Below are 55,466 nucleotides of genomic sequence, written 5' to 3' on the forward strand. Positions count from 1 at the left end.
GGCGCGAACGCCTTCAGCGCCAGGTGCAGCATGACGATCGAGTCCTTGCCGCCGGAGAACAGGATCACCGGCTTCTCGAACTCGCCCGCCACCTCACGGAAGATGTGCACCGCCTCCGACTCCATGGAGTCCAGGTGGTTCAGCGCCCTCGCGGCCCTGTTGATGGGGATGACAGTGGTCACGCGAGACCCCTCTGTTCGAGCAGCGCGAAGAGCGCGGCTGCGGATTCCCGGACCGTCTGCGTGTGCGACTCGATCCGCAGGTCCGGCTTCTGCGGTGCCTCGTAGGGGTCGTCGACGCCGGTCAGACCGGAGATCTCGCCCGCCGCCTGCTTGGCGTACAGGCCCTTCACATCGCGCTCGGAGCACACCTCGACCGGGGTGGCGACATGGACCTCCAGGTACGGGGTGCCCCCGGCGGCGTGCCGCTCGCGGACGGCCTCGCGGCTGTCGGCGAACGGCGCGATGACGGGCACCAGCGCCTTGACGCCGTTGCCGGCGAGGAGTTCGGCGACGAAGCCGATCCGCTGCACGTTGGTGTGCCGGTCCTCGCGGCCGAAGCCCAGACCGGCGGAGAGGAACTCGCGGATCTCGTCCCCGTCGAGCACCTCCACCTTGTGGCCCTCGGCGCGCAGCCGCTCGGCCAGCGCGTACGCGATGGTGGTCTTGCCCGCGCTGGGCAGACCCGTCAGCCACACGGTGGCTCCCTGCTCCCTCACGTCCATCCGCTCCGTCTCCGTGGGTTCCGTCATCAGCCGTGGAGTCCGCACTCGGTCTTGCCGCGTCCGGCCCAGCGGCCGGCCCGTACGTCCTCGCCCTCCGCGACCCGGCGGGTGCAGGGAGCGCAACCGACGGAGGTGTAGCCGTCCATCAGCAGCGGGTTCGTCAGCACCCCGTGCTCGGCGACGTACGCATCGACGTCGTCCTGCGTCCAGCGGGCGATCGGGGAGACCTTGACCTTGCCCCGCTTCTCGTCCCAGCCGACGACCGGGGTGTTCGCCCGGGTCGGGGACTCGTCGCGGCGCAGGCCCGTCGCCCACGCCTGGTACGCGGTCAGGCCCTCTTCGAGGGGCTTGACCTTGCGCAGCTTGCAGCACAGGTCCGGGTCGCGGTCGTGGAGCTTCGGCCCGTACTCGGCGTCCTGCTCGGCGACCGACCGGCGCGGGGTCAGCGTGATGACGTTGACGTCCATCACCGCCCCGACGGCGTCACGGGTGCCGATCGTCTCCTCGAAGTGGTACCCGGTGTCGAGGAACACCACGTCCACACCCGGCGCCACCCGCGAGGCCAGGTGGGCGACGACCGCGTCCTCCATCGAGGAGGTCACGCAGAACTTCTTCCCGAAGGTCTCCACCGCCCAGCGCAGGACGTCCGGCGCGGAAGCGTCCTCCAGGTCCCGGCCCGCCCGTTCGGCGAGTTCTTTCACATTTCCGTGCACTTGAGTCGTCGTCATCCGGCGGCTCCTTCGAATGGGGAACGCGGCGACCGGGCAGGAATTCTCAGAGCCGAGATTAGCAATGCCGACACATAAAGCACTGACCGTCCACTGATCGCGGCTGACCAGCCAGTATGCAGAATTTATAACCTATGCCGAGTTCCTCCGGACGAATGTCAGGGCACGGTAAGCCTCCTATCAGCGGACCGCCAGCGCCCTTGTGCCACAGTGATCCGAAAATCCCTTGGCAATTCTGCCGACACCCCGGAGAGGGCACGCGGAGAAATGAGCCTGCAAGGTCTGAACGGACTGCACGGTCCGCGCCGAGGAAGGCTGCTACGCCGCCTCGCGCTCTGTCTGTCGGCGGTGGGACTCACCGCCTCCCTGCTCACCGCGGCGGGCCCCGCCGCCGCCGGTACGCCCGAGACCTGGACCTCCAGCTTCCAGGGCAGCGACGGCGTCACGTACACGGCGACCAACCACCTGGTGGACGCCTCGCGCGGGCCCGGCCGGCAGTGGATGCTCGTCTGGTCCGGGCCGGCGAAGCAGCCGGCGCCCGACTTCCTGACCGTCATCGACGCCACCCCGGGCTCCCCCACGTACGGGAAGGTCGCCAACACGGTCACCGTCGGCCCGAACAACGGCAACGAGCCGCACCACATGCAGTACGTGTGGCACAAGGGCGACCGGATCTACGCCGGCGGCATCATGAGCGACACGACGTTCGTCTTCGACGCGAAGGCCCTGCCCGCGCTGACGATCGCCGGGGTCAACACCACGGCCGACACCCCCTGCGGGACCCTGCCCGACGCCTACCAGGTGCTGAGCGACGGGACCGCGTACGGGACGTACATGGGCGGCCCCAACGTCACCGGCCCCTGCACCTACACCAACGGCGAGGTGCGGGTCGGCAACGGTGCGGCGGGCTCGCCCGGCGAGATCGTACGGATCGGCAAGGACGGCAAGACCATCGCGGAGATCCCGGCGGCCACCGCGGCGGGCGAGGACCCGGCGCAGTGCGGGAACGTGCCCGCGCTGCCGGCCGCGACCTGCGCCAACCCGCACGGCATCGCGGTCCGCGAGGACCTCAACATCATGGTCGCGAGCGACTTCGCCGAGGCCCGCAACTTCATGACGCCCGACTCGGCGCTGAAGGAGAACCTGGCCCGCCAGACGGTCCGCGTCTTCGACATCACCGACCGGGACAACCCGACCCTGAAGTCGGTGTCGAAGGTCGCCGACGGCCCCCGCGGGGCGCAGGAACAGCGGGCGTTCTTCCGCGAGTCCCGCGTGGTCATGGAGACGGCGCTGACCAACCGGCCCGGCAACAAGGGCGCGTTCGTCTCCTCGATGGCCGGCGGGGCGATCTTCTACACGCCGGACATCACCGTGCCCGACCCGCAGTGGAAGGAGGTCTTCGACGACACCACCGCCTACCGGTCCTTCCAGCGCGACAAGGAGGTCACCGGCAGCGGCGACAACGGCAGCTGGCTGGCCGTCAGCCCCGACGACCGCTTCCTCTTCCACACGGTGATGGGCCAGTCCGTGCCGTACGGCAAGCCGCTCGACGAGACCACCGGCATGATCTACGTACTGGACATCCAGAAGCTGCTCGCGGCCGGCACCGGCGCCAAGTGCTCGGTCGACGAGCTCGCCGAGGCGAGCCGCGGCGGCCGCGAGCGCGACTGCCCGGAGCTGGTGAGCACCGTCCCGATCCGCGACGTCAGCTCGGGCGGCCCGCACTGGGGCGCCATGGACAACTTCAAGCGCGGCGCGGACGGCGTCTACCGGGAGACGACCCAGGTGAGCCGGATCGCGGTCGCCAACTACTTCGTCGCCGGGTCCTTCGGCGGCGGCGGTGACCACCGGGTGTGCATGTTCGACCTCGACCGGCGTGGCCGGGTGACCCTCGACCGCTCCTTCCGGGACGAGAACACCGGCAAGCCGTGCGTCGGCTTCAACCGGGCGTCGTGGCCGCACGGCGACTTCGGCGACGCGCAGCCGCACGGTGTCCTGTTCGTGGTCAGCGACAGCGCCGTCCGACGGTGAACGCGGTCCTCCTGGCGGCGGTCGTCCTGACCGCCGCCCTGGCGGCGGGCGTCCTGCTGATGCTCCGCACGCGGCTCCTCGCCCGCCGCACCACCGCCACGGCGTACTTCGCCGCGGCGGTGGCGTGCGCGGCCCTCGCCGGAGCCCTCGCCCCCTCCGGCGGCGCCGCGGGCGCGCGGGTGTCGGCCGGGCCCCTCCTCGGCTCCCTCGGGCTGGGCGGGCAGCAGGTGCCGGTGCTGGTGGTGCCGAACCGGCCCGGGCGCAACCTGGTGGGCGTCGCCGCCGCCGGAGCCTCGGCCGGGACGGACCGGGAGCGGCTCGTGCGGGGCGGGCCGCGGCCCGGGTCGACGCTGACGTGGATCCCGGTGGAACTGCCCGCCGGGCCCGGGAGGGTGTGGGTGTCGGCCGGCGGGTCCTCGGCGCCGCTGGCGGTGGACACGGGCCGGGCGGGCGGGAAGCCGGCGCCGGCCGGGCTGCTGGGCGCCGACGGGGCGGAGTGCGCGAGCGCCGCCGCCGGGGCGGTGCTGGGCGGCAGCGCGAAGGCGCCGGCCGGGTGCCCGTCCGACGCCCTGACGGAGCCGGACGCGGCCGCGCTGCGCGACACCGTCGCCTTCCTCGCCGGGCGCGGGGTCCGTTCCCTGGCCCTCGCCGGCGACGACTCGCCGCGCGGGCGGGCGGCCGCCGCCGAGGTGCGTGCCGCCGCGGCCCGGGCCGGGATCGCCGTGGAGGCGCCGGACGCCTCCGCCCGCCGGCCGCTGGTGGTCACCGCCGGCTGGTCGGGCGCGGAGGCCGCCGTACGCGACGTCGAGGCCGGCCGCACCGTCGCCGAGGGCACGTACCTGGCGCCCTGGCTGCTGACCGCCCCGCTGCTCTCGCCGAGCGCGGGCCAGCTGATCCCGCTGCGGTACGCCCCGAACAGCCCGGCCGCCGTGGAGTACGCGGCGGCGCTCGGCGCCCGCCTGCCCGGCGAGGTGCCGACCGCCGCCGGGTACGAGGCCTGGCGCGCGGCCCGCGGTGCGGCGGGCCCGGCGCCCGCGAAGCTGTACGCCGCCGCCGTGCTCTACGTACCCGGCAGCGGAGGCCCCTCGGCGGCCGGCGGCCATCACCACACCGCGTCCGCGAGCTGGCTGCCCAGCGGCATGATCGTCCCGGTCTCGAACCTCGGCACCACCTGACAAGGAGCAGGACCACCATGACGGAAACAGTCGCCGCGCCACCGGTCCGGACCGCCAGAACCGCGCGCCCCGCCGCCGCCAAGCGCCCCGACGGCCAATGGGCCGTTGACGGGCGCGAGCCCCTCAACCCCAACGAGGAGTTCAAGGCGGTCGAGGACCCCCTCCTGGTCCGCGACCGCATCGAACGGATCTACTCCCGCGAGGGTTTCGCCTCCATCACCCCCGACGACCTGCGCGGCCGGATGCGCTGGTGGGGCCTGTACACCCAGCGCAAGCCGGGCATCGACGGCGGCAGGACCGCCTCCCTCCCCCCGGAGGAGCTGGAGGACGAGCACTTCATGATGCGCGTGCGCAGCGACGGCGGCACCCTCGACGCCGCCCAGCTGCGGGCCATCGCCGACATCTCGATGCGCTTCGCCCGCAACACCGCCGACGTCACAGACCGGCAGAACATCCAGCTGCACTGGGTGCGGATCGAGGACGTCCCGGCGATCTGGCGGCGCCTGGAAGAGGTGGGGCTCTCCACCACGGAAGCCTGCGGGGACTGCCCGCGCGTCATAGTCGGAAGCCCGGTGGCGGGGGTGGGAGCGGACGAGGTCCTGGACGCGACCCCGGCCGTACGGGAGATCGCCGCCCGCTACATCGGCGACCCCTCCCTCTCCAACCTGCCGCGCAAGTACAAGACGGCGGTGTCCTGGCTGCCGGACGTCCCGTACGAGATCAACGACCTGGCCTTCCTGGGCGCCGTCCACCCGGAGCACGGCCCCGGTTTCGGCATGTGGGTGGGCGGCGGCCTCTCCACGGTCCCGATCCTGGCGCAGCACGTGGGCGTCTGGGTCCCCCTCTCCGACGTCCCGGACGTGTGGGTGGCGGTGGCCCGCCTCTTCCGCGACTACGGCTACCGCCGCCTGCGGAGCCGGGCCCGCCTGAAGTTCCTGGTCGCCGACTGGGGCGTGGAGAAGTTCCGCCGGGTCCTGGAGGAGGAGTACCTGGGCCGCCCCCTCCTCGACGGCCCGGCCCCCTCCCTCCCCCCGGCCCCGATCGACCACATCGGCGTACACCGCCAGCGGGACGGCCTCTCGTACGTCGGCGCGGCCCCGGTGGCCGGCCGCCTCTCGGGCACGAAGCTGGCGGCCCTGGCCGACCTGGCCGAATCCCACGGCAGCGGCCGCGTCCGCCTCACCCCGTACCAGAAGCTCCTGGTCCTGGACGTGGCCGACCCGGAACCCCTGATCACGGACCTCGCCGAAATCGGCCTCCAGGCCCGCCCGTCCCCGTGGCGGCGCAACACGATGGCGTGCACGGGCATCGAGTACTGCAAGCTGGCGATAGTAGAAACAAAAGAACGCGCGGCCACCCTCGTCTCCGAACTCGAAAAACGCCTGGCCGGCGAAGACGCCGCCCTCACCGTCAACGTGAACGGCTGCCCCAACTCCTGCGCCCGCACCCAGGTCGCGGACATCGGCCTCAAGGGCCAGCTGGTCGCCGACGAGAACGGCCGCCAGGTAGAAGGCTTCCAGATCCACCTGGGCGGCACCCTCTCCCTCTCGGCGGACCAGGAAGGCGGCTTCGGCAAAAAACTCCGCGGCCTGAAGACGACCGCGGCGGACCTCCCGGACTACGTGGAACGCCTCACCCGCACCTACCTCGCGGACCGCACCGACCCCTCCGAGTCCTTCACCCAGTGGGTCTCCCGCTGCGACGAGTCGTCCCTCCAGTAGCCGGGCTCACAGGAGGGGGAGACACGACTCGGCACGCCCTATGGCATTCAAAATGCCATAATCGTGTCATGGCTGAAGACGACATCGACTTCCCACCCGGCGACGGTCCCAGCAGCGGCATCTCCGTTTCCCTCACCGCGGGCACCCTTCAGGCGATCCGGGACCGGGTCGGCAAGCGGGGCGTGTCCGCCTACCTGGAGAAGGCGGCCCAGCGGCAGATCGAACGTGACAACCTGGAGGAGCTGATCGCCGACTTCGACGCGGTCAACGGTCCCGCCGACCCCGAGGCCGTGGCCGCCAAGCGGGCCAGGCTCACCGGCAGCCCCTCCACCGGAGCCGGGTCGGCGGCGTGAGCGGTGCCCTGATCCTGGACAGCGAGGGCCTGGCCAAGGCCGTGCAGCGCGACCGGGAGATCCACGAGTGGCTCGCCGCCGCCCACGACGCCGACCTTCCGGTGATCACCTCGGCCGCGGTGCTGGTAGAGGTGATCCACCCCCGGATCAATGACGCGGCACTGAAATGGACGCTGTCCCGGCTGCGGGTCGAGCCCCTCACCCAAGCCCTCGCCCAGTCCGCTGCGGACCTCCTCCGCGCCGCCGGCCTGCACGGCCACAAGTACGCGATCGACGCCATGCTCTGCGCCACAGCCCTTGCCCAGCCGGGCCGGGTCACGATCCTGACGTCCGACGTCGAGGACATCTCCAAGCTCACGGCCGAGCACCCCCGCGTGACCGCCGAGAAGGTCTGACGTCCTGCGGATCCTGCGGACCGCCACGCCCACGAGGTGGGCCGTCGCGGTGAGACCGTTACTGCATCGGGTGCCCCTTCCGGTGTCGTCGGCCGGCCGCCGTCCGAAGTGCCGCCGATGATGTCGTCGGATCCATGCCGACACCCGGACGGCACGAAGGAGCATCATGCGTGCTGCACGCCTCGCGGCGTTCCTGCTCGGGGTTCTGCCCCTGGCGGCGAACCTGGCCTTCGTACCGTCCGACGCGTACGCCCGCACACCGGCGACCGGAGAAACTGCTCCGGTGGCGGAAGAGGACGGGGGCGCAGCAGCATCCCGGCGTGCCTGCGATCCCGCCCCTGGTCCGGGCAGGGCCACCTGCCTGGCCCTCCTCCGGACCGACCTCCCCGCGCTGCGGAGCCTCACCCCGCGGGCCCTGCCGCCCGGCTACGGTCCCGGCGACCTGCGCAGCGCCTACCAACTGCCGCGTTTCGCCGGTCAGGGGCAGACGGTGGCCGTCATCAACGCGTTCGACAACCCCACCGCCGAGAGCGACCTGGCGGTCTACCGCAGCACGTTCGGCCTGCCCCCCTGCACCACAGCCAACGGCTGCTTCCGGAAGATCAACCAGAACGGCGGCACCACGCCGCCCGCGCTCACCGATCCCGGCTGGGCCCTGGAGACGGCCCTGGACATCGACATGGTGAGCGCCGCCTGCCCGGCCTGCAAGATCCTGCTCGTCGAGGCGACCAACGACCTGTTCGGCAACATGCTGACGGCCGTGGCCCAGGCCCGCACCCAGGGCGCGAAGTTCATCTCCATGAGCTGGGTCGACGCGAACGGTGAGAACAACGTCCAGCCCGTCCTCGACCAGATCTACTTCAACTTCCCCGGCGTCGCCTTCGTCGCGGCCTCCGGCGACGTCGGTGGCGTGGTCCACTGGCCCGCCGCCTCCCAGTACGTCACGTCCGCCGGGGGCACCTCGCTCCGGCGCAACCTCCTGCCCGTGCCGGGCCCGCAGCTACTGCGCCTCGGATGGTACGAAACCGCTTGGTCCGGCGCCGGTTCCGGCTGCTCGACGGTCCAGCCGAAGCCGTCCTTCCAGACCGACCCCCTCTGCCCGCGCCGCACCTCGGCCGACGTCTCAGCGGTCGCCGACCCGCTCACCGGCGTGTCCGTCTACGACACCACCGGGGGCGGTGGTTCCGGATGGAAGGTGATCGGTGGCACCAGCGCGTCCTCGCCGCTGATCGCCTCCATGTACGCCTTGGCCGGCACCCCCGGCCCGGCCGACCGGCCCAACTCCTACCCCTACGCCCACCGCCTGCGCTTCTGGGACGTGGACCGCGGCATCGCCGGGGTCACCTGCCCCGGCAACACCTACCTGTGCCGGGCGGTGCGCGGCTACGACGGCCCCACCGGCGTCGGCACCCCCCGCGGGGTCCTCGGCCTGCGGCCCTGACCGCCGCAGGCGTCGCCGTCGGGGCTCCGTCACGGGGAGTGCAGGGCGGTGTGGGCGACGATGGCGAGCTGGATGCGGTTGCTCGTGCCGGTCTTGTGGCGCAGGCGGCGCAGGTAGGTGTCGACGGTGTGGGGGCTGAGCGCCATGTGGCGGGCGATGGCCCGGTCGGTGGCCCCCTGTGTGAGGTGCCCGAGGAGTTCCTGCTCGCGGGCCGTGAACGTGGGAAGGGCTGCGGGGTGCGCGGTCATGGCCGTTCTCCGTGTCCTGGTAAGTAGCCGTCAGACGATCTTGTCGCGCGGGGGCACCGGCCCCCAGCCGTTGCCGGATCCGCCTCCGGAGCACAGCCACACCGGCCCGGTCGCCGGGAGCACCCCGTTCGCCCTCATGAGGGCGAGCCCTTCCGGCCCGAACCGCTCCAGCAGCTCCTCCTCCGTCACCACGCGGCACCTTCCCGCTCCCCGGTCCGGGTCGATCACCGGCGGGGTGGTGCCGGCGTGCGCCGCGGCCGGGACGCCCACGGTGAGCAGGGCCGCGGTGAGGGCGGTGAGGGCAAGGCGCTTGAGCTTCACGAAGGACTCCGTTGGTCGGTTCTGGCTGGTCAAACCGGAAGGGGACCCCGGACGCCGACGAAAGTGCCGGAGCCGGGGACACGTTCAGCATGGCCGCCGCCGGGCTCCGGAGCTACGAGTCCCGCCCGTCACTAAAGTTACGTGGCAGCAAGAGGAGCGGGGGACGAAGTGGACGAAGAGCACCTTCCTGGGTGGATATCGGACCTGACGGTCTTCGAAGATACAGATCGGGCGGTCTACCAGTGGCTCGCCGAGCACCGCCGCCTCGACGCCGCGGCCGCGGCCGAGGAGCTCGGCCTGGGTGTGGAGGAGACGGCTGCCGCGCTGGAGCGGCTGCTGGCGGCCCGGCTCGTGCACGCCGACCCGGAAGAGCCCGGTGCCGGCTACGCGGTGGCCCCCGAGGTGGCGGCCGCGCAACTGGCCGCCCCGGTCGAGGACGAGATCCGCACCCGCCAGTACGAGCTCTTCCGGATGCGCCGGCAGCTCCAGCAGTTCACCTCCGCCTACCAGCGCGGGACGCTGGCGGCGGGCGGCGCGCTGGAGGTCGTCTCCGGGATGCAGACGGTGCGCACCTTGATGACCCGGGCCGCCGCGGCCTGCCGGAGCGAGGTCTTCACCTGCCAGCCCGCCGGCGGTTTCCGCACTCCCGAGACCCTGCACGACACGCTGGAGCGCGACCGGCCCCTGCTGGAGCGGGGGATCCGGCTGCGGGTCCTGCACCCTCACACCTCCCGCTTCCACGCCCCCACCCAGGCCTACGTCGCCGCCGCGTCGGCCCTGGGGGCCGAGCACCGTACGGCCCACGACCTGTTCGGCCGACTGGTCGTGTACGACCGGGAGACGGCCTTCCTGCCTCTGAGCGACGGCAGTTGGGGTGCGGTGGTGGTGCGCGAGCCGCACACCGTCACCTACCTGTGCGAGCTGTTCGAGCACTCCTGGGAGCAGGCCACCGTGTTCGCCGACGCCGCCGGCCAGGGCCTGGAGCAGGTCGCCCGCGAGATCGACCGGACCATCCTGCGGCTGCTCGGCGCGGGCCTGAAGGACGAGGCCATCGCGCGCCGCCTGGGCATGTCCCTGCGTACGGCCCGGCGCCACATCGCCGACATCATGGACCGGCTCGGCGCCGACAGCCGCTTCCAGGCCGGCGCGGCCGCCGCACAGGCAGGCCTCCTCACCGAAGACTGCTGACCGCCGCCCCCGGGGGGCGTGAATCCGGGACCTGGGGAACGGGGCCGACCGTACGGGGCCGACCGTACGGGGCCGGTTTGTCGCGGATTTTCCCGCGGCCGCACGCGGCGCAGGATTCTGTCCGTCACCCCGACCACCAAACGGGCCTCCGAGACGGGCAGTTGCCGCCGGTCCGGAGTTCAGGAAGGCCGCCCCGGATGCCGAGCACCGCCCAGGTCCCCGAAGGGACGGAATCCCTCCTCGTCGAGGAGGTCGTGCTGTTCGTCTCCGTCCACCTCGGCCGAAGCCCGGGCCTGATGTGGCTGGAACACGAGCCGCCGGACCCGGGCGCCCTGGCGGAGTTCCTGCCGCCGGCCCTGGCCAGACGGCTGGACCGCCCGGTCGGAGTCCTGCCCCACGTCTTCGGTGACACCCGCATCCCACACGACCTGCTGGTCTGCCAGCTCGGCGGATCCGGCACCTGGCACATCGCCCCTCCCACCGGATCAGCGCTGACCCTGCGCCTCCGGACGGGGGCCGCCCTGTACGCACCGGCCGGTTCGGTCTGCACGCCACGCCACAGCGCCGGATCCCGGGTCCTGCTGCTGGCCCTCGGGGCCCCGAAGAGCCAAAACGAAAAGGAATGACCGTGAACAAGATCCGCAACGGATTCAAGACCGCCGTCGTCACCATGGCCATCGCAGGCGCGATGGCGGTCTCCGCCCCCGCCGCCCTGGCGGACACGACCCCCGGAACGCCCGGAGCCGGAAACGGCACGATCAGCCAGATCGGCACCGGCGTGCGCAACCCGCACTCGGGCGGCGGCGACGTGCTCAGCGCGGTGACCTGGGGCATAGACAAGATCTTCGAGGCGTTCCAGAACAACGACCGGTACAAGTCGTTCGTCAACGAGATGCTGAACCAGGTCGACCAGGACACCAACTACAAGTACAACATCGTCGTGGTCTACCTGGAGCACGACTTCGGCGCGAAGAACGTCCTGACCGGCAACCTGCAGGGCGGCCCGGGCATAAACAACACCCCCTTGTTCCGCTCGGGCACCGTCAACGGCTACTCGTACGGCGTCTACATCTTCGACCGCGGCACCGCCGACTTCCAGGGGACCCTGGCCTGGATGTCGGGCTCCTCGTTCACGGCCTCCACCTCGTCGAACGGCGGCATCCACGGCAACGCCACCCCCGTCGGGCCCAGCATCTTCGGGCCCATGAGGGGCCAGCTCCAGTTCACCAGCCGGAGCTCGCCGCACATGGGCGGAAACTCCATGCTCTCCTCCGGCCAGACCCTCTCGAAGGGCCAGCAGCTCGTCTCCTCGAACGGCCACACCCTCGCCATGCAGGACGACGGCAACCTCGTGGAGTACGCCGACGCCGCCCGCACGCGCGTCCTCCACGCCAGCAACACGGTCGGCCGGGGCGACCACCTCACCATGCAGTGGGACGGCAACCTGGTGCTCTCCACCGCCAACAACACCCCGCTGTGGTCCACCGGAACGCACAACAACCAGAACTCCTGGGTCCAGATCCAGGACGACGGCAACCTCGTGATCCACAGGTCCGACAACTCGGTCCTGTGGGCCATCACCCCGAACGGCTGGCCCCAGACCAACGGCGCAGGCGGCGGTGGCGGTGACCTCGGAACACGCGGGGCGGGCAACAACGGCAGCCGCGGCAATCACCCCGACGGTGCGTGGATCACGATGATCAACCAGGGAACCGGACGGGCGATCGACGACGCCGGCGGCGGCACGGGCGACGGCAACAAGGTCCAGGCATGGGGACAGCACAACCGCAACGAGGCATCGCAGGGCTGGCGTCTGGACCCGAAGGAGAACACCTCCGACGGAATTTCGACCTACGCCCTCACCAGCCGTGTCAAGGACGGCCAGGTACTGAACCTGTCCGGCGCCGACAACCGGTCCGCCCAGCTCTACCACTACGACGCCACCAACAACAGCAAGTGGATCTTCATAGGCAAGGGCGACGGCTGGTACGAGATCTTCTCGGCGAACAAGCGCAACGACTGCCTGACCGACAACGGTCACGGCAACACGATCACCGTGGAACCGTGCAACGGCCGCGCCGAGCAGCGCTGGGGCACGTACCTCTACTGACCCGCTCCCCGGATCACGCGGTCCCCCCTCCCGAACGAGGGGGGACCGCGTCCTTCCGTGCTCAGGCGGCGGGCTCGACGTTGCCGACGGCGGTCGTGAACTCGCGCCCGCACGCGCCCCGGATGTACGCGAGCTCGACCCAGCGCTCGACTCCGCTGTCGGAGACGTCCTCGTTGATGACGGCCATCAGCTCCCCCTCGACCCCGGACGCGATGTCACGCACCCGCTTGCGCAGCAGCCGGTGCGGCACGTACTCGTAACACTCACTCATCGGCCGCCTCCCACCCCATGCCAAGCAGAAAGTGCTCCCACCCGACCTGGGCCCGCGCGAGCAGGTCCGCACTGGGCAGGGACAGCGGGGCGGTCCCGGTGCCGTCAGGGGTGTCCAGGCTCAGCACGCTGCGAGAGCGGTACCGCTCCAACGATCCGGGGGGCTCCGGGCCCAAGGCGCGAGGGGTACGGTTCACAAGTCGACCTGCTTCCTTCAGGTTGGCCGTGCCCCGGGACCGTTCGCGCGGTCGCCGGGGTCTTCTGGGCAGCTGCCCTCCGTCAAGGAAAGCGTTCTGACCGGTCCCTCTGGAGGGGCCTCCCTACGGACCATTCGGGGGGCCAGAATGGGGGCCAGACGGGAGGCACCATGCCTGCGGAGACCATTGGCCAGCTACTCAAGCGGCTTCGCGACGAGCACGGTTGGACACAGCAACAGGTAGCCGACGAGTACTGCCGGGTGACTGGCACCGTCACGAAGGACGCACGCGAAGTCGGACGCTGGGAGCGTGACAAGCGCCTCCCGACTCCGGATACGCGCCGTCATCTCGCGACAGTGTTCGGCGTGCCGGCGGGGGACCTGGACCGGGCTGCGGCGGCGGCCCGCCGAGCCCGGTGTCAGGCGCCTTCCGCAGGAAGCCAGCCGGTCATGGCGGAGGCTGCCGAAATGGACCGCCGGACTTTCGTCGGCACTGTGACGGCTGCTGCGCTCACCACCGCAATCCCCGTCCCGCGACATGTCGACCCGGCACTCATCCCTTACTTCGAGCAGCAACTCGACGGGCATTACCGCGCGGACATGCTGCTCGGCCCCCGCGCCCTCATCGGGACCATCAGCGCCCAGTGCGACCTCATCAGCCAACTGGTCAACGCGGCTGACGGGACCACGCGGCAGCGAATGGCTCGGGTCGGAGTCCACTACGCCGCCTTCGCCGCGTGGCTCTACCTGGATGCCGGCGACCCGGTCACAGCCCTGCGTTGCCACGACGTCGCGCAAGAGCTCGCTCACCGGTCACGAGACCGGGAAGCCGTCGCGTGCGCGCTGGTGGACCGCGCCATGGCACGCACCGACCAGGGCATGGGAACGGCTGTGCTTGACCTCTGCGAGGGGGCGCTCATGGACGCTTCGCTCCTCTCACCGGAGGTCCAGGTCTTCGCGCTGCAGCAACAAGCTCACGGGGCCTCGCTCCTCGGCGACCGGCGGCACGTGGACGAGCGGCTCGACCGAGCCGGGCGCCTGCTCGACGCGGTCGACGTCGAGGCGTGGGGCACGGCTTGTCTGCGGACGCCTCACTACATCGAAGTGCAGCGTGCCACCTGCTACGGACGGCTCGGCCTGGCCCATGCGGCCGACCGGTTGTGGCAACAGATCATTCCCTCGGCTCCACCCACGTCCCGCCGGGATGTCGGCGTGTGGACGGGACGACAAGCAGTTGCCGCCGCTGCCCTGCGGCAGCCGGAGCGGGCGGTGGAGCTCGCGCGGCACGCGGCCGGGATCGTGATGGAGACCGGTTCGGAACGGGCTCGGCGCGAGCTGGCCGCCGTGAAAGCGGGAATGGCTCCATGGCAAGCTGAGCCGATCGGCCAGGCCTTGGCAGAGGTACTGGCACCCATCGGCAAGGGGGTTTGACCGTGGCTGAGGCTCTGTCGGCGGAGCAGATCGAGGAGCGCATCAAGGACCTGACCGGCTGGTCCACGGACGGCCGGAGGATCGCGCGCTCGTACTCGGTCCCGCACATCCAGGGCGCGGCGTTCATCGTCCACATCGCGGCCATCCAGAACGACCTCGGGCACCACTCGGAAGCGACGCTCGGCTACAAGACCGTGCAGGTCTCGATCAGCTCGAGCGACCTCGGTGGATACGTCGCCGAGCACGACATCGAGCTTGCACGCCGCATCGAGGCAGCGGCACCGGCGCATGGGGCGGTCTGAACCAACAGGGGGCATCGCATGAAGACCCGACTGTGTCGGTTCACCGACGTGGAGCAGGCCCGCACCCCGCTCATCGCGGCCTACGCCGACGTCCGCGCACCGCTGCTGCACCTGCCGAACTACGCGGTCCCGACCGTCACCGAACGCCTGGAACGCTACGGCCGCACCCCCGGCTTCGCAGCTGTGCTCGCCTTCGACGCCGAGGACCGTCCGGTCGGCTACGCGTACGGCAACACCGTGCAGGCCGGCGACCTCTGGTGGAGCCGGATCGGCGACGGCCTGGACGCGGAGTACACCCGTGCGCCAACCCTGGCACTCCGGGAGATCGGCGTAACGCTTGCCTTCCGGGGGTCGGGCCTGGCCCGGCGGATCCACGACGAGCTGCTGGCCGGCCGCGCGGACCGGTACGCATCCCTCATGGTCAACCCGGCCGCAGGCGAGGGAAAGGTCAGGCGGGTCTACGAGTCGTGGGGCTACAAGGCGATCGGCCCGGTCCAGCCGGCCCCGGACTCCCCCGTCCTCACGGCGATGGTCCGACCGTTGACCCCACGCACCGGACCCGAGATCGACCAGCCCAACACAGCCGCCGGACGCCGAAATACGAGGAGCGCGTAGCGATCTGTCGCGCCCGGGTGCGCCGCAGGGGGACCAGGTCAACCTCAGGTGCAGGTAGCCCGCCCCGACCCCTCGCCTCGTCCACAGAAACCCGTCCCTCCCCCTCTGGACCGTGCCGTTCCTTTGGGGGTTTCCCGGCAGTCTTTCGGCTTTCCGGGGCGGGTCGGCCTGTCAAGGGTCGCCGAAGGCGATCACGAAGTGACGCGACGAAGGAGCGCCCTTGACAGGCCGGCACGACACGGAAGGACGATGGGACTGACGGGAAACCCCCAACCACCCCCGAGACCGCCCAGGGGAATACCGCCCCCACCCCACCCGGCCCGCACCCAGGGAGGCGGGTGGGCAACCACCGCCCCGCCCCCACCCCTCGAGGGGGAGATAGCGAGCCCGCCGCCTCACGCACCCCCCAGTTCCTCCGCCAGCGCCCCCAGCACGACCTTCGCGCTCCGGTCGACGTCCTCCGTCGTCGTCCGCCAGTTCACCACCGAGACGCGCATCGCCGCCCGCCCCTCCCACAGCGTGCCGCCGAACCAGCATTCGCCGCTGCGCTGGATGCGGGCGATGACCCGGCGGGTCGTCTCGTCGTCGTCGCCGAAGCGGACCAGGAGCTGGTTGAGGACGACGTCGTTGAGGAGTTCGACCCCCTCCACACCGGCCAGGTGCTCCGCGAATCGCCGCACGTGCGCGCAGCACCGTTCCACCAGGTCGGCGACCCCGCTCCGGCCCAGGGTGCGCAGTGCCGCCCAGACCGGGAGGCTGCGGGCGCGGCGGGAGAAGTCCGGGACCCATTCGATGGCGTCGCGTTCACCGTCCGTACCCGGCGGGAGGTAGCCGGCGCGTTCGTTGAGCATGGCCGCGCGGTGAGGCTCGGGGTGGGCGATGACGACGATGCCGCAGTCGTAGGGCACGTTGAGCCACTTGTGGGCGTCCAGGGCCCAGGAGTCGGCGCGTTCGACACCCTCCACCAGCGGGCGGAGCTTCGGGCTGGCCGCGGCCCAGAGGCCGAAGGCGCCGTCGACGTGGACCCACGCCCCGTACCGGTGGGCGATGTCGCAGATCTCCCCGACGGGGTCGATGGCACCGGAGTTGACGTCGCCGATCTGCGCGCAGACGATCACCGGGCCGTCCAGGGCGGCGAGGGTGGCCTCCAGTTCGGCCGGGACCATGCGGCCCTTGTCGTCGACGGGCACGTTGCGGATGCGCGCGGTGCCGAAGCCGAGGTAGCGGGCTGCGAGGTCGATGGTCATGTGGTGCTGGGCACCGGCGACGATGGCCACCTCGGGCGCGCCGCCCAGGCCGTCGCGCTCCACGTCCCAGCCGGCCTCGGCGAGGAGCTTGTGGCGGGCGGCCGCGAGCGAGGTCAGGTGGGCCATGGTGCAGCCGGTGGGGAAGCCGACGGAGGCGTGGGCGGGGAGGCCCAGCAGCTCCAGCACCCACTGCGCGGCGACGTCCTCGGCGACGGCGATGGCCGGGGAGAGGTTGTAGAGGCTGGCGGTCTGGTCGTAGGCCGCCACCAGCCAGTCCGTGGCGATCGCGACCGGGAGGGTGCCGCCGGTGACGTAGCCGAAGTAGCGGGGGCCGTTGGCGGTCGGGATGCCGCCTTCGGCGACCGCGCGGCCCAGGACCTCGATGGTCCCGGTCGGGTCGGCCGGGCCTTCGGGCAGCGGGCCACCGAACATTTTCAGCAATTGTTCCGAGCCGGCAGTGGCACCCACCGGCCGATCGGCGAGACCCGCCAGATATTCGATGGCCTGCTGATAGGCCAATGCGAGAGGCGCACTGTCTGCTGTGGTCATAGTACGAAGCTAGGCGGCTGGCACTGACGTGCGACTGACTCAAATGGCCGGATGTTCCAAAGACTTGGACAGGGGGCCGTTGGACTGTATTACTTTCTCCTGTGGCCTCGCCTGACCCAGGCGGCGGGCCGCCAACCGTACCGAGACATGAGGAGTTCCGAAATGTCCGATGAGCAGACGCGCAAGGTTATCGAACAGTTCAACCAGGCATTCCAGCTGCACGACCCCGGCCTGCTGAAGGACATCCTCGCCCCGAACTGCCGGCTGGAGAACTCCGGTCCCGCCCCGGACGGCTCGAAGCACGCCGGTTATGACGAATGTCTGCAGTTCTGGACCTCGATCGCGGGCAACGAGCACATGACCTTCGAGGTCGAGGACGTCTGGGTGGCCGGCGAGCGCTCCGTCTGCCGCTGGACGCTGCGCTGGGGCAATGGTGCGCGGGACTTCGTACGCGGGGTGAACGTGCACCGCCTGGAGAACGGTCTCCTCGCCGAGAGCTTCGGATACGTCAAGGGATAAGGGACAGGGACAAGGCACAAGGGACAGATCCTCAACGGGAAGGGGCACGGTCCGGAATTCCGGACCGTGCCCCTTCCCGCATGTGCGGCCGGCGTCAGTCGGCGTCAGTCGGCGAGCTGGGAGACGATCATCACGCAGTCCTCCAGGGCCTTGGTGGCGTGTCCCTTGCCCTGCGTGTCCTCGACCAGCTGGGTGTTGCCGGGGATGAACGTGCGCCAGGTGCCGTCGCTGACCCCGCACTCCATCTTTCCGCTGACCAGCGTCATGATCTGGCGGCGCGGGGCCGGGTGGAAGTCGCCGAACCAGCCGGCCGGGATGTAGAGGTAGACGGCCTGCTTGGCCGGCACGCCCTCGGAGACGAAGAGCGACGGCGCGGGCGGGGCGAAATTGAGGGCCGTCACCTCCAGCGTCTCGTCGATGAAATGCGATTCGCCGTTCTCGTCGTTGTAGAGACGGGAAACGGCGATTTTGGCGGTCTCGGCGCTCACGGGAACTCCCTGCGAAGTAGTTCGTAGCAGTTCGAAGCAGTTCGGTCGATCGATCGCCCTTCACTATCCCAGCCGACGCTGATGCGCCCCTGACCGATACCGGCAATTACCATCTCAGAATTTCATCAGCACCGTGTCAGCCGGACCGTGCCAAGCTGATGGCAGAGAAAGGCCGTTGGAGAGGTACCCAAAGCGGCCGAATGGGGTCCGGCACTTCGCCGGACGGGCTCTGCCCACGCAGGTTCGAATCCTGCCCTCTCCGCAGGTGCTCATCCCAGGCACGCGCATCCCGATACGACGACGAGGGATGCGCGTGCTTTGGCATGAGGGGCCCCGTGCGTACGTACACGGCACGGCCCCTTCAGCGCCCCTCTTCCTCGCCCCTCTTCCTCAACCCGCGCGACCCCGAACACGGCGTCGTCTGCCCGAGGGACCCCGAGAGACATGGAGACGCAGTTGCCCACCAGCGACCACCCCAACATGCCCGCGATCCGCACCCGCACTGCCATCCCCAGGACCGACGCCGCCGCGCTCGTCGAGGAGGTTTCGTCCTGGCTGACCGTGGACGCCGACGAGATCGACGCCAAGTTCACGGGCGAACGCTCCCGCATCGTCGAGGCCGTCACCGACATGAACGCCGCCGCGGCCGGCCCCGGCCCCCACCGCGAGGACGCCCACTACCACCAGCAGCTGCTCCTCTCCCGCATCTACCAGACGGTGATGCAGATACCCGACCGCCCCAGCGCCGAGGGATCGGTGCTGCTGCACGAGGTCACCCGGCTGCTGGAGAACGCCACGCTCCAGGCCGAGGACGCCCACCTGGAGCCCGGCCTGCTGGAGTCGGCGCCCGCCGACCCCAAGCAGTTCCTGTCCTGGCTCAAGGGCATCGTCCGCAGGCACCGCGCCTTCAAGCACCCGTACTACACGGACTTCATCAACCGGGAGGCGCGCAGCGAGGACCTGCGTACGTACGTCATCCAGGAGTCGCTGATCGACGGCCGCTTCGACGACTTCCTCGCGATGATGCAGATCGGCACGGTCGGCGCCAGCAAGATGGAGATCGCCGGCAACTACTGGGACGAGATGGGCAACGGCGATCCGGAGGCGGTGCACACCCACCTCTTCAACAAGATCTACGAGGTCTTCGACGTCCGCCCCGAGGACCTGGAAGCCGCCATGACCACCACCGACCTGCACTCCGGGAACCTCGCGGTGCTGCTGTGCCGCTACCGGCACCTGTACCCGGAGGCGGTCGGCTTCCTCGGCATGACGGAGTGGCTGGCGCCCGACCGGTTCCGCAACGTCGTACGGGCCTGGGAGCGCCTGGGCCTGCCGGAGGTCGGGATCACCTACCACCGCCTGCACATCACCATCGACTCGCAGCACGCCGCGGGCTGGTTCCACAACGTGGTCATCCCGAGCGCCGACTCCGCCTACATGCGCCGGGGCATCGCCCGCGGGGCACTGTGGCGCGCCAACTCCTCGGCCCGCCACCTCGACGAGCGCCTGGAGCTGGCACGGCCCGCCGCCGAGGGCGCGCTCGCCGAGCGCACGCCGGTCGCCGCGGGCTGAGCCGCCGTGTCTCTGCGGGAGCACGGCTTCGCGCTGGTCGGGCTGGACCCGGTCCCCGGGGCGGTGACGTCCGCCTTCGCCGAACCCGCGTACGCGAACGCATACGGCTACGGGGTCGTACGGCTGCGGATGTCCTGGACGGCGGACGACGACTGGCTCTTCCTGCCCGTCCCCTCCTACGCCGTCCCGTACGACGTCCCGTACGACGGGGCGGACCGGCGGCTGGAGGCGGGGATGGCGGCGCTGCTGCGGCGGGCGCTGGGCGGGCCGTGGCTGGACGTCCACGCGGACTGGCTGATCGAGCTGCACCGGGTCCGGACCGTGGCGCCGGCCGGGACCACGGTCCCGGTGCGGCTGCCCGGGCCGCCGGGGGCGGGCGACGGCGGGTTCGGGCTGGTGGCGGTGGTGGGGCGGGACGGGGCCGGGTCGGGCCGGGTGCGGCTGTTCGGCGCCGGCCGGGCCGCGCCGCTGCTGGAGGCGGCCCCGGTCCCGGGGCAGGGGCTGCTGTTCGACCGGCGTACGGTCGCGCGGGAGCGCCACGAGCTGACGGCGGGCCCGGCCGGGCCGGTGGTGCAGGACCTGCTGGTGGCGCACGTGTCCCGGCCCGCCGGGCCCGAACCGGCCCTGCGCAGGCGCCCGATGCTGGTCCGCGGCCCGGCCGGCACCCTCCTGCGCACCCGCCCGGCCCTGCGCTGACAGCGCCGGAACACCGCCGGGACACCGCCGGAACAGCGCCGGGACATCGCCGGACAACACCGCCGGAACACCCCCCGAGGGGGCGGCGGGGAGCACCTCTCCCCCGCCGCCCCCTCCTCTGTTTCCCCGTGCGCGCGAAAAGCCCCGCCGGCCGTGCCGGCGGGGCCCTCGCGAACCGGCCTACTGCGCGGCCCCGCGCAGCAGTTCGTCCAGGCGGGCCAGGTCCGCGTCGCAGAGGCGGGCGGCCTCCAGGTCGTCGGGGGCGGCCGCGCAGGCCTGGAAGCGTTCCACGACCAGCAGGCCCTGGGTCTCGATCTCGTCGGACGGCATGGGTGTGCGACCTCCCTCTCAGACCGCGTTGCAGGCGCGGAAGACGTGGACCAGCGCGGGCAGGCTCGCGCCGTGCTGGAAGGCGATGTACTCCGGCAGGACCGCGGAGGGCGCCCACTTCTGCTTGTACTCCAGCTGCGTGCGCGCCGGGTAGATGTGCGCGCCGTGCTCCCACAGGTGCTGCATGAACCAGTGGAAGCCCCGGCTGTGGCCCGGGAACTGCGGGGCCGTCAGGGAGGTGAAGGGGGTGAAGCCGAAGTGCAGCCAGCGGGTGCCCTCGGCGGTGAACACGTCGATCGCGGCCTTGTTGAGGGCCTCCATCACCCCGGGCGGGGAGTCCGGCTGCCGCCGGCTCAGGTCGTGCATCCAGCCGGCCTGCGGGCCGTAGACGGGGGCGTACGAGACGTAGCCGATCAGCTCGCCGTCGCGGACGGCGGCGAAGAGGCGGCGCAGGTGCTGGTAGCGGCCGCCGGTCTGGCCGACGAGGAACTCCAGGGGCTTGACGCCCTCGCCCTTGGTGGAGAGCCAGGCGGTGTCGAGTGCCGCGATCCGGTCGGCGTAGTCCGCGTAGTCCGCGTACGCGACCTCCCTGATCTCCAGGCCGCTGCGCAGGGCGCGGGAGATCTTGTTGCGGAGCTGCATGAACTTGGTGCCGGCCAGGGTGAAGGCCTCCAGGTCGACGGCGTACGAGGCGCCCATCTGGTTCACCGTGAAGCCCTGGTCCACGTAGACGTCGGCGTCCGCGCCCTGGAGCTGTACGGACACGATCTCGCGGCCCTGCTCGGCGGCGAAGCGGACGAAGGCCGCAAGCAGCCGGGCCCGGGGGCCGTCCGGGCCGGCGGGGGCGAAGGGGGCGAACGGGCCGCCGAACTGGACCAGGTAGCGGCCGACGGCGCGGTAGACGATCACCCCGGGGACGTCCGGGAGCCGGAAATGGCTGTTCCCGTCGCTGAAGGCGAAATACGCGCTGGGATTTCCCGCGTCCGCGTACTCCCGGATGGCGTCGAGCGCCGCATCCGTATCCAGAACCGTTCCGGTCATTTCAGATCCATTCTCGCGCCGGCAACTTCCTCACTTATGGCACGCGGGGCCGCCCACCACAACCCCCGAAGGCCCTTCCGGTCAGCCGCAGGTCAGCAGCGGGTCAGTTGAAAGCGCTGGTCAGATGGGCGTCAGGCCTCAGTCAGATGGTGAGTGAAAGACTCCCCATTGCATTTTGATTTCCGGATCACCGGAATTGAACGGCGATCCGGACGGCACATACGGTGAATACGAGTGAGCCCGAGGAGAACACGGCGATGCGTTCCCTGACGACAGCGCGCGGGGTCTGCGAGCAATTCCACGCAGGCCTTCTCGACGCACTCGAAGAGCTGCCGCTCACGGCCCGCGAGGGCGCGGACAGCCCGGTGCTGGAGCTGTACCGCGAGCACGGCGGTCCCGGGCTGCTCGTGCCGGCCGCGTACGGCGGCGCGGCCGCCGGTCCGCTGGAGGCGGTCCGGGTGCAGCGGGCGATCGCCTCGCTCTCGCCCTCCCTGGGCGTGGCCACGACCATGCACCACTTCACGGTGGCGATGCTGTTCCGGCTGGCGGAGGCCACCGGCCGGCTCACCCCGGCCCAGCTGAAGCTGATGTCCGCGGTGGCCTCGGACGGGCTGCTGCTGGCGTCCGGCTGGGCGGAGGGCCGTACCGACCAGAACATCCTGGCGCCGTCGGTCGTCGCGGAGCGCACCCCGGGCGGCTACCGGGTCAACGGCTCGAAGAAGCCGTGCAGCCTGTCCGGTTCGATGGACGTGCTGACGGCGAGCGTGCAGGTGACGGAGGTGGACGGGCGCTCCGCGCTGGCGCTGATGCTGATCCCGGCCTCCTCCCCCGGCGTCACGACCCGGCCGTTCTGGGCGACGCCGGTGCTGGCCGCCTCGCAGAGCCACGAGGTGCGGCTGACCGACGTGGAGGTGCCCGAGGACCTCGTCATCCACAGCACCCCCGAGGACGCCGACCGCCTCGACGACCTCCAGACGGCCGGGTTCACCTGGTTCGAGCTCCTCGCCACCTCCTCGTACGTCGGGGCCGCGTCCGCCCTGGTCGCACAGGTGCTGGCCGGCGGGCGGGGCAGCGCCCCGGAGCGGGCGCAGCTGGCGCTGCGGCTGGACGCGGCGGTCTCCCTCGTCGAGGGCGCGGCCCGCTCGCTGGAGGACGGCACCGGGGGCGACGAGGCGGTGGCGGCGGTGCTCACCGCCCGCTACACCACCCAGGACCTGCTCGCCCAGACCGTCGACCAGGCCGTGGAGATGCTCGGCGGGATGGCCTACATCCGTTCGGGGGACGTGGCCTACCTGGCCTCCGCGGTCCGCGCCCTGGCCTTCCACCCGCCGTCGCGCGCCAGCGTGGCCGCGGAGCTGGCCGAGTACTTCGCCGGCGGCCCGCTGCGCCTGTCCTGACCCTCCCCCGGCAGCAACAGCTGCTTCCCGTAGCGCGGTCCGCCCGCAGTTAGGACACGACACCCCTCATGGACATCAAGAACCCGGTCGAGTCACCGGTCACCTTCAACCTGCACCGCCTGGAGTACCTGGTCGCGTTCGCCGTGACGATCGGGTTCATCCTGTGGCACTTCACGGACATCAACTGGTTCGCGGCGATCGGCCTGTTCCTGTACATCGACCTGCTCGGCTACATCCCGGGCGCGATCGCCTACCGGCGCAGCCCCGACGGGCGGATCCACAAGGCGTACTACGTGCTCTACAACTCGATGCACAGCCTGCTCAGCGTGGCCGCCGTGGGCCTGCTGTGGATGTGGCTGATCGGGCCGGAGTGGGCGCTGCTGGCGCTGCCGTTCCACGTGTTCGGCGACCGGGGCGTCTTCGGGAACTTCCTGAAGCCGTTCGGGCTGCCCTTCGAGCCGGAGGACACGCCGCTGGTGCACCAGCTGACGGCCATGCTGAAGCGCCGCTCGGCGACCGACGGCCCGGTGCCGCTGCCGTACGAGGAGCACCCCGCGACGATCGCCGCCACCGGATCGGCCGCCACCGGGTCGGCCGCCCCCGCCGTCGGGGCGCACCGGTGACCCGCTACCCGGCCTGGCTGACGGACCGCAGCGCCTCCGCGGCCGCCGAGGGGTACGAGGACCCGGACGCGGCCCGGCTGGCGCTGCGCCGGCTGGCTTCGAGCGTAACGGTGCTGACCGTCAGCCGTGACGGCGTCCGGCACGGCACCACCGCCAGCGCCGTGGTCACCCTGTCGCGGGACCCGCTGGTCCTCGGCGCGTGCCTGCGGCCGACGTCCACGTTCGCGGGGATGGTCCGCCGGGCGGGCCGCTTCTCGGTGAACGTGCTCGGCTCGGCGCAGCAGGACGTGGCCCGCCGCTTCGCGAACCCCTCCCGCCCGCTCGGCGACGCCCAGTTCGACGGCTTCGACTGGACCACCGACCCGCTCACCGGCGCCCCGCTGATCGGCGGGAGCCTGGCGCACATGGCGTGCCGGGTGCTGGGCTGGCACCAGGTCGGGGACCACGACATGCTCCTCGCCGAGGTCACGGGCGGCTCGCACACCGTCGACTCCCCGATGCTCAGCTTCGCCGGCCGCATGCACAGCGCCTGCGTCACCCCTGCCGCTTCCGCTTCCGTCTCCGTTCCCGCTTCCCCCAGTGAGGTTGCGTCATGACCACCCTTCCGCAGATCCCCGTAGAGGCCGACTGGGACCGCGCGCCCAACCTGCTCGACGGGGCGCAGGAGATGACCCTGACCGCCGAGGAGTGCGATCTGGGCTACTGGCTGTCGGCCGTGGCGCAGGGGACCCTGCGCGGGCGGGCGGAGGCGGGGCACGACGCCGTGACTCCGGAGCACATGAAGGAGGACGGGCCGCTGCGGCAGGCGCTCGTGCTGGAGCTGGGCAACCGGTCGCTGGCCGAGTCCCGGGCGGTGGACGTGCTGTCCCACTACGTGATCGGCGCGCCGGGGGTCGTGGAGCAGGAGTTCTTCACCACCCAGGTGGTCGACGAGGCCCGGCACGCGATGATCTTCCGCAAGCACCTGGTGGACCTCGGGGTGCCGGAGGCGGGGCTGCTGGGGTTCATCAAGGAGCAGGGCGCCGACTACACCCGCCGGGTGCTGAACCCGATCGCCGAGTTCGCCACCGGCGTGGTGCGCGACGAGGGCGACTTCATCGGCGCGGTCGCGGTGTTCACCATCGTCATCGAGGGGGTGCTGGCGCCCGCGGCCGAGCTCAGCGAACGCAAGTGGACCCTGCTGGACCCGGCCGCGGCGGAGATCGCGCGCGGCGCGTCCATCGACGAGATCCGCCACCTGACCGTGGGCAGCTCGATCGTCCGCGAGCACCTGGCGCGCAACCCCTCGTACCGGCCGCGGCTGATCGAGCTGATCCGGCGCGGGCGGCGGCTGTGGGACGAGCTGCCGTCGGAGGAGTTCGTGCTGGAGCGCGAGGAGCTGTTCCAGCAGGGCATGTTCGCGCACGCCGAACTGCTCAAGGACTACGAGGTGTTCCCGGGCTGCCGGCTGCTGGAGACCACGCCCAAGCAGCGCTACGACCTCGCCGAGCAGTGGACCGACGACATGGCCGAGGTGCGGCTGCCGTACATGGGCGTCCCGGAGGCCGTCGACATCATCCGCAACCACCCGAGGTGATCCGGTGACTTCCACGATCCCCGTCAGGGCGACGGAGCCGGAGTCACCCGCCGCGCCGGGGCTGCGCAGGACGCTGACCACCCCCCGGATCGTCTTCCTGGTCGTCGCGGCGGCCGCCCCGATGTCCGGGGTGGTCGGCTCGGTGCCCCTCGCCTACGCCATCGGCAACGGCGCCGGAGTGCCCGCGACCTTCGCCCTGGCCGGGCTGATCCTGCTGTGCTTCTCCGTCGGGTACGCGGCGATGAGCCGGCATGTGGTCGGCGCGGGCGGCTTCTACACGTACGTCGGGCAGGGGCTGGGGCGGCCGCCGGCCGTCGCGGCCGGGCTGACGGCCGTCCTCGCGTACACGGCGGCCGTCGCCGGGGTGGCGGGGGCCTTCGGGTACTTCGCCGAACTGGTCTCCGCCGCGCACGGCCTGCCGGTGCCGTGGCCGGTGTGGACGGGCGGTGCGCTGGCCCTGACGGCGGTGATGGGCTACCGGCGGATCGACCTGAGCGCCCGGCTGCTGGCGGTGCTGATGGTCGCCGAGGTGGCGGTACTGGGGCTGCTGGCGCTGGCCATCGGGGTGCGGCACGGGACGGACACCCTGCCGGCGGCCGCGTTCCGGCCGGAGACGGTCCTCGCGCCGGGGCTCGGGGTGGCGCTGATGTTCGCGCTGATCTCGTACGTGGGCTTCGAGGCGGCCGCGCTGTACGGCGAGGAGAGCCGCGACCCGAAGCGCAGCGTGCCCGTCGCCACGTACGCCTCCGTCGTGCTGATCACCGTCTTCTTCGCGCTGATGAGCTGGGCGGCGGTCGGGGCGGTCGGCGCGGACCGGGTCGCGGAGACCGCCGGGAGGGAGCTGGGCGACCTGTTCTTCCACCTGTCGGACGACTACCTGGGCACCTTCGCGACGAGCGTGATGCAGGTGCTGCTGTGCACCAGCCTGTTCGGGGCGCTGCTCGGGCTGCACACCGCCGCGAACCGGTACCTGTTCGTCCTGGGCCGGGAGCGGGTGCTGCCCGGCTCGCTGGCCCGGGTGCACCCCCGGCACGGCTCGCCGCACCGGGCGAGCGCGGTGCTGTCGGTGGCCACGGCCGTCGTGTGCGCGGTGTTCGCGCTGGCGGGGGCGCATCCGTACACCAACCTGGCCACCACGATGCTGGCGCTGGGCACGGTCGGGATCGTCGCCCTGCAGGCGGCGGTGGCCGTGGCGGTGCTGGTCTTCTTCCGCGGGCACCCCGAGGGGCACTGGTGGCGGACCCGGCTGGCGCCCGTACTGGCCCTGGCCGGGCTGGTGGGGGCGCTCTGGCTGCTGCTGGACAACTTCGCGCTGGTCACCGGGAGCACGTCGCCCTGGGTGAACCGGATCCCGTGGCTGATGGCCGGCGCCGCCCTCGGCGGTCTCGGCCACGCCCTGTGGCTGCGGTCCCGCTCGCCGCAGCGGTACCGGGCCATCGCCACGGTCGCCGCCACCGCCACGGTCGCCGCCACCACCGCGCACGTCACCACCACCGCGCACGTCACCGCCACCGCGCACGTCACCGACGAGGACTGAGGAGCCGTCATGCACGACCCGCACAGCCTGCTCCAGGAGGCGGCCGGGGCCGGTCTGGCCCGCCGCGGACACGTCCTGGACCGGGCCGCCCTGCGTGACCTGACCGAACAGCGCGCCCGGCTCATCGCCGAGCGGGACAAGCTGCGGGCCGAGCAGAACCGCTCGGCCAAGGCAGGGGTCCGGCCCGACGACGCGGCGCGGGCCCGGGCGGCGGCGGCCAAGGAGCGCCTGCGGTCGGTGTCGGAGGAGCTCCGGGAGGCGGAGGAGGGGCTGGCCGCGCTGCTGCTGGCCGTGCCCAACCTGCCGTACCCGGACGTGCCCGACGGGACCGAGCAGGACCCGCCGGTGGTGCGGCGGACCTGGGGCGAGGTCCCCGGGTTCGAGTTCACGCCGCGCGACCACGTGGACATCGGGACCCGGCTGGGGATCCTGGACCAGGTGCGCGCCGCCAGGCTGTCGGGGTCCCGGTTCGCCGTGACCCGGGGGGCGGGGGCCCGGCTGGAGCGGGCCCTGGCCGCGTTCCTGCTGGACCTGCACACCACCGAGCACGGGTACACCGAGCACGGGGTGCCGCACCTGGTGACCCGGGAGACGATGACGGGTACCGGGCAGCTGCCGAAGTTCGAGGACGACCTGTTCCTGACGGGCGCCGCCGACCGGGACCTGCTGCTGATCCCGACGGCGGAGGTGCCGCTGGTCAACCTGTACCGGGGGGAGACCCTGCGGGAGGACGGGCTGCCGCTGGCGCTGACCGCGTGCACGCCCTGCTACCGGGCGGAGGCCGGCTCGTACGGCCGGGACACGCGGGGGCTGGTGCGGCTGCACCAGTTCGAGAAGGTGGAGCTGGTGCGGATCTGCCGGCCGGAGGACTCGGCGGCGGAGCTGGAGCTCCTGACCGGGCACGCCGAGACGGCGCTGCGGCGGCTGGGGCTGGCGCACCGGGTGGTGGAACTGCGGGCCGGGGACCTCGGGTTCGCCGCGCGGCGCACCTATGACATCGAGGTGTGGCTGCCGGGGCAGGGCACGTACCGGGAGATCTCCTCGTGCTCGGACTGCGGGGACTTCCAGGGGCGCCGGGCCGGCATCAAGGTCCGCGACCGGGACGGGCGCAAGCGGTTCGCGGCGACGCTGAACGGTTCGGCGCTGCCGGTGGGCCGGACACTGGTGGCGGTGCTGGAGCAGTACCAGCGCGCGGACGGCTCGGTGGCCGTGCCGCCCGCGCTGGTTCCGTACACCGGCTTCTCGGCGATCGCCCCCGACGGTTCGCCGGTGGTCAGCGCCCAGTGAGCCCGGAGGGGGCCCGGGCCGGTGGCCGTACGGGGTCGCCGGTCCGGTCCGGCCAGGTCAGGACGGTGACCGGGGGGAGTTCCCGGGAGACGAACGCGGTCATCGCCCACGGGCAGTCCTGCCGGGTCGGCTGGAGCGCGGTGTGGCCGTGCCAGGGCAGGGCGCCGTGGCCGGTGATGCCGCGCAGGCCGACGGAGCCGTCCGGGCCGAAGGCCAGGTCAACTTCGCGGGCGCCGTCGGTCAGGCCGCGCCCGGTGGCCTTGACCGCGGCCTCCAGCAGGGTCCAGGCGTGGAAGAAGGTCTCGGGTCCGACCCCGTCCGGGAGCCCCGGGTAGATGAAGGTGAGCACGTCGAGGCTGCTGGAGGCCGGGCGGACCAGTTCGACGTCGACGCCGATGGGCCCGGTCTCGGTGGCGCCGAGCAGCAGCAGTCCGTCGGAGCGGGACCAGCTGACGTGGGTGCCGGGCTGGTCGGGCAGGTAGGGCTTGCCGGCGGGGTCGTAGTGGATGCGCAGGTCGTGCGCGTCGAGGCCGAGGCGTTCGGCCAGCAGGCGGCGGACGGTGAGCCGGGCGCGGTAGAAGCGGTGGGCGGCACGCGCGTGGACGAACTCGGCGCCGCGCCGCAGTTCGTCCTCGGTGAGGCCCTCGGGGTAGCGCGGGGTGATCTCGGTGGGGGCGACCTGGTCGAGGTCGACCAGCCATGCGTCCATCATTCTCCTTTCTCGGACACATCCCTGGCCCTGGGCCCTGGGCCCCGGGGCTACAGGGTGAACACCCTCGTGCGGGAGCGCGCGGGGTCGCCCGGCCTCAGGTGGAGCCGCCCGGCCGCCGGGAACATCACGGCCGCGGCGACCGTGCGTTCGGCCCGGATGTCGCCCCGGTCGGGGACGCGTACGGGGGGCCGTGCGAGCAGCGCGAAGTGGTCCTCGGCGTGCGCGTCGCCGGGGAGGGCGGCGATCCCTTCGCGGGCGGCGGCGAGGCGGCGGCGCGAGGAGTTGCGGGCGAAGACGTTCAGCTCGTCGGCGGGGGCGAAGTCCGGGTGGAGGTAGTGGTTGGTGTGGGCGAGTGCGCCGGGGGCGGCCTCGGTGACGCGCAGGTCGCCGTCGAGGTGTTCGGCGTACAGGACCCGTTCGTGGTCGCAGAGCATGAGGGAGCGGGAGCTGGACAGCGGCAGGTCGACGAGGACCTTCAGGGCCTGTTCGGCGGTGGCCGCCGTGTCGAGGAGGTGGCGGACGGCCAGGTACGGGGGCACGCCGGGGCGCCAGCTGCCGCCGAGGACCAGGTTGATGCCGACGGCGAGGCCGTCGCTGTTGACGCCGAGGTAGCCGAGGAGTCCGGCGAAGCTGAGCACGAGGGAGCGCCGGGCGGAGCCGGCGCGGGCGGTCTCCAGGACGGCGATGTGGGTGTCGAGGTTGCCGCTGAGGTCGACGGTCTGGGCGAGGACGGGCTCGGTGCCCGGGCCGGTGCGGGCGTACGTGGTGCAGTCGCCGCCGGCCCGGATCTTCGAGTAGCCGGTGAGTTCGCGGCGCAGCTGGAGCAGCCAGGCCTCGTCCTCGCTGATCCGGGCCCCGTCGGCGAGGCCGGCGACTTCCTCGGCGAGGTCGGGGACGGCCGCCTCGACCGCGTCGCGGTGGGCGGCGATCGAGGGCAGCAGGGCGGGCAGGGTCGGGGGCCGGTCGACGAGGTGGCCCAGGCGGGCGAGGCCGTCGTCGAGGAAGGCCCGCAGCGGGGCGGCCAGGGCCGTGCCGTGGGCGCGGCCGATGTCCCAGGGGGTGCCGGAGGCCCGTATGTGGGCGATGCCGGGGTCGGCGGTGTCCTCGCTCATGCCGGTACGGCCTTCTTGGGGCCGTGCGCGAGGAGGGCGCGGACGGCGGGCCATTCGGAGCGCAGGACGCTGTAGTAGACGGCGTCGCGGCGGCGGCCGCCGGGCATGTAGTTGAAGCTGCGCAGGACGCCTTCCTCGGTGGCGCCGATGTTGGCGAGGCCGCGGCGGGCCTGGGTGTTGAGGACGTCGGTCTTGAACTCGGCGCGTTCGGCGCCGAGCACCTCGAAGGCGTGTTCCAGCAGCAGGGCCTTGGCCCAGTGGTTGACACCGCGGCCGCGGAAGTCGCGGCCGAGCCAGGACCAGCCGATCTCCAGGCGCCGGTCCGCCTCGGCCATGTTGCCGAAGCTCATGCTGCCGGCGATGCGGCCGCTCGCCTTGTCGGTGATGGTCCAGACGGCGCGGCGGCCGGCCGTGTGGTCGGCGAGGTTGGCGTCGAAGAAGGCCTCGAAGTCGGCGTCGGTGTCGACGGCGGCGACGAAGTAGCGCCAGATGTCGGGGTCCATGGCCACCGCCCGGACGCCCTCGCGGTCGGCCTCGGTGATCGGGGTGAGGCGGACCCGGTGGTTCTCCAGGACGGCGGCGGTGTGCTCGGTCCAGCTGAGGGCGCTCATGGTTCAGGCTCCGGTGGTGGCGTGGTGGTGGCGGGCGAGGGCTTCGGTGACGTCGCGCAGGGTCTTCATGTCGGCGAGGTCGTGTTCGGTGAAGTGGGCGAGGTCGACGCCGGTCTCCTCGCAGACCTCGGTGAGGAAGAGGACCTTGTTGAGGGAGGTCAGGCCGTAGGCGGAGACCATGTCGGCGCCGGGGTCTATGGCCTCCGGCTCGACCTCGGGGACCAGGACGAGGGAGAGCTGGTCGCGGGCCGCGGCCTCGATCGCCGCGCGGGTGTCGGTGGTGTCAGGCATGGATCCCGGCCTCCTGGGTGTGCAGCGGTGAGTGGTAGGCGGCCCGGATGTCGGGGCGCTTCGGCTTGTACTGGGAGGTCAGCAGGCCGCCCTCGATGCTGAACGGCGGGTCGGCGACGACGACTCGGCTGATCCGCTCGTCGGGGGTGGTGGCGGCGTTGACGGCGGCGAGGCGGGCGGCGATGGCCCGGTGGTCGGCGGGCAGGCCGGCCGGGGAGACCACGGCGACGAGGTCGGTCTGGGTGGGGCTGAACAGGACGCATTCGGCGATGGCCGGGTCGGCCCGCATGAGTTCCTCGATGGGGCGGACGATGACCTTCTTGCCGTTGTCGAGGACGATGACGTCGTCGGCGCGGCCGTGCACGTAGAGGAAGCCGTCCTCGTCGAGGTGGCCGAGGTCGCCGGTGCGGACGGTCCCGTCGGGCGAGAAGACCTTCTCGGAGTCGCCGGGCCGGGCGTACGCGTAGTGGTTGTTGACGGGGTGGGTGCTGCGGACGCTGATGACGCCGTCCTCGCCGATCAGGACCTCCTTGCCGCGTACGGCCCGTCCGACGCTGCCCTCGCGGTGGGCGCCGGGGTGGTTCTTGGTGACGATGCAGGTCTCGTTGAGTCCGTAGCCCTCGTACAGGGGCAGGCCGGCGGTGTCGTTGAAGAAGCGCAGTACGGCGGGCGAGGCGGGGGCGGATCCGGTCCACAGGTAGCGGATCCGGTCCCCGAAGAGGGTCCGGGCGGCCTCGGCGGGGCTGCGGCCGGGGGTGCGGCGCAGGCGGGCCGCGATCTGGCGGCGGGCGCTCTCGTAGAAGGCGGGGACGCCCATGACGACGGTGGGGCGGACGCGGCGCAGGGTGGCGAAGGCTGCTTCGTAGGTGGTGAGGGTGACGTCGTGGCCGTGGAGGAGGGCGGAGTACACCCAGTAGCGCTGCTGGAGGAGGGAGAGTGGCAGGAAGACGAAGAGGTTGTCGCCGGGGGCGTGTCCGAAGATCTCCTGGACGGCGCGGAGGGAGCTGTCGATGCTGCCGGCGGTGGCGCCGAGGCCCTTGGGGATCCCGGTGCTGCCGGAGGTGAACTTGATGGTGGTGACGTCCTCGGCGGCCCAGGTGACGGGCGGCAGCGGGGTGTCGGGGCCGTCGCCGGGGCCGGCCAGCTCCCACAGGCCGGCCATGGGGATGGTGTCGGGGACGCCGCCGGTGTCCTGGTCGGTGAACAGGAGGTGGAGGCCGTAGCCGTCGACGAGTTCGGTGGACGGGGTGAACTTGCCGGGCTCCAGGCCGGCGGTCTGCGCGCCGAGGCGCAGGGCGGCGAGGTCGAGCAGGACCCATTCGAGGCTGTTGGCGGCGAGGACGCCGATGCGGTCGCCGGGGCCGATGCCGTAGTGCTCGCGCAGGTGGTGGGCGAGGCGGGCTGCGCGGTCGTACAGCTCGCTGAGGGGGATGGTGCGGGTGCCTTCCAGGCGGGCCACGTGGAGGTTGCCCCCGGGGGGCTCCTCGGTGGTGATGCGGCGGATCGTGTCGGGGACGGCCGTGTGTCGGCTGCCGGCCGGTGGGGGCTGGTCGCGCAGTTCCCCGCGCCCCTGATGGGGTACTGCCGTGTGTCGGCTGCCGGTCCGCTGTGGCTGAGCGCGCAGTTCCCCGCGCCCCTGGCGGGGCCCTGCCGGGGTCATCGGTCGGCCGCCGGCATGAGGGTGGCGGCCATCGCCCGGACGGTGTCCATCTCGGAGAACTGGTCGAGGGTGATGGTGACGCCGAAGCGCTTGCGGGCGGCGGTGAGGATGCGGGCGGCCGCGATGGAGTCGCCGCCGAGGGAGGCGAGGGTGTCGAGGGCACCGATGTCGGGGCGGCGCAGGACGGTGGACCAGATGTCGCAGAGGATCTTCTCGGCCTGGGTGGCGGGGGCGTTGCCGCCGGTCTCCCGCGCCGCGCCCTCCTCGGCGCCGAGCGCGGCCAGCCGCGTACGGTCCACCTTGCCGTTGCCGGTGAGCGGGAGCTCCTCGTGCCAGAGGACGGCCGCCGGGAGCATGTAGTCGGGCAGGTCGGCGCGCAGGGCCTGGCGGAGTTCGGTCAGGGGCGGGCGGTGGCCGCCGGAGGGGACGAGGTGGGCGATGAGCCGGTTGCCCTGGGCGGCGACGACGGCGCGGGAGACCTCGGCGAGGGCGGCGAGGCGGGTCTCGACCTCGCCGGCTTCGATCCGGTAGCCGTTGATCTTGATCTGGAAGTCGGTGCGGCCGAGGATCTGGATGTTCCCGTCGGGCAGGTAGCGGCCGAGGTCGCCGGTGCGGTACATGCGTTCGCCGCGTTCGGGGTCCTCGTAGAACCGCTCGGCGGTGCGCTGTTCGTCGCCCCAGTAGCCGCGGGCCAGTCCGGTGCCGGCGGCGGTGATCTCGCCGGTGACCCAGTCGGGGGCGTCGAGGCCGTCGCGGTCCAGGACGTAGGCGCGGTTGTTGGCGTTGGGGCGGCCGTACGGGATGGACTCGGTGCCGTCCTCGTCCTCGCCGACGGGGTGCAGGATGTTCCAGACGGTGGTCTCGGTGGGGCCGCCGAGGGAGACGACCTCCAGGCCGGGGATCATCTCGCGCAGCTGCGCGGGCAGGGCGGGCGGGAGCCGGTCGCCGCTCATCATGACGAGCCGCAGGCCGGGCGGTACGTCGCCGTCGGCGCGGGCCTGCCCGTGGAGCAGGCCGACGATGGCGGGGACGGAGTTCCAGACGCTGACCTGGTAGAGCCAGCACAGCTCCAGCCAGTGGGCGGGGTCGACGGCCCGGTCGTGGTCGGGCATGACCAGGGCGGCGCCGGCCGACAGGGCGCCGAAGACGTCCCAGACGGACAGGTCGAAGTTGAAGGCGCTGACGGCCATGAACCGGTCCTCGGCGGTGATCCCGAAGCGGTCCCGGCAGTCGGCGACGAGGTTGGCGACGTTGCGGTGGGTGACCATGACGCCCTTGGGGGCGCCGGTGGTGCCCGAGGTGTAGAGGACGTACGCGAGGTCGTCGGGGGTGGATCCGGGGAGCCGGTCGGGGAGTTCGGCGCGGCCGGAGCAGGGCCGGGTGAGGTCGAAGGCGGCCATGGAGCCGGTGGAGGTCCAGCCGGTGTTGGTCAGGACGCAGCGCACCCGGCCGTCGGCGAGCATGTACTCCTGCCGGGCGGTGGGCAGGCCGGCGTCCACGGGCAGGTAGGCGGCCCCGGCGAGGACGGTGGCGAGGATGCCGACGATCTGCTCGGGTCCGCGCCGCATGACGAGGCCGACGAGTTCGCCGCGGCCGACGCCCTGTTCGCGCAGCCAGGTGGCGGCGGTGGCGGCGCGGTGCAGGAGTTCGCCGTAGCTGACGGTGCGGTCGGCGGTGAGGATCGCGGGGGCGGCGGGGGTGCGTGCCGCCTGGGCCACGACGGCGTCGCCGAGCATCTCCTCGGGGAGTTCGACGGCGGTGTCGTTGGCGGCGGCGCGGCGGGCGCGCTGGGCGGGCGGCAGCAGGTCGAAGGAGTGGCGCTGCCAGGCGGCGTCCTCGTCGGCGAGGAGGCCGAGCAGGGTCCGGTAGCCGTGGGCGAGGTCGTCGAGGAGGCCTTCGCAGAAGAGTTCGTCGATGCCGTCGAGCTGGACGACGAGTTCGCCGTGCTGCTCCATCGCGAAGGCGTTGAGCCATACCTGGGGGGTCTGGCTGACGGAGAAGACCTCCTTGCCGAAGAGTTCCAGCGCGGAGCCGTCGACCTCGCTGCTGACGTGTCCGATGGCGCTGTTGAAGGTGAACGGCATGCGGGCGGCGGCGATGCCGCCGCGCCGGCGGGCCAGTTCCTTGAGGACCTCGATGCCGGAGAAGTGCCGGTGGTCGATGTCGGTGTGCAGGCGGGTCTGGAGGGCCTGGGCGCGGGCGGCGAAGGGCAGTGCGCGGTCGATCTCGGCCTCGACGAGGAGGGTGTCGGAGAACTGGCCGATGGCCTCGAAGACGCGGGGGTGGACGGGCGGGCGGTTGGCGACGGTGGTGGTGAGGGTGAAGCGTTCGCCGGCGCCCCAGGTGGCGAGGGTTTCCGCGTAGGCGGCGAGGAGCAGCGCGGAGGGGGTCAGGCCCTTGCCGGCGGCGCGTTCCTTCAGGGCGGTCCAGGCGGTGCGGTCGAGGCGGACCTCGCGCTGGGTGAAGCGGGTGCCGGACAGGGCGGCGGGGCTGGTGCGCAGGGGCAGGTCGGGGTGGGGGGCGAGGTCGTCGGCGCGTGCCGTCCAGTAGTCGCGGGAGCGGCGGGCGGGGGCCCGGTCGCGGGCGGTTTCGAGGGCGGCGAGGTAGTCCTCGTAGGGGAGTTCCTCGTGGACCTCGGCGGTGGGGTTCTGGTAGGCGTGCCACCAGGCGCGGAAGAACAGGAACATGCTGATGCCGTCCATGACGAGCCCGTCGTGGCCGACGTGGAGGACCATCTTGTCGTCGTCGAGGATGGTGGCGTCGACGGTGAGCAGCGGGGCCTGGTCGGCGGGCAGTACCTGGTGGGAGCGCATCTCGCGGAGTTCGGTGCGGATCAGTTCCTGCTGGCGGGGGCTGTGGGCGCGCAGGTCGAGGACGCCGATGCGCGGGGAGGCGGCTTCGCCGTGTTCGGTGGCCTGGCGTTCGTCGGAGAGGAAGCGGGAGCGCAGGGCGCTGTGGGCGGCGACGACGGTGTCGAGGGAGCTCTGCAGCCGGTCGAGGTCCCAGTCGCCCTCGATCTCGTGGAAGACGTGGCTGGAGACGTCGCCGATCTCGAAGACGCCGCTGCGGCCCACGTAGTAGCTGCGCTGGAGGGGGGTGAGGGGGAAGCCGGGGCCGTGTTCGGCCTCGCGGGCGAGGTGGGCGACGAGGGCGGGCTTGGCGGCCTTGACGCGGGAGATGAACTCGGCGTCCATCCGTTCGCGGTTGCCCTGGAGGCGCAGGTCGCCGTCGGCGAGGGCGACGGACAGTCCGCGTTCGGCTATCTCGCGCAGGATCTGGCGGGTGTTCATCGGGCGTCCCCCGAGGTCAGGGCGGCGACGGCGGAGGGCTCGGCGCGCTCGGCGATGACGGCGGCGAGTTCGGCGAGGGTGCCGCCGTGCAGGAGTTCGTCCATGGAGAGGTCGACGTCGAGGGCGTCGAGGATCTGGTACTGGACGGTGACGGCCTGGAGGGAGCCGGCCGCGAGCTGGGTGAGGGTGCGGTGGGCGATGTGCTCGTCCTCGCCGAGGCGCAGTGCGGTGCGGGCGATGCGGGTGAGCCAGGGGGTGAGGACGGGGTCGGCGCCGGGTGCGCCGGCGGCGTCGGGGGCGGGCCGGAAGAAGACGGCGTCGGCGAGGTCGACGGGGGTGCCGGGGGTGAGGAGTTCGACGGTACGCGGCCATGTGCCGGGGGCGTCCTGGCCGAGGGCGGCGGCGAGGCGGGCGGCGAAGCGGGGCATGACGGGGGCGGCGGCGTGCGCGAGGAGTCGGGCGGCGGCGAGTTCGAGGGCGAGGGCGGTGCGGTTCTCGTCCTCCCAGCCGGGGGTGTCGGTGAGGAGGCCTTCGGCGCGGGCGAAGCGGACGGTGTCGCGGACGATGCCGTCGAGTTCGGCGGCGGCCTGGTTGAGGGAGAAGGCGTCCTTGCCGAGGGCGGTGGTGACGGCGCCGAGCCGGGTGCCGAGCCGGGCCAGGAAGGCGGTGTGCTCGGGAGTCCAGTTCCCGGCGTCGGGGGCGCGGCCGGCGTGGTGCTTGGCGGTGCGGGCGCCGAGGTCGGTGAGCCACTGCTGCCAGGTGCCGATGAGGGTGTCGTCGAGGGCGGCTTCGTAGGCGGCGCGCCGGAAGTCGGTGCGGGCGCCTTCGGGGCGGGTGGCGGCGAGGAAGAAGCGGACGGCGTCGACGGTGTCGGGGGTGAGGATCTCCTTGCCCCAGATCGCGTGGCGGCGGCTGGTGGAGAACTTCTCGCCGTCGAGCAGGTAGAACTCGTTGACGTGGTAGTCGATGTCGGGGGTCCAGCCGGGGAAGGCGAGCCGGTAGAGGACGGGGTAGAGGACCGAGTGGTAGAAGCTGTTGTCGTAGCCGAAGAAGTGGACGATCTTCCAGTCGGGGGCGGGGGCGGCGGCCTGCCAGGGGCGGCCGAGGCGGGCGCCGAGTGACTGGATGCCGTGCAGGAAGCCGTAGCTCATCTCGGGCCACACCCAGATGACCTGCCCGTCGGTGTCGTCCCCGCGCGGTTCGACGCCCCAGCCGGAGGGGTGGGTGAGGGGGACGTCGAGGCTCGGGCGGGCGAAGACGCGGTCGGCCAGTTCACGCAGCCGGGCCGGTACGCGGCCGAGCCTGTGGTGGTCGCGGACGTCTGCGGAGAAGGTGTGCAGGGGCAGGTTCCAGCGGGCGGCCGTGCCGCGCACGGGTGCCTGCGGGGCGGCGGAGCGGGGCTCGGTGAGGTCGGTGACGGTGTTGGGTTCGCCGCACTCCTCGCAGATGTTGCCGCCGGTGTCGTTGCCGCAGCCGGGGCAGCCGCCCTTGACGTCCGCCTCGTAGAGGTAGTGGCCGGTGCCGGCGTCGAAGAGGGCGCCGTGCTCGGCGACGGACACCCGGCCGGAGGCGGTGACCTTGCCGAAGAAGTCCTTGAGGCCCTCGCGGTAGCCGGGGTCCTGGTCGGTGACGGTGTACTGGTCGACGGGTATGTCCATCAGCCGCAGGGTTTCGGCGATCTCGGCGCTGTAGTGGGCGGCGGTTTCGGCGGGGGTGCGGCCGTCGGCGCGGGCGGCGCCGAGGACGTAGCTCTGGTAGTCGTCGCTGCCGGTGAGGTGGTAGGCCTCGGCTCCGTTCATGCGCTGGAAGCGGGTGAAGGCGTCGGCGCCGAGGTAGGGGCCGCACAGGTGGCCGAGGTGGAGGTCGCCGTTGGGGGTGGGCGGGGTGGAGAAGACGAAGACGGGGCGCGCGCCGAAGCCCTCTCGGTCGGGGGCGGCGGCGCGGGCCATGGCCCGTTCGGCGTCGCGCCAGTACTGGGTGAAGAAGACGAGGTCGTCGTCGCCCTCGCCCGCCGTGTTCCCCGGGCTGGTGTTCCTCAGACTGGTGTTCCTCAAGACATGCGACTCGAAGGGGTCGAAGAGGACGACGGTGCCGGGGGCGGCGGGGTGGGTCTCGCCGTCGACGACGAACTCGCCGCGGCCGGAGACGATGACGAACAGCTCGCTCTCGTCGTGGTGGTGGCCGTCGGTGGCGCCGCCGGGGGCGACGCGGCCCCAGCCGGCGCCGGTGCCCAGGCCCTCCACGCCGCTCATGTCGATGCCGAACGCCTGCTCCAGGACGTCGGCGTCATAACTCGCGATGATCATGTCGTGGCCTTTCGCGGTGACGGGAGGGAGGGGATCAGGTCGGCGGCCCGGGCGGCGAGGGCCGGGGCCAGCCGGTAGCCGGAGCCGCCGGCGGCGCCCGCGAAGAGGAGCCGGCCGTAGGGGTCGAGGCGGGTGGCCAGCGGGCTGCCGTCGGGCCCGTACGCGTCGCAGAACACCCGGCCGGACCGGCAGTGCGCGGCCAGGCCGGGGGCGTAGCGGGTGAGCAGGGCCCGGGCTTCGCGCAGGTGGCCGGCGGTGAGGGCCGGGTCGACGGTGGCGGGGTCGACGTCCCACTCCCGGCAGGTGTAGCTGAAGAGCCAGTGGCCGCGGTGGTGGAGGGGCAGCAGGAAGGCGTCCTCGGTGTGCAGGACGACGGCCCGGTCGCCGGGGGCCGGGGCCACTTCCACGTGCAGGGCGACGATCTTCTTGACGCGGGCTCCGAGCGGGGCGACCAGCTCCCGCCAGGCGGGTTCGGCGAGCCAGGGCCCGGGGGCGATGACGACGTGCCCGGCGGTCAGGGTGGCGCCGCCGGTCAGGGTGAGCCGGGCGCCGCCGGGGCCGGCGGCGACGGTCTCGACGGCGACGCCTTCGCGGAAGGAGACGGCGGGGCGCAGTTCGGCGGCGAGGCGCTGGGTGAGGGCGTGGACGTCCGCGTACTGGCAGCCGTCGCCCTCCCAGGCCCCGAAGCCGGGCGGCAGCGCGGGTACGGCGGGCGGGAGTTCGGTGGTCCAGCGGAGTTTGGCCTCGGGGAGGTAGACCTCGCGGAGCCGGTCCTCGGCGGCCTCGGGGGCGATGACGGTCATGCCGAGGGGGTGGATGGGCAGGTCGGGGCGGGCGGTGTGGAGGTCGGCGTAGAAGCGCTCGCTCTCGGCGGCCAGGGTGCGGACGGTGTCGTCGGCGCCGCGCGGGAAGTGCAGTCCGGCGGAGCGGCGGGTGGCGCCGGAGCCGATCATGTCGCGGTCGAGGACGGTGACGGTGGCGGCGGGGTCGCGGTGGAGGACCTCGCGGGCGATGAGGACGCCGAGGATGCCGGCGCCGACGACGGCGACGTCGGTGCGGGCCCCGGCGGGGCCGCCGCTGCCGGCGGCGGCGGTGCGGTAGGAGGCGGGGTCGGTGGGGTCGGGCGCCTGGGCGGCGGCCCGGGGCGCGGGTGCGGTGGTGGCCGGGGCGGCCGGAGGGTTGGCCGCCGGGTCGGTGGCGAGGGTGCGGCAGGCGCGGGTGCGGTCCGTGTCCATCAGGCGGTCCACCGTTCCTCCTGGGGGGCCTTCGAGGACCATTCGATGAAGGAGGCGAGCTGCTCGTCGCCGCGGACGCCGCACAGCCGGTCGGCGATGCGCCGGCTGCGCCAGGCGTTGAGGCTGAGGTTGGGGTCGGCGAGGCCGCGCTGGCCGCGGACGCCGTTCTGTACGAAGATCCGGCGGTCGGCGGGCCCGTCCCAGCGGACGGCGTAGTCCTCGTCGACGCGCAGTTCCTCGCCCTCGTGCTCCAGGCGTCCGGCGAGGGGTGCGAGGAAGTCCATGGCGGCGGGCCGGTAGCCGGTGGCCCAGACGATGACGTCGGCCTCGAACTTCTCCACGGACTCGGGTTCGCCGGTGTGGCGGGCGCAGACCTCCCAGCCGCCGAAGGGGCCGGGGCGGACGTCGAAGACCTCGCGGCCGGGGTGCAGGGCGACGAGGTCCTCGTTGCCCTCGACGAAGCGGTGGACGTAGATGGTCTGGTAGATCTCGCGGAGGGTGGACTCGGAGATCCCGTCGCTGGTCAGGACGTTGCGGGAGTTCAGCGACTGGCGGCGCTCGCGGGGCAGTCCGTAGAAGTAGTCGGCGTGGCTGGGCATGTAGTAGTCGTTGGTGAAGGGCGAGTCGTCGATGGGGAAGTAGTTCTGCCGGCGGGAGATCCACGAGACCCGGCGGGGCAGGTCCCAGCCGCCCCGGGAGATCAGGTCGAGGAAGGCCTCGGCGCCGGACTGGCCGCCGCCGATGACCACGACCCGCTTGCCGCCGACGTCGCGCGCGGCGTGGACGTAGTCGGCCACGTGGAACTGGGTGGGGCCGAGCAGGTGTTCGCCCTGCGGGGGGACCCAGGGGCGGCTGCCGACGCCGGCCACGACGTTGTCGGCGGTGACGGTGCGCCGGTCGGTGCGGACGGTGAAGACGCCGCGTCCGTCGTCGAAGTCGACCTCGCGGACGCCCTCGCCGAAGACGACGTTCTCGTTGCGGCGGCTGGCCCAGGCCAGGTAGTTGCGGAACTCCAGCCGGGGCACGTCGTCGAACTGGGCGTTGAGGAAGTGGTAGACGCGTCCCTTGGCGTGCAGGTACGACAGGAACGAGAAGGGGTTGGCGGGGTCGGCGAGGCTGACCAGGTCCTTGAACTGGGAGACCTGGAGGGTGCTGCCGGGGATCTGCTGGCCGTCGTGCCAGCCGAAGGACTCCTTGCGGTCGAGGAAGAGATTGGGTACGTCCGGCCTGCCGTGCAGCAGGGACGCCAGGCTGAGGTTGGCCGGGCCCACGCCGACTCCCACGCAGCGGAAGTGCGTGATGCCCGGCCGGAAGCTCTCGTGCCCCATGTTCGGAACCTCTCGTTCGATTCGGTGTGTGAGGTGAGGAGGGAGGGGTGTGTGGGGTGGGAGCGCTGGGCCGTGTCGGCCGTGCGCGGGTGCGGTGCGGTGCCGTGCGGTTGCGGTTGCGGTTGCGGTTGCGGTGCCGGTACGGCGGTCAGGCGGGTGCGTGTGCGGCGTCGGGGGCGGTTTCCGCGCCGGTCCCGGCCAGCCCGTGGGCGCCGAGGAAGGCCAGCCAGCGGGCTGCCTCGCGGGGGGTTTCGGCGGCGCGGTTGAGGCCGGCGGGGAGGGCGCCGGCCAGGATCCGGGTGACGCCGTAGGCGACGGGGAGGGAGACGCAGCGGGCCATCGCGGATTCGGTGCCGTCGCCGGTGAGGTCGAGCAGCCGCGAGCCTCGCCAGCTCCCGCCCGACCTGGTGCGCAGTTCCAGGGAGACGGAGAGCACGACGCGGTCCCGGTCGGCGGGGGTGGTGGGGTGGCGGGCGGCGAGTTCGGCGGCGAGGGCGCGGACGGCTCCGGCGTCCCCGGCGGCGACGGTGTCGAAGACCTGCCGCCAGGCGGCGCGCCAGCCGGAGTTGCGCAGGGTGCCGCGTACGAAGGTGTCGAGGTGCCAGTAGTACGGGATGCCGTACTGGGCGACGAAGGGGAGGCTGTCGCGGTTGGGGTAGGCCTCGAACTCCTCGCCGGCCAGGGTCAGGGTGCGGGTGGCCTCCCAGGGGCGGGGGACGGTGGCCTCGGCTCCGTCGGACACGTACCGGGCGGGGGTGCCGAGGGCGGCGAGGACCCCGTACGGGGCCCAGCTGAAGCGGTAGCGGAAGGGGCCCGGGTCCGCGGGGACGCCTCCGCACCAGGAGGTGAACACGGCGGTCGCCGGGGAGGGGCCGACGGCCTCGCGGGCGCGGGCGACCAGGTCGTGGGCCATCAGGTGGTCGATGCCGGGGTCGAGTCCGGCTTCGGTGAGGACGACGGTGCCCGCGCGGGCGGCGGCCTCCCGCGCCTGCTCGGCCAGCTCGGGGGTGGTGTAGCTGGTGCAGGCGAAGTGGGCGCCGCGGTCGGCCGCCAGGCGCAGCAGCGCGGGGTGTTCGGCGGCCGGGAGCATGGAGACGAGGACGTCGCCCGGGCCGGTCCGCGCCGCCAGGGCGGCGGGGGTGAGGGCGCGGACCTCGGCGCGGCCCGCCAGGCCGAGGGCGGCCAGGCGGGCGGCGGCGCGTTCGGCGGTGCGGTCCCACAGGACCACGCGGCGGGCGCGTTCGCAGACGAGGGAGAGGCCCGAGCGGCCGGTGGACAGGCCGGTGCCTATCCAGTGGACGGTGCCGGAGGCCGGCGCGGCGGGCTGCTGGTCACTGGTCAAGGGGTGCCTCCTGGGCTTGGACGGCCGCCTCGAAGGTGTGCAGGGCCCGGGCCCACACGCCGTCCCACTCGGCCAGCCGCAGCAGGTGCGGGGTGAGTTCGGCGGAGAAGGCGGTGGCGGCCTCCACCGGGAGGAGGGAGGGGAGGTTGTCGATGGCGATGAGGTCGAGGGGGCGTTCGCCCTCGCGGAGGGTGCGGACGGGCTCGGTCCAGGTGGTGGTCTCGTCGTAGACCGGCAGGACGTTGCAGTCGGAGGTGACGTCGCAGGTGACGTCGCTGACCAGGGAGAGCCGGCGGTCGGGGTCGTCGAGGTCGGCCTTGGTCAGGAACGGGGGCACGGGGGTGGTGGTCAGGACGGTGTTGACGAGCAGGTCGTGGGCGAGGAGGGCGGGGCGGTCGGTGTTCCGGGTCTCGGCGAGGTCCCAGCGGGTGGGCTCCAGTCCGGCCTGGACGAGGGCGTCGCAGGCGCCGCGGCCGCAGCGGCCGAGGGCGCCGATGACGAGGGCGGTGGTGGTGCCGGCGCCGGTGGCTCCCGCTGCGAGCAGGGCGTCCAGGGCGGGGCGGTCGGTGGGGAGCAGGGGGGCGGTGAGGGCGCCGCGGTGGTGCAGGACGGCGAGGGCGGCGCCGACGTAGCCGGCCCAGTAGCCGAACGCGGCGACGCGGCGGCCGGCTTCGTCGGTGAGGTACTCCATGTCGAGCAGGGCTCCGCCGCCGGCGGTGAAGCGGCCGAGCAGCTCGCGGGCGCCGGCCTGGCCCTTGTAGGCGTGGCCGAAGTAGATGTGGCGGTGGCGCAGGGCGGGGGCGTCGGGGCCGGCGGGGAGTTCCTTGAGGCCGAGGACGTACGCGTCGTCGGGGGCCTGCTCGTGCCAGGAGGCGGTGGGGGCGGTGGCGCAGCCGGCGGCGGTGTAGGCGGTGAGGGGGAAGGCGCGGCGGTCCGACTCCTCGACGGTGACGCGGATTCCGGCCGCGGTGAGGCGGGCGGCGTCCTCGGGGGTGAGGGGGGCCCGGCGTTCGGTGGGGCGGGCCTCGTGGCGCATCCAGAGGTGAAGGCTGTCCGACATGATCCGGTTTGTCCTGTCTGCAGGCATAGGGGTGACCGACCCCCGGCCTGATCGCGGTTCCGGGGGCTGCGTCGGCTTCCGTCGGGGACGGCCCGCGCGCTAGAGGAGCGGGATCCGTGCGTTGGCCAGCGGGCGGTAGGCGGGGGTCGCGGTGGTGCCCAAGCCTGCCGCGCGCAGTTCGGTGACGACGGCGGCGGCGAGGGCCGTGGCGAGCTCCGCACCCGGGCAGCGGTGGGCCGCCGCGCCAAACGTGAAGACGGCCGGATTCACCCGTCCGGGGGACAACATGTGAGGGTCCGGGTTGACGGCGGGGTCCCGGTTGGCGGCGGCGAGGAGGACGAGGACCTGCTGTCCGGGCTCCACGGTGGACCCCCCGTACGTGAAGGCTTCGGCGGCGAAGCGGCGGGTGTTCTGGATGGGGGCGTCGTACCGGACCACCTCGCGCACCAGGGCGCCGGTGTCGGCCCCGGCGGCGCCCCGGGCGAGGGCGACGAGGGTGTTGCCGATCAGCCCGGCGGTGGCGTCGTAGGTCTGGGAGAGGAACCCGATGGCGTTGGACAGCAACGGCCCGAGGCGCGCCCACCCGTCCCGCTCGGCGGCCGCGACGAGCTCCCCGAGCAGTCCGCGCACCCCGGCGGCGGCCGGGGTCCCGAGGGGGGTCGCCTGGGCTTCGGACAGGGCCGGGGCGAGGAGGGCGCGGAGGCGGGTGGCGGCGGCCGAAGCCGCCCTGTACTGGTCCTCCGTAGCGGCGGCGGGAATGCACTGCACGAAGTCGCCGACCGCGCGGGCCGCCTCCCGGCCCGCCCCGCCGGTGAGGCCGCAGAGGGCGGCCACCACCCGCGCCGGCACCCCGAACATCAGCTCCTCGTACGGGACTTCGCCGCCCTCCGCCAGCACCTCGCGGGTGAGGCGGCCCGCCAGCGAGGCCGCGTACGCGGTGTCCGCGCGGGCCAGCGCACCGGCCACGACCTGCTTCAGCCGGGCCGCCCGGGCGCCGTCCGTCATCCGCACCAGCTCGCCGAACACCTCCCCGGCGGCCGTCCCCGCGATCCCGGCCGGGACCGGCTCCGCGACGGGCCGCACCCGCAGCGCACCGCTGCCCAGCACCGCGCGCACCGCGGCCGCGTCGGCGGCGACCCAGACCCCGAGTCCCTCGTCCCAGGCGAAGGGCCGCTCGGCCACGAGGCGCGCGTAGTAGGGGTACGGGTCGGGGAGCCGGACGGCCTCGACGGGACTGCTGACGGTGGTGGTGCTGCTCACTACTGACTCCTTGCTGAACTACTGGTACAGGCCGCTGTGTCCGGCAGTACGACGAACACGGCAACCATCAATTGAGTAACCACGGCGGCGAGCAACCAGCTCCGCGAGAGCGGCGCCGGTTTAGGCGCAAAGAGGGGCTGCGACTCGCGCGGCCCGGCGCATGTCCAGCGAGCCGGCTATGGCCATCCTCAGCACCTCGGAGGTGCCCTCGTAGATCCGCAGCGAGCGGATCTGCCGGTACAGGCGCTCGGTGACCGAGCCCTCCACGATGCCCGCCGCGCCCAGGAGTTGGACCGCCCGGTCGACGACCCCCTGGGCGGCCTCGGTCGCGTGGACCTTGGCGATGTTGGAGTGCCGGGCGAACCGGCGGCTGCCCCGGTCGGTCTCCCAGGCGGCGCGCGCCACCAGCAGCGCCGCCGCGTTCAGCTGGACCTCCATGTCGGCGAGGGAGGCCTTGACCAGCTGGAGGTCGAAGAGCGTGGCCCCGTACGCCTCCCGCGCCAGCACGTGCCCGAGGGCCGTGTCGAAGGCCCGCCGGGCGAAGCCGAGGGCGGCGGCCCCCACCGTGGTGCGGAACCGCTCCAGCAGGTCGACCGCGACCACGAACCCCTTGCCGGGCCGCCCGAGCACCGCGTCGGCCGGCAGCCGGCAGTCCTCGAAGGACAGGTGGGCGAAGGAGCGCGGGGCGATCGCGTCGATCCGCTCGGCCCGCAGCCCGGGGGTGCCGGCCGGCACCAGGAAGGCGGACAGGCCCAGCGGCCCGGGGCCCTGGCCGGTGCGGGCGATGACCACGAACACGTCGGCGATGGTCCCGTTGGCGATCCACGCCTTGCGGCCGTTCAGCACGTACGAGCCGTCCCCGTCCGCGTCGCGCACCGCCTCCAGCCCGACCGAGGCCACGTCCGACCCGGCCTCCTTCTCGGACACCGCGAAGGCCCCGATCAGCGTTCCGGCGGCCATCCCCGGCAGGTAGCGGCGGCGCTGCGCCTCGCTGCCGAAGCGCAGCAGCGGGGTGGCGGCCAGCGCCTGGATGGAGAAGGCGAAGTCGGCCAGGTCCTCGCTGTACGCGAGGGCCTCGCGGCGCAGGCACACCGCGCGGAAGTCGTCCACGGGGGCCCCGCGCGGGTCGAGTTCGCTGAGCCAGCCCGCCGCGCCGAGGACGCGTACGAGGCGCCGTCCGGCGGCGTCGGGGTCCAGGGCGCGGACCTCCTCCCACAGCACCCGGTTGCTGTCGCACCAGGCGCCCGCATCGGCGGCGAGCCGGCGGTGGGAGTCCTCGTAGAAGGGCAGTGCGAGGACCTCGGGGTCGAAGCTCGTCGTCATTTCCATCGCCTCGCTCCTCAGATGACCAGGTCGGCGGGGGTCGCGGCGGCCTCGGCGGCCGCCTCGGCGCGGACCTTCTTCACCAGGGCGTGCTCGATGAAGAAGGCGAAGGAGGCGTAGCCGCGCCAGATCCGGCGCCATTCGCGCTGGACGGCCTCCTCGCCGGACAGGTGCCGGACGTCGTCGAGGTAGGCGACGACGATGTCGGCGGACTGGCGGGCGTGGCCCGCCGAGAAGTTGTCGATGGACAGGTGGGCCTCTTCGTAGGAGACGTCGAGGCCGTGCCGGCGCAGCTTCTGGATCTCGTGCAGCCGCATCGCGCCGAGGCCGAACATCTCGATGCCCAGGTTGTAGCCGAGGATCTCGTTGTAGAGGCTGTCGGGGAACAGCGACAGGCACAGCTGGTGGATGGAGAAGCCGTACAGGTGGTCGGGCAGGTCTCCCTGGTGCAGGAAGGCCTCCTGCCGGATGTGCGGCAGGTCCATGTCCATGCTGGCGAGGACCTTGTGGATGATCGTGATGTGGTTCTTGTCCATGTCGCCGCGGCCCATCTCGTCGGCGTAGATGGAGAAGAGCATGTCGTCGCTGCGCCGTCCGCGCCGGCCGAGGTTGCCGACGCGGTGCGCCCAGGCGCCGTCGATGAGGCTGCCGAGGGCGTACGTGGACTGCTCGAAGACGACCTCGTCGCGTGAGGGGATCTCGGTGAGCGGCTCGTACGGGTCCACGAGCTTGTCCCAGTAGATCCGTTCGACCCGCTCCAGCAGGGCCTCGGGCGTGTACGGGAACCAGGACGCGTCGGTGAGCAGCCCGGCGGCGCCGTGCTCGAACAGCAGCTCGGCCTCGGCGAGTCCGGCCTCGGCGCGGGCGCGGGCGGCGGGCAGGACGCCGGGGTGGCGCTCGAAGTTGACGAGGCGGTGGAAGAAGCGGCGGTGGTCGCGGGTGTCGGCGGGGCCGCCGGGCTCGTCCGGGTCGCGTACGAGGAGTCCGGCGGGTTCGGCCGCGGCGAGGCGTGCGCTCCAGGCGCGGGCGGCGTCCTGTCCGGCGGTGGTGGGGACCAGGCCTGCGCCGGCGGGCTCGCCGTCGGCGACGGACCGCGCCCAGGCGGCGAGGACGGCGGCTTCGCGTTCGTCGAAGATGCCGAACATGGGGCCGCCGAACTTGATGGACTTCAGGAAGCGGCAGGGGCCGCCGTCGCGTGCGGGCCTCAGCTGCCGGGCGGTGCGGAACTCGCGGACGAAGGCGGCGGCGTCGAGCTGCCCGTCGTCCAGCCAGTCGGTGAGCTTGCGGGTGCCCAGGCGCACCGCGCGGTGCTGGCGGCCCGCGTGCGGGGCGTGCCGTTCGACGATCCGCGCGACCTTGGCGTCGAGGGACAGCCCGTCGTGCCAGGCGGCGAGTTCGGCGAGGGCGGCGGTGTGCTCGCGTTCCAGGCGTACGAGGAGGCGTACGGCGGCCAGTGCGCGGCGCCGGTCCTCGGTCCCGGTCGGTGACTGCCGGGTGTGGGAGAGGTAGGCGGCGAGCAGGGGGCGTACGTCGCTCTCGGCGAGCAGCGGCTCGCTGCCGAGCAGGAGTTCGTCGAGGCCGAGGGCGTGGGCGGCGTAGTGGACGCCGACGACCTCGGGGAGGAAGGAGGCGGGCAGCCGGGACAGGGCGAGCCGGAAGGCGCCGTGCAGGGCGGTCAGCGGCAGGGCGCCGGCGTCGTCGAGGAAGGCGGCGGCCTCCACTCCGGGGAGGAAGACGCCCTGCGCGACCAGGGCCCGGCGGCGGCGGGCGGGCAGCCCGGCCTCGGCGGTGCCCTCGCCCTGGAGCCGCCAGTGCTGGCCGAAGAGGCGGCCGACGATCTCGGCGGGCTGGGTGGCGGCCTGGGAGAGGGTGTCGAGCCAGCAGCCGCCGGTGAGCGCGAGGGGGGCGCGCTGTCGCAGGACGGCGCCGCGCACCTCCGGGTCGGGGTGGGTGCGCAGGGGGGCGAGGAGGGCCGCGAGCCCGTCGCGGGCGGCGAGCACCTCGGCGGCCACGGAGTCGGCGTCCTCGTCGGTGCCGGTGGTCTCCTCGGGGGTCAGGAAGGCGGTGAGCACCCGGCGGGCGGCGAGCAGGACGGCCTCGCTCTCCTGGTCGGAGATCAGGCGGCGGAACAGTTCGGCGGGCGGCGCGGCGGTGATCCGCGCGGCTTCGTCGGCGCCGTCCGCCGAGGCCTCGACGGGACCGGCCGGGAGCGAGGTGGTCAGGTCGGGGAGGGCGAAGGCGGGGGCGTAGAAGCTCCGCGCCATGTCGAGGGAGGTCTCCTCGTCGGGGGTGATGGGCGCGCTCATGTCAGTGGTCCCCCAGCCGTGCGGCGTCGGGTGCGGTGTCCGGCGCGGTCTCCGGCGCGGTGTCCGGCGCGGTGTCCGGCGCGGTGTGGTGCGGGAGCCTGCGCAGCAGGACGCCGATCCGCACGCCCGGGACACTGGACGCCAGCAGGTAGTGCCCGTGGGGCTTGAGGGCTCCGGCGGCGTCGCGGTCGACGAGGTTGATGAGCGGGTCGGCGGCGAAGCAGTGGCCGACGCGCGGGATGTTGTCGAGGAAGAGCTGCTCGCGGGTGAAGCCGGCCTGGCGTTCCTTGAGGACGACCAGGGGCTTGTAGAGGTTGGCGTGGAGCACGCCGTGGATGTCGCCGATCTTCATGCCGGCCTCTTCGAGGATCCGCTCGTTGACCTCGCGGGCGAGGTCGGAGCTGATCTCGTTGGACCAGTCGAGTCCGGCGGGGTCCTGGGCGCCCGCTCCGGCGACGATCTCGTACGCGTCGTCACCGAGGGGTTCGGCGCTGATCAGGCAGGAGGCGGCGCCGTCGGTGAAGAGGGCGAAGTTCTCCATGCGGACGGCCTCGTCGGTGACCCGGTCGGCGGTGATGACCATGACCCGGCGGTGCATGCCGGAGGCCACGTACGCCTGGCCGGTGCGGATGCCCGCGAGGAGGTTGGCGCAGCGGCCGAGGGTGAGGCCGGTGAAGGCGGCGGCACCGAGGCCGGTGGCGGCCATGACGTTCTCGACGAACGCGCCGTGGGTGCGCGGGCCGCCGGGGAAGCGGGTGGAGCACAGGATGAGGCAGTCCACCTGGCCCGGGGAGACGCCCGCGCCGTCGAGGGTGGCGGCGGCGGTCTCGGCGGCGAGGGCCTCCAGGGTCTTGGCGGTGCGGTGGACCGTGCCCCAGCCCCACAGGTCGGCGCGGGGCGGCATCCCGAAGCCGCGGGCGCGCTCCAGCAGGCCTTCGACGGTGGTGTGGTCGGCCGGGGTCTCGCCGAGCACGTAGCGGGGCGCGGACAGGTGGACGGCGGGGGCCCCGGCCGGTGCGGAGGCGGGGGCGGGGGCGGGTAACGCGTACGGAAGGCTCACGGTGCCGGTTCGCTCTCTGGGTCGGCGGACGGGGCGGGGGCGGCGGCCAGCAGGGCGTTGGCCTCGTCGTACGGGAGGGCGTCCGCGACGAAGCCGAAGGTGCCCGTCCCGGTGATCTCGCGGGCGGCGCGGGTGAGGGCGCCGAGGGCGGCGCGGGAGAGCGCGGAGCCGGTGCTGACGCGGCGTACCCCGAGGGCGCCGAGGTCGGCGACGGACAGCTTCAGGGCGGCGGTCATCAGGACGTTGACGGGCCGTTCGACGGCGGCGCAGACGGCGCGGACGGCGTCGGCGTCCGGGAGCGCGGGGGCGTAGAGCACGTCGGCGCCGGCGGCCTCGTACGCCCGGAGGCGCCGGATGGTGTCGTCGAGGTCGGGCCGGCCCTGGAAGAAGTTCTCGGCGCGGGCGGTGACGGTGAAGGGGAAGTCCAGCCCCTTTGCCGCCTCCACGGCGGCGGCGACCCGCTCGACGGCCTCTTCGAGGGGCCGTACGGGGTCCTCGTCGCGGCCGGTGGAGTCCTCGACGGAGCCGCCGACCAGGCCGGCCTCGGCGGCGAGGCGGATGGTCTCGGCGACGTCCTCGGGGCGCTCGCCGAAGCCGCTCTCCAGGTCGGCGGTGACGGGCAGTCCGGTGGCGTCGACGATCGCGGTGGCGTTGGCGAGGATCTCGGCGCGGCTGACCTGGTTGGCCCCGTCCGGGCGGCCGAGGCTGTGCGCGAGGCCGGCGCCGGTGGTGGCGAGGGCGGCGAAGCCGAAGGAGGCCAGGATGCGCGCGGTTCCCGCGTCCCAGGGGTTCGGGACGACGAAGGGGCCGGGACCGGCGTGCAGGTCGCGGAAGGCGACGGCGCGCCGGAGCCGGGCGGCGGGGTCGGTGCTCGGGGTGGTGGTGGGGTGCATGGGGTTCCTCGCAGGTGCTGTCGTACGCGGGCGGCCCGGGTCTCGGGGCCTAGATCAGCTCAACGTACTCAGCGTCGGGGCGGGTTGCTCCGGCCGCGGCCGCGCGGGCCAGCGGGCGCAGGACGGAGGTGACGGCGTCGGGCCGGTCCTCGAAGTAGAAGTGGCCGCCGTCGGTCCAGTGCCGTTCGGGCGGCGCGGCGCACTCGCGGGACCAGGCGTCGAGCGCGGCGGCGCTGACGTGCGGGTCCGCGGTGCCGTTGAGCAGGGTGACGGGTACGGCGAGGGGGGCGCCGGGGCGGTAGCGGTAGCCGGCGACCATGCGGAAGTCGGCCTTGAGGTGCGGCAGGAGGAGTTCCTGCACGGCCTCGTCCTCCAGCACCTCGGGCGGCAGCCCGCCGAAGTGGCCTACGGCCGCGGTGAACGCGGGGCCCTCCAGCCGGGCCGCCTCGACCACGCGGGGGGTGGGCAGCAGCGAGGGGGCGCTGCAGCCGGAGACGACGAGCCCGGCGAAGCCGCGTACGCCGTCGAGGCGGCGGGCCACCTCGAAGGCGAGGGCGGCGCCGAAGCTGTGGCCGAAGAGGAGGAACGGCCGGCCGTCGGCGGTGGCGGCGAGGGTGATGGCGGCGGCGGAGCCGTCGGCGAGTTCGGCGAGGGAGCCGGGGGCCGGTTCGCGGAAGCGGTGGCCCCGGCCGGGCGGGCAGACGGCGAGGACCTGTGCGTCGTCCCGCATCGCGGGCTGCCAGCCGAGGAAGGTCCGGGGGTTGCCGCCGGCGTGCGGGAAGCAGAAGACGCGGGCGGCGGGGTCGGGCACCGCGACGGTCTCGGAGGTCAGGAACCAGGGCGAGGCAACCACGAGGATCAGCCATTCCTTTGCCGGTCGGTCAGTGGCGGGAGGTGAGGCAGTGCAGTACGGGGCTCCGGGGGTGGATCAGTTCCAGCCAACGTCGTCGGAGGAGGAGGGCGTGGGCGCGGGGGTGGTGGCCGGCTGCGGGTTGTTCCAGCCGACGTCATCGGCGTCACCGGCCACGACGTGCGGGTTCGCGTTGTTCCAGCCGACGTCGCCGAGGCGCAGGTGGCTGCCGGAGTCGGCGGAGAAGGCACCCTGGGTGGCGAGGCCGGCGACCGTCGTACCCAGGCCGAGGGCGATGCCCGCGGTCGCGAGTACGACGCGGCCGCGGATTCCCGAAACGCGGCCGGCCGGACGAGTCACCATGTGGTTCTTCCCCATTTTTCCCAGTCCCCTCAAGTCGTTTCGTCTTTGGCCATTCCAGGAACGCCAAACCGAGGCGGTTTCCGGCGGTGCTGATCTCCGGTGCGCCTTCTCGGTGTTCGTTCCTGCGGTGAGACCAAATCTCCCCTGCCGACTCGAGACCAGGTAGACCTACGATGGCTCCGGTTTCCGCATTGCGGGAACCCACGGGGTCTCAACCGCCGCACATACCTGCATACCGGACAGACAGGGGTGGCAAGTGGACGTAGTCAAATACGTCAAAACCGCACAAAGCGGTGCACCTGAGGGGCTGTACGCGGCTGCGGCGGGGGAACCGCAGGCGTTCTTGCGGGAACTCGCAACGCACCTCGGCCTGCTGGCGCAGGAAGCGGCCCAGCAGGCGGCGGCGCACCCGGCGCCGCCCGCGGCCCTGGAGCCCTGCGGCGAGGAGGTGGTGGGGCCCGGGGTCCGGTACCTGCACGGCCTGGGCAGCATCTCGACGGCGATCAACGACGCCCTCGCGTCGGTCCGGCGGGACATCCTCACCGCGCAGCCCGACGGGGCGCGCCCGAGCGCGGTGCTGAAGGACGCCCTGGAATCCGTGCGGCGCCAGATCTCGGCGGGGATCGCCATGCGGACGCTGTATCAGCACACGACGAGATTCGACGAGGCGACGAAGGAATACGTCCGCGCCGTCACGGAATACGGCGCTCAAGTACGGACGCTGGAAGAATTCTTTGACCGTTTGATCATTGTGGACGATGTCGCCTTCATTTCGGCAAACGAGGACCGTACCACGGCGATCTCCATTACCGAACCGACCATCGTACGATTTCTCAGAGATACGTTCGACAAGGCCTGGGACCGGGCGAAGCCCTTTCCCTTCGTCCCGCTGCACGCGGCCAAGGCGGCGGACGAGGTGGTCCCGGCGATCCGCGAGTCCATCAGCCGGCTGCTCGTGGAGGGCTACTCCGACAAGGCCATCGCTCGCCGCATAGGGATCAGCGAGCGCTCGCTCCAGGCGCACATCGCGGCCATCAAACAGGACCTCGGAGCCTTGAACCGGCTCCAGCTCGGGTACCTGCTCGGCCGCAACGAGGCGACCTATGTCCTTTGACGGACCGTCAACCGCGGCTCTCCCGTTCGACCCATTCGAGGTAGGCGGCCGAGCCGTCGACGACGGGGAGGACGATCCACTCCGGGACCTCGTAGGGATGGGCCCGCGCGACCCATTCGGCGAGGGCGGGCAGCCGCTCCCGGGCGGTCTTGTAGGAGACCCGCCACTCGGTGGCCGTCTCGACGCTCCCCTTCCACCGGTAGACGGCGGTGAGGGGAGCGTCGACGTGCGCACAGGCCGCCAGCCCCTCCTCCACCGCCCCGCGCGCCAGGCGCTGGGCGCGCTCCGCGTCGTCGACGGTGGTCTGGGCGATCACGATGCCGGTCGTCACGGCTCTCCTCCTCCTTCTCCGGTCCGGCCGACCTTACTGGCCGGGGCCGTGTTCAGGCGGTGAGGGCGGTGATGTTGCCGTAGGAGGTGGTGGCCTGGATGTTCAGCACGGCGCCCTCGCCGCTGTTGCGCAGGGCGTTGCTGATCCGGCCGTAGGACGTACCGGCGTCGAGCGAGGCCGCAGTCCCACGGGCGGCACCGACGCTGATGTCACCGTGCTCGGTCCGCAGGGTCACCGTCCCGCCGGTCGCCTCCGCGATCGTCAGGTCGCCCTTCTGCGTACGGATGTCGGCCGAACCGCCCAGCCGGCCCACCGCGATGTCACCCGCGGCCAGGACCAGCCGCACCCCGGCCGCCTCGTCCAGCTTCACCGTCCCGTGCGCGCTCTCCAGCGACACCTCTCCCAGCCGGCCCACACCCCGGAACTCGGCGCTGGCCGTCTTCGCCTCGACACTGGAGCCGGCCGGGAGCTGCACGGTCACCTCGACCGAACCCGAAGCCCCGAACACCTGGCTCTTCTTCGGCGCGCTGATCCGCAGCACACCGTCCCGGAACTCGACCGCGGTCTCCTGCGCGGCCTTCACATCACGGCTCTTGGAGGCATTGGCCGGCAGCACCTCGACGGTGGTGTCGGCGCGGTCGGCGGCGATGAAGCGGATGTTCCCGGCGGGGACGTCCAGGACGGCGGCGATCGCGGCGGCGGTGGCGAACTTCTGCATGATGACTCTTCCTTCGGGCTTGTGTCGCTCGGTGTTTCTGATGACCTGAACGCTACGTCGCGTTCACACACCGAGCAACACACCCGTTGCGAAGAAGACGCATCACCGCAGGTCACAGCCGTGCAATCGTTGCAACACCCCTGAATTCAACGCAACGAACACCCCACCACCGTTGCAACAGACAAAGACTGAACGCTACGCCGGAGCCATGTCCTTCACGAACACGAGCCCGTCGCCGCCCTCCAGCCGGTCCGGGTCGAGCGGGGCGTACCCGAACCAGGGCGAGACCCGGGGCGCGGGGCGGGCGCCGGGGAGCACCTCGGCCAGCCGCCGGGAGTCGACGAGGCAGCGGTCCTCCGGGAGGGCGTACAGGAGCCCCTCCACGGTGTCCGGCGCCGGCTCCTCCACTCCCCGGTGCCGGATCGTGCCGAGGGCCGTGGCCACGAAGGCGTACTCCGCACCGAGGCGGGCGTCCACCAGCGCACCGGCGCCCCACCACTCCAGCCGCTGCCCGCCCATCCGCATCGAGCTCTGCTCCCGCTGGAGGTGGGTGTTGTGGGCGTGCACGAACACCGGCCCCCGCTCGGCGAGGGCGAGCAGGTTGCGGGCCATCATCTGGTCCCGCACCCCCACCAGCCGGGCCAACCGGGCGGGCGAACCGTCGGCCATCCAGTGGTGGTAGCGCAGCAGACCCGTGGCCGTGCGCGCGTACAGACACGCCCGCTCCCACTCCTCCGGCGGGCCCCCCGCGATCAGCCGGGGCGCCTGCTCTTCGACCAGCGCCGCCAAGTCGTCGGCGACCAGCCTCAGTCGGCCCGCCTCGGCCGACTGCCCCACGGACCGGGCCGGGTCCATCATGGCGGCGGGTTCGGTCCACTGCTCGTCGCTGCCGAGCAGCCGGTCGAGGGTCTCCCGCGTACAGGGCAGCAGGCCGGTGTCCACCCGGGCGGCGAGGTGGTCGTGCAGCGCGGTGAGGGCCTGCCGGGGGCTCGCCGCGCCGGTGATCTCCAGCGGGCCGTCGAAGCCCGCGAAGCGGACCTGTTCGGCGGCCGGCCGGCCTTCGTTGTGGGCGCGCATCCAGCGCACCAGCTCGCGGTTGGCGGCGGAGGCACCCCAGCCATGGCTGATGCCGCGCTCCACGACCTCGTCCAGCACGCCCTCGCCGGAGGTGACGTGGTCGTCCACGACCAGCCCCATCAGGCAGTCGCTCTCGATCGCGATGGTGCGGTAGCCCTCCTCCACGAGCTGCCGGAAGAGCTCGTTGCGCAGGTGCAGCAGGGTGTCCTCTTCGTGGGTGGGCTCGCCAAGGGCCAGCACCCGGGGCCGGCGGGAAAGCAGCCGCAGGAGTGCGGCGGCGTCGACGGAATGGACGGTTTCCTTGATGCGGTTCGCCATGCCTTCAACGCTATCGCTGAATCTTCGGTTGAAACTTGGCCCGCTATTCTCGGCCCTCATGGGCCAGAACCTTAAAACCGCCGGACAGCTGAGGCCGATCGACCTGGCACGCCGGCACGGCCTGTCCACCCAGGCGGTCAGGAACTACGAGGAGGCGGGCATCCTCCCGGCGGCCGCCCGCACGGCCAGCGGCTACCGCGTCTACGCCCCGCTGCACGCGGGCGCGCTGCGCGCGTTCCTGGCCCTGCTGCCGGGCCACGGGCACCGGACGGCGGCGGCGGTCATGCGGGCGGTGAACGGGGGTGCGGCAGACGAGGCCTTCCGGCTCATCGACGAGAGCCACGCCCAGCTCCTCGACGACCGCCGGACCCTCCAAGCGGTGGAGCACGCCCTGCGCGACCTGGACCCCGCACCGCCCCCGGAACCCGGCGGCACGTTCATCGGCCCACTGGCGGCGAAGCTCGGGGTCCGGCCCGCGACCCTGCGCAAGTGGGAGAAGGCGGGGCTGGTGCACCCGCAGCGGGACCCCCGCACCGGATACCGCGTCTACGACGAGGCCGCCGTGCGCGACGCCCGCCTGGCCCACCAACTCCGCCGGGGCGGCTACCTGCTGGAGCAGATCGCCCCGCTGATCACCCAGGTCCGCGCGGCCGGCGGCCTGGAGCCCCTGGAGGCCGCCCTCCACGACTGGCACACCCGCCTGTCCACCCGCGCCCGCGCCCTCCTGGCGGGCGCCGCCGAACTGGACACCTACCTCCGCGAACGGGGACGGACCGGGTCGAGCGGTCCCTGACC

At 72.7% G+C, this 55,466-nt stretch carries 55 protein-coding genes and 1 tRNA gene (1 of these 56 running past the window's edge); 24 read left to right on the top strand and 32 right to left on the bottom strand.

Annotation, left to right across the window (positions count from 1 at the left end; translation table 11 throughout):
* The 3 genes from AC07A6_RS11690 to AC07A6_RS11700 form a co-directional block, all read right to left on the bottom strand.
* The coding region (locus tag AC07A6_RS11690; RefSeq protein ID WP_478776982.1) for a phosphoadenosine phosphosulfate reductase domain-containing protein at positions 1–182 on the bottom strand (182 nt) is incomplete at its 3' end.
* Positions 179–724: an adenylyl-sulfate kinase gene (gene cysC / locus AC07A6_RS11695; protein ID WP_478777059.1), complete on the bottom strand. Its 546-nt coding sequence runs from the start codon at positions 722–724 to the stop codon at positions 179–181. The genes cysC and AC07A6_RS11690, both read right to left, overlap by 4 nt.
* 26 nt (positions 725–750) lie before the next feature.
* Positions 751–1,452 carry a phosphoadenylyl-sulfate reductase gene (locus tag AC07A6_RS11700; RefSeq protein ID WP_478776983.1) on the bottom strand — a complete coding sequence of 234 codons (702 nt, stop codon included), beginning with the start codon at positions 1,450–1,452 and terminating at the stop codon, positions 751–753.
* A 267-nt stretch (positions 1,453–1,719) separates the two neighbouring features.
* Here AC07A6_RS11700 and AC07A6_RS11705 point away from each other — a divergent pair, with 267 nt between their 5' ends.
* From AC07A6_RS11705 to AC07A6_RS11730, 6 genes are all read left to right on the top strand, one after another.
* A complete protein-coding gene (locus tag AC07A6_RS11705) occupies positions 1,720–3,483 on the top strand; it encodes a hypothetical protein (protein WP_478776984.1) in 1,764 nt (587 codons plus the stop codon).
* The gene (locus AC07A6_RS11710; protein ID WP_478776985.1) at positions 3,480–4,658 is read left to right on the top strand and encodes a hypothetical protein; all 1,179 of its coding nucleotides are present in this window, start codon (positions 3,480–3,482) and stop codon (positions 4,656–4,658) included. Before AC07A6_RS11705 ends, AC07A6_RS11710 begins: the two co-directional genes overlap by 4 nt.
* Before the next feature lie 17 nt (positions 4,659–4,675).
* Entirely contained in the window at positions 4,676–6,379 is a 1,704-nt protein-coding gene (locus AC07A6_RS11715; RefSeq protein WP_478776986.1) for a nitrite/sulfite reductase, read from the top strand.
* 68 nt (positions 6,380–6,447) lie between these two features.
* Positions 6,448–6,732, top strand: a complete 285-nt coding sequence (locus AC07A6_RS11720) for a hypothetical protein (protein WP_478776987.1) — start codon at positions 6,448–6,450, stop codon at positions 6,730–6,732.
* Positions 6,729–7,127, top strand: coding sequence for a PIN domain-containing protein (locus AC07A6_RS11725; protein WP_478776988.1), 399 nt, complete (start codon positions 6,729–6,731; stop codon positions 7,125–7,127). The genes AC07A6_RS11720 and AC07A6_RS11725 overlap by 4 nt, the downstream gene beginning before the upstream one ends.
* A gap of 166 nt (positions 7,128–7,293) precedes the next feature.
* Positions 7,294–8,568: a S53 family peptidase gene (locus AC07A6_RS11730; RefSeq protein WP_478776989.1), complete on the top strand. Its 1,275-nt coding sequence runs from the start codon at positions 7,294–7,296 to the stop codon at positions 8,566–8,568.
* Between the two features lie 29 nt (positions 8,569–8,597).
* Here the strand turns inward: AC07A6_RS11730 and AC07A6_RS11735 are convergent, their stop codons facing one another.
* Together AC07A6_RS11735 and AC07A6_RS11740 are read right to left on the bottom strand one after the other, a co-directional pair.
* On the bottom strand, positions 8,598–8,816 hold the full coding sequence (locus AC07A6_RS11735; protein WP_362464313.1) for a response regulator transcription factor: 219 nt from the start codon (positions 8,814–8,816) through the stop codon (positions 8,598–8,600).
* A gap of 30 nt (positions 8,817–8,846) precedes the next feature.
* Positions 8,847–9,137, bottom strand: a complete 291-nt coding sequence (locus AC07A6_RS11740; RefSeq protein WP_362464310.1) for a hypothetical protein — start codon at positions 9,135–9,137, stop codon at positions 8,847–8,849.
* Positions 9,138–9,305: 168 nt separating this feature from the next.
* On the opposite strand from AC07A6_RS11740, the gene AC07A6_RS11745 reads away from it, so the two are divergent.
* The 3 genes from AC07A6_RS11745 to AC07A6_RS11755 all read left to right on the top strand — a co-directional run bounded on the left by AC07A6_RS11745 (position 9,306) and on the right by AC07A6_RS11755 (position 12,435).
* A complete protein-coding gene (locus tag AC07A6_RS11745; RefSeq protein WP_478776990.1) occupies positions 9,306–10,325 on the top strand; it encodes a helix-turn-helix transcriptional regulator in 1,020 nt (339 codons plus the stop codon).
* 197 nt (positions 10,326–10,522) lie between these two features.
* The gene (locus AC07A6_RS11750) at positions 10,523–10,951 is read left to right on the top strand and encodes a hypothetical protein (protein ID WP_478776991.1); all 429 of its coding nucleotides are present in this window, start codon (positions 10,523–10,525) and stop codon (positions 10,949–10,951) included.
* A 2-nt stretch (positions 10,952–10,953) separates the two neighbouring features.
* The gene (locus tag AC07A6_RS11755; protein WP_478776992.1) at positions 10,954–12,435 is read left to right on the top strand and encodes a ricin-type beta-trefoil lectin domain protein; all 1,482 of its coding nucleotides are present in this window, start codon (positions 10,954–10,956) and stop codon (positions 12,433–12,435) included.
* Positions 12,436–12,496: 61 nt separating this feature from the next.
* Here AC07A6_RS11755 and AC07A6_RS11760 read toward each other — a convergent pair whose 3' ends face one another.
* Entirely contained in the window at positions 12,497–12,706 is a 210-nt protein-coding gene (locus AC07A6_RS11760; RefSeq protein WP_478776993.1) for a hypothetical protein, read from the bottom strand.
* Between the two features lie 366 nt (positions 12,707–13,072).
* On the opposite strand from AC07A6_RS11760, the gene AC07A6_RS11765 reads away from it, so the two are divergent.
* From AC07A6_RS11765 to AC07A6_RS11775, 3 genes are read left to right on the top strand one after another with little or no spacing between them, the layout of a single operon-like run.
* Entirely contained in the window at positions 13,073–14,332 is a 1,260-nt protein-coding gene (locus AC07A6_RS11765) for a helix-turn-helix domain-containing protein (RefSeq protein ID WP_478776994.1), read from the top strand.
* Positions 14,333–14,334: 2 nt separating this feature from the next.
* Positions 14,335–14,634 (top strand): 4a-hydroxytetrahydrobiopterin dehydratase, encoded by a 300-nt coding sequence (locus AC07A6_RS11770; RefSeq protein WP_478776995.1) that lies wholly within the window; start codon positions 14,335–14,337, stop codon positions 14,632–14,634.
* A gap of 18 nt (positions 14,635–14,652) precedes the next feature.
* Entirely contained in the window at positions 14,653–15,249 is a 597-nt protein-coding gene (locus tag AC07A6_RS11775) for a GNAT family N-acetyltransferase (RefSeq protein ID WP_478776996.1), read from the top strand.
* A gap of 395 nt (positions 15,250–15,644) precedes the next feature.
* Here the strand turns inward: AC07A6_RS11775 and AC07A6_RS11780 are convergent, their stop codons facing one another.
* On the bottom strand, positions 15,645–16,928 hold the full coding sequence (locus tag AC07A6_RS11780) for a pyridoxal phosphate-dependent decarboxylase family protein (RefSeq protein ID WP_478776997.1): 1,284 nt from the start codon (positions 16,926–16,928) through the stop codon (positions 15,645–15,647).
* A 279-nt stretch (positions 16,929–17,207) separates the two neighbouring features.
* Between AC07A6_RS11780 and AC07A6_RS11785 the strand changes: the two genes are divergently transcribed.
* Positions 17,208–17,564, top strand: coding sequence for a nuclear transport factor 2 family protein (locus AC07A6_RS11785; RefSeq protein WP_125815260.1), 357 nt, complete (start codon positions 17,208–17,210; stop codon positions 17,562–17,564).
* A gap of 104 nt (positions 17,565–17,668) precedes the next feature.
* Here AC07A6_RS11785 and AC07A6_RS11790 read toward each other — a convergent pair whose 3' ends face one another.
* Positions 17,669–18,052 (bottom strand): cupin domain-containing protein, encoded by a 384-nt coding sequence (locus AC07A6_RS11790; RefSeq protein WP_331719283.1) that lies wholly within the window; start codon positions 18,050–18,052, stop codon positions 17,669–17,671.
* 177 nt (positions 18,053–18,229) lie between these two features.
* Here AC07A6_RS11790 and AC07A6_RS11795 point away from each other — a divergent pair.
* The 3 genes from AC07A6_RS11795 (at position 18,230) to AC07A6_RS11805 (ending at position 20,320) form a co-directional block, all read left to right on the top strand.
* Positions 18,230–18,314 (top strand) — tRNA-Lys (locus AC07A6_RS11795).
* A 182-nt stretch (positions 18,315–18,496) separates the two neighbouring features.
* Positions 18,497–19,624, top strand: coding sequence for an iron-containing redox enzyme family protein (locus AC07A6_RS11800; RefSeq protein WP_478776998.1), 1,128 nt, complete (start codon positions 18,497–18,499; stop codon positions 19,622–19,624).
* Positions 19,625–19,630: 6 nt separating this feature from the next.
* Complete coding sequence (locus AC07A6_RS11805) at positions 19,631–20,320, top strand: hypothetical protein (RefSeq protein ID WP_362464279.1); 690 nt, start codon at positions 19,631–19,633, stop codon at positions 20,318–20,320.
* Positions 20,321–20,500: 180 nt separating this feature from the next.
* On the opposite strand, the gene AC07A6_RS11810 is transcribed toward AC07A6_RS11805, so the two are convergent.
* Both AC07A6_RS11810 and AC07A6_RS11815 read right to left on the bottom strand, forming a co-directional pair.
* Positions 20,501–20,650 (bottom strand): hypothetical protein, encoded by a 150-nt coding sequence (locus tag AC07A6_RS11810; RefSeq protein WP_362464276.1) that lies wholly within the window; start codon positions 20,648–20,650, stop codon positions 20,501–20,503.
* A gap of 18 nt (positions 20,651–20,668) precedes the next feature.
* Positions 20,669–21,691, bottom strand: coding sequence for a bifunctional lysylphosphatidylglycerol flippase/synthetase MprF (locus tag AC07A6_RS11815; RefSeq protein WP_478776999.1), 1,023 nt, complete (start codon positions 21,689–21,691; stop codon positions 20,669–20,671).
* Positions 21,692–21,948: 257 nt separating this feature from the next.
* Here AC07A6_RS11815 and AC07A6_RS11820 point away from each other — a divergent pair, with 257 nt between their 5' ends.
* The 6 genes from AC07A6_RS11820 to serS all read left to right on the top strand — a co-directional run bounded on the left by AC07A6_RS11820 (position 21,949) and on the right by serS (position 28,111).
* Positions 21,949–23,088, top strand: a complete 1,140-nt coding sequence (locus tag AC07A6_RS11820) for an acyl-CoA dehydrogenase family protein (protein WP_478777000.1) — start codon at positions 21,949–21,951, stop codon at positions 23,086–23,088.
* A 68-nt stretch (positions 23,089–23,156) separates the two neighbouring features.
* A complete protein-coding gene (locus AC07A6_RS11825) occupies positions 23,157–23,711 on the top strand; it encodes a hypothetical protein (RefSeq protein WP_478777001.1) in 555 nt (184 codons plus the stop codon).
* Entirely contained in the window at positions 23,708–24,307 is a 600-nt protein-coding gene (locus AC07A6_RS11830) for a flavin reductase family protein (RefSeq protein ID WP_362464264.1), read from the top strand. Before AC07A6_RS11825 ends, AC07A6_RS11830 begins: the two co-directional genes overlap by 4 nt.
* On the top strand, positions 24,304–25,287 hold the full coding sequence (locus tag AC07A6_RS11835) for a ferritin family protein (RefSeq protein ID WP_478777002.1): 984 nt from the start codon (positions 24,304–24,306) through the stop codon (positions 25,285–25,287). Before AC07A6_RS11830 ends, AC07A6_RS11835 begins: the two co-directional genes overlap by 4 nt.
* 4 nt (positions 25,288–25,291) lie before the next feature.
* Positions 25,292–26,824, top strand: a complete 1,533-nt coding sequence (locus AC07A6_RS11840) for an APC family permease (RefSeq protein ID WP_478777003.1) — start codon at positions 25,292–25,294, stop codon at positions 26,822–26,824.
* A gap of 9 nt (positions 26,825–26,833) precedes the next feature.
* Positions 26,834–28,111, top strand: a complete 1,278-nt coding sequence (gene serS / locus AC07A6_RS11845; protein ID WP_362464256.1) for a serine--tRNA ligase — start codon at positions 26,834–26,836, stop codon at positions 28,109–28,111.
* Here serS and AC07A6_RS11850 read toward each other — a convergent pair.
* The 18 genes from AC07A6_RS11850 to AC07A6_RS11935 form a co-directional block, all read right to left on the bottom strand.
* Positions 28,098–28,820 (bottom strand): 4'-phosphopantetheinyl transferase family protein, encoded by a 723-nt coding sequence (locus tag AC07A6_RS11850; RefSeq protein WP_478777004.1) that lies wholly within the window; start codon positions 28,818–28,820, stop codon positions 28,098–28,100. The two genes, serS and AC07A6_RS11850, sit on opposite strands and share 14 nt — an antisense overlap.
* Positions 28,821–28,870: 50 nt before the next feature.
* Positions 28,871–29,935, bottom strand: a complete 1,065-nt coding sequence (locus AC07A6_RS11855) for a C45 family autoproteolytic acyltransferase/hydolase (RefSeq protein WP_478777005.1) — start codon at positions 29,933–29,935, stop codon at positions 28,871–28,873.
* On the bottom strand, positions 29,932–30,546 hold the full coding sequence (locus tag AC07A6_RS11860; protein ID WP_362464247.1) for a GNAT family N-acetyltransferase: 615 nt from the start codon (positions 30,544–30,546) through the stop codon (positions 29,932–29,934). The genes AC07A6_RS11855 and AC07A6_RS11860 overlap by 4 nt, the downstream gene beginning before the upstream one ends.
* 3 nt (positions 30,547–30,549) lie before the next feature.
* Complete coding sequence (locus AC07A6_RS11865) at positions 30,550–30,837, bottom strand: acyl carrier protein (RefSeq protein WP_478777006.1); 288 nt, start codon at positions 30,835–30,837, stop codon at positions 30,550–30,552.
* A complete protein-coding gene (locus tag AC07A6_RS11870) occupies positions 30,830–32,497 on the bottom strand; it encodes an AMP-binding protein (RefSeq protein ID WP_478777007.1) in 1,668 nt (555 codons plus the stop codon). The genes AC07A6_RS11865 and AC07A6_RS11870 overlap by 8 nt, the downstream gene beginning before the upstream one ends.
* Positions 32,494–35,787, bottom strand: a complete 3,294-nt coding sequence (locus AC07A6_RS11875) for a non-ribosomal peptide synthetase (protein ID WP_478777008.1) — start codon at positions 35,785–35,787, stop codon at positions 32,494–32,496. Before AC07A6_RS11875 ends, AC07A6_RS11870 begins: the two co-directional genes overlap by 4 nt.
* Positions 35,784–38,093: a class I tRNA ligase family protein gene (locus AC07A6_RS11880; RefSeq protein WP_478777009.1), complete on the bottom strand. Its 2,310-nt coding sequence runs from the start codon at positions 38,091–38,093 to the stop codon at positions 35,784–35,786. The genes AC07A6_RS11875 and AC07A6_RS11880 overlap by 4 nt, the downstream gene beginning before the upstream one ends.
* Positions 38,090–39,340: an NAD(P)/FAD-dependent oxidoreductase gene (locus AC07A6_RS11885; protein ID WP_478777010.1), complete on the bottom strand. Its 1,251-nt coding sequence runs from the start codon at positions 39,338–39,340 to the stop codon at positions 38,090–38,092. The genes AC07A6_RS11880 and AC07A6_RS11885 overlap by 4 nt, the downstream gene beginning before the upstream one ends.
* Positions 39,328–40,656, bottom strand: a complete 1,329-nt coding sequence (locus AC07A6_RS11890) for a lysine N(6)-hydroxylase/L-ornithine N(5)-oxygenase family protein (protein WP_362464229.1) — start codon at positions 40,654–40,656, stop codon at positions 39,328–39,330. The genes AC07A6_RS11885 and AC07A6_RS11890 overlap by 13 nt, the downstream gene beginning before the upstream one ends.
* A gap of 148 nt (positions 40,657–40,804) precedes the next feature.
* On the bottom strand, positions 40,805–41,998 hold the full coding sequence (locus tag AC07A6_RS11895; RefSeq protein WP_478777011.1) for a saccharopine dehydrogenase C-terminal domain-containing protein: 1,194 nt from the start codon (positions 41,996–41,998) through the stop codon (positions 40,805–40,807).
* Complete coding sequence (locus AC07A6_RS11900; RefSeq protein WP_362464223.1) at positions 41,988–43,058, bottom strand: saccharopine dehydrogenase; 1,071 nt, start codon at positions 43,056–43,058, stop codon at positions 41,988–41,990. The genes AC07A6_RS11895 and AC07A6_RS11900 overlap by 11 nt, the downstream gene beginning before the upstream one ends.
* A 99-nt stretch (positions 43,059–43,157) precedes the next feature.
* Positions 43,158–44,318, bottom strand: a complete 1,161-nt coding sequence (locus tag AC07A6_RS11905; RefSeq protein WP_478777012.1) for a cytochrome P450 — start codon at positions 44,316–44,318, stop codon at positions 43,158–43,160.
* 120 nt (positions 44,319–44,438) lie between these two features.
* A complete protein-coding gene (locus AC07A6_RS11910) occupies positions 44,439–45,641 on the bottom strand; it encodes an acyl-CoA dehydrogenase family protein (RefSeq protein ID WP_478777060.1) in 1,203 nt (400 codons plus the stop codon).
* 17 nt (positions 45,642–45,658) lie between these two features.
* Positions 45,659–47,947 carry an iron-containing redox enzyme family protein gene (locus AC07A6_RS11915; protein WP_478777013.1) on the bottom strand — a complete coding sequence of 763 codons (2,289 nt, stop codon included), beginning with the start codon at positions 47,945–47,947 and terminating at the stop codon, positions 45,659–45,661.
* Between the two features lies 1 nt (position 47,948).
* On the bottom strand, positions 47,949–49,007 hold the full coding sequence (locus AC07A6_RS11920) for a beta-ketoacyl-[acyl-carrier-protein] synthase family protein (protein ID WP_478777014.1): 1,059 nt from the start codon (positions 49,005–49,007) through the stop codon (positions 47,949–47,951).
* Positions 49,004–49,900, bottom strand: a complete 897-nt coding sequence (locus tag AC07A6_RS11925; RefSeq protein ID WP_386271621.1) for an isocitrate lyase/PEP mutase family protein — start codon at positions 49,898–49,900, stop codon at positions 49,004–49,006. Before AC07A6_RS11925 ends, AC07A6_RS11920 begins: the two co-directional genes overlap by 4 nt.
* 49 nt (positions 49,901–49,949) lie before the next feature.
* Entirely contained in the window at positions 49,950–50,753 is an 804-nt protein-coding gene (locus AC07A6_RS11930) for a thioesterase II family protein (protein WP_362464208.1), read from the bottom strand.
* Positions 50,754–50,828: 75 nt separating this feature from the next.
* On the bottom strand, positions 50,829–51,113 hold the full coding sequence (locus AC07A6_RS11935; RefSeq protein ID WP_362464205.1) for a hypothetical protein: 285 nt from the start codon (positions 51,111–51,113) through the stop codon (positions 50,829–50,831).
* 256 nt (positions 51,114–51,369) lie between these two features.
* Between AC07A6_RS11935 and AC07A6_RS11940 the strand changes: the two genes are divergently transcribed.
* A complete protein-coding gene (locus tag AC07A6_RS11940) occupies positions 51,370–52,227 on the top strand; it encodes a helix-turn-helix transcriptional regulator (protein ID WP_362464202.1) in 858 nt (285 codons plus the stop codon).
* Between the two features lie 7 nt (positions 52,228–52,234).
* Here the strand turns inward: AC07A6_RS11940 and cutA are convergent, their stop codons facing one another.
* The 3 genes from cutA to AC07A6_RS11955 form a co-directional block, all read right to left on the bottom strand.
* A complete protein-coding gene (gene cutA / locus AC07A6_RS11945; RefSeq protein ID WP_478777015.1) occupies positions 52,235–52,558 on the bottom strand; it encodes a divalent-cation tolerance protein CutA in 324 nt (107 codons plus the stop codon).
* 52 nt (positions 52,559–52,610) lie between these two features.
* The gene (locus AC07A6_RS11950) at positions 52,611–53,276 is read right to left on the bottom strand and encodes a DUF4097 family beta strand repeat-containing protein (protein ID WP_478777016.1); all 666 of its coding nucleotides are present in this window, start codon (positions 53,274–53,276) and stop codon (positions 52,611–52,613) included.
* Between the two features lie 195 nt (positions 53,277–53,471).
* A complete protein-coding gene (locus tag AC07A6_RS11955; protein WP_478777017.1) occupies positions 53,472–54,671 on the bottom strand; it encodes an erythromycin esterase family protein in 1,200 nt (399 codons plus the stop codon).
* A gap of 58 nt (positions 54,672–54,729) precedes the next feature.
* Between AC07A6_RS11955 and AC07A6_RS11960 the strand changes: the two genes are divergently transcribed.
* A complete protein-coding gene (locus tag AC07A6_RS11960) occupies positions 54,730–55,464 on the top strand; it encodes a TioE family transcriptional regulator (protein WP_478777018.1) in 735 nt (244 codons plus the stop codon).
* Here AC07A6_RS11960 and AC07A6_RS11965 read toward each other — a convergent pair.
* Positions 55,422–55,466: the final stretch of a GlxA family transcriptional regulator gene (locus AC07A6_RS11965; protein WP_478777019.1), read on the bottom strand. The gene runs 951 nt beyond the window's last position; 45 of the gene's 996 nt are visible here — the last part of the coding sequence; its start codon lies beyond the right edge, outside the window — the gene reads right to left on this strand; it ends in the stop codon at positions 55,422–55,424. The genes AC07A6_RS11960 and AC07A6_RS11965 overlap by 43 nt on opposite strands.

It is taken from the genome of Streptomyces sp. NPDC044002 (assembly GCF_056434525.1).

Excerpts from the sequence above, each read along its gene's own strand:
- AC07A6_RS11935 (WP_362464205.1), bottom strand. The coding sequence starts at position 51,113 with ATGGTGACTCGTCCGGCCGGCCGCGTTTCGGGAATCCGCGGCCGCGTC.
- AC07A6_RS11700 (WP_478776983.1), bottom strand. The coding sequence starts at position 1,452 with ATGACGACGACTCAAGTGCACGGAAATGTGAAAGAACTCGCCGAACGG.
- AC07A6_RS11955 (WP_478777017.1), bottom strand. The coding sequence starts at position 54,671 with ATGGCGAACCGCATCAAGGAAACCGTCCATTCCGTCGACGCCGCCGCA.
- serS (WP_362464256.1), top strand. The coding sequence starts at position 26,834 with ATGCACGACCCGCACAGCCTGCTCCAGGAGGCGGCCGGGGCCGGTCTG.
- AC07A6_RS11875 (WP_478777008.1), bottom strand. The coding sequence starts at position 35,787 with ATGAACACCCGCCAGATCCTGCGCGAGATAGCCGAACGCGGACTGTCC.
- AC07A6_RS11855 (WP_478777005.1), bottom strand. The coding sequence starts at position 29,935 with ATGAGCGAGGACACCGCCGACCCCGGCATCGCCCACATACGGGCCTCC.
- cysC (WP_478777059.1), bottom strand. The coding sequence starts at position 724 with ATGGACGTGAGGGAGCAGGGAGCCACCGTGTGGCTGACGGGTCTGCCC.
- AC07A6_RS11715 (WP_478776986.1), top strand. The coding sequence starts at position 4,676 with ATGACGGAAACAGTCGCCGCGCCACCGGTCCGGACCGCCAGAACCGCG.
- AC07A6_RS11860 (WP_362464247.1), bottom strand. The coding sequence starts at position 30,546 with ATGAGCGCCCTCAGCTGGACCGAGCACACCGCCGCCGTCCTGGAGAAC.
- AC07A6_RS11765 (WP_478776994.1), top strand. The coding sequence starts at position 13,073 with ATGCCTGCGGAGACCATTGGCCAGCTACTCAAGCGGCTTCGCGACGAG.
- AC07A6_RS11925 (WP_386271621.1), bottom strand. The coding sequence starts at position 49,900 with ATGCACCCCACCACCACCCCGAGCACCGACCCCGCCGCCCGGCTCCGG.
- AC07A6_RS11910 (WP_478777060.1), bottom strand. The coding sequence starts at position 45,641 with ATGACGACGAGCTTCGACCCCGAGGTCCTCGCACTGCCCTTCTACGAG.
- AC07A6_RS11705 (WP_478776984.1), top strand. The coding sequence starts at position 1,720 with ATGAGCCTGCAAGGTCTGAACGGACTGCACGGTCCGCGCCGAGGAAGG.
- AC07A6_RS11785 (WP_125815260.1), top strand. The coding sequence starts at position 17,208 with ATGTCCGATGAGCAGACGCGCAAGGTTATCGAACAGTTCAACCAGGCA.
- AC07A6_RS11825 (WP_478777001.1), top strand. The coding sequence starts at position 23,157 with ATGGACATCAAGAACCCGGTCGAGTCACCGGTCACCTTCAACCTGCAC.
- AC07A6_RS11720 (WP_478776987.1), top strand. The coding sequence starts at position 6,448 with ATGGCTGAAGACGACATCGACTTCCCACCCGGCGACGGTCCCAGCAGC.
- AC07A6_RS11760 (WP_478776993.1), bottom strand. The coding sequence starts at position 12,706 with ATGAGTGAGTGTTACGAGTACGTGCCGCACCGGCTGCTGCGCAAGCGG.
- AC07A6_RS11735 (WP_362464313.1), bottom strand. The coding sequence starts at position 8,816 with ATGACCGCGCACCCCGCAGCCCTTCCCACGTTCACGGCCCGCGAGCAG.
- AC07A6_RS11900 (WP_362464223.1), bottom strand. The coding sequence starts at position 43,058 with ATGTCGGACAGCCTTCACCTCTGGATGCGCCACGAGGCCCGCCCCACC.
- AC07A6_RS11775 (WP_478776996.1), top strand. The coding sequence starts at position 14,653 with ATGAAGACCCGACTGTGTCGGTTCACCGACGTGGAGCAGGCCCGCACC.
- AC07A6_RS11870 (WP_478777007.1), bottom strand. The coding sequence starts at position 32,497 with ATGACCCCGGCAGGGCCCCGCCAGGGGCGCGGGGAACTGCGCGCTCAG.
- AC07A6_RS11915 (WP_478777013.1), bottom strand. The coding sequence starts at position 47,947 with ATGAGCGCGCCCATCACCCCCGACGAGGAGACCTCCCTCGACATGGCG.
- AC07A6_RS11800 (WP_478776998.1), top strand. The coding sequence starts at position 18,497 with ATGGAGACGCAGTTGCCCACCAGCGACCACCCCAACATGCCCGCGATC.
- AC07A6_RS11835 (WP_478777002.1), top strand. The coding sequence starts at position 24,304 with ATGACCACCCTTCCGCAGATCCCCGTAGAGGCCGACTGGGACCGCGCG.
- AC07A6_RS11750 (WP_478776991.1), top strand. The coding sequence starts at position 10,523 with ATGCCGAGCACCGCCCAGGTCCCCGAAGGGACGGAATCCCTCCTCGTC.
- AC07A6_RS11730 (WP_478776989.1), top strand. The coding sequence starts at position 7,294 with ATGCGTGCTGCACGCCTCGCGGCGTTCCTGCTCGGGGTTCTGCCCCTG.
- AC07A6_RS11815 (WP_478776999.1), bottom strand. The coding sequence starts at position 21,691 with ATGACCGGAACGGTTCTGGATACGGATGCGGCGCTCGACGCCATCCGG.
- AC07A6_RS11880 (WP_478777009.1), bottom strand. The coding sequence starts at position 38,093 with ATGATCATCGCGAGTTATGACGCCGACGTCCTGGAGCAGGCGTTCGGC.
- AC07A6_RS11850 (WP_478777004.1), bottom strand. The coding sequence starts at position 28,820 with ATGGACGCATGGCTGGTCGACCTCGACCAGGTCGCCCCCACCGAGATC.
- AC07A6_RS11820 (WP_478777000.1), top strand. The coding sequence starts at position 21,949 with ATGCGTTCCCTGACGACAGCGCGCGGGGTCTGCGAGCAATTCCACGCA.
- AC07A6_RS11810 (WP_362464276.1), bottom strand. The coding sequence starts at position 20,650 with ATGCCGTCCGACGAGATCGAGACCCAGGGCCTGCTGGTCGTGGAACGC.
- AC07A6_RS11960 (WP_478777018.1), top strand. The coding sequence starts at position 54,730 with ATGGGCCAGAACCTTAAAACCGCCGGACAGCTGAGGCCGATCGACCTG.
- AC07A6_RS11890 (WP_362464229.1), bottom strand. The coding sequence starts at position 40,656 with ATGGGGCACGAGAGCTTCCGGCCGGGCATCACGCACTTCCGCTGCGTG.
- AC07A6_RS11865 (WP_478777006.1), bottom strand. The coding sequence starts at position 30,837 with ATGCCTGACACCACCGACACCCGCGCGGCGATCGAGGCCGCGGCCCGC.
- AC07A6_RS11780 (WP_478776997.1), bottom strand. The coding sequence starts at position 16,928 with ATGTTCGGTGGCCCGCTGCCCGAAGGCCCGGCCGACCCGACCGGGACC.
- AC07A6_RS11950 (WP_478777016.1), bottom strand. The coding sequence starts at position 53,276 with ATGCAGAAGTTCGCCACCGCCGCCGCGATCGCCGCCGTCCTGGACGTC.